Source organism: Chryseobacterium shigense (assembly GCF_900156575.1).
GTDB classification, from domain to species: Bacteria; Bacteroidota; Bacteroidia; order Flavobacteriales; family Weeksellaceae; genus Chryseobacterium; species Chryseobacterium shigense.
The window spans coordinates 1-41,581 of sequence record NZ_FTNY01000011.1 but is presented as its reverse complement, the minus strand read 5'-3'; the positions used below and the strand labels follow the sequence as shown (position 1 = coordinate 41,581).

At 37.9% G+C, this 41,581-nt stretch carries 35 protein-coding genes and 1 pseudogene; 20 read left to right on the top strand and 16 right to left on the bottom strand.

The features are described from left to right. Nucleotides 1-221: pseudogene (locus tag BW964_RS21990) on the bottom strand (T9SS type A sorting domain-containing protein); the annotation flags it as partial. A gap of 353 nt (nucleotides 222-574) precedes the next feature. Here BW964_RS21990 and BW964_RS21985 point away from each other — a divergent pair. The 4 genes from BW964_RS21985 to BW964_RS21970 all read left to right on the top strand — a co-directional run bounded on the left by BW964_RS21985 (nucleotide 575) and on the right by BW964_RS21970 (nucleotide 4,935). Continuing rightward, nucleotides 575-1,645, top strand: a complete 1,071-nt coding sequence (locus BW964_RS21985; protein ID WP_076510721.1) for a DUF4407 domain-containing protein — start codon at nucleotides 575-577, stop codon at nucleotides 1,643-1,645. 14 nt (nucleotides 1,646-1,659) lie between these two features. After that, nucleotides 1,660-3,540 (top strand): AAA family ATPase, encoded by a 1,881-nt coding sequence (locus BW964_RS21980; protein ID WP_076510719.1) that lies wholly within the window; start codon nucleotides 1,660-1,662, stop codon nucleotides 3,538-3,540. Between the two features lie 114 nt (nucleotides 3,541-3,654). Beyond that, entirely contained in the window at nucleotides 3,655-4,245 is a 591-nt protein-coding gene (locus BW964_RS21975) for a phage tail protein (protein WP_076510717.1), read from the top strand. A gap of 6 nt (nucleotides 4,246-4,251) precedes the next feature. Then, the gene (locus BW964_RS21970; RefSeq protein ID WP_076510715.1) at nucleotides 4,252-4,935 is read left to right on the top strand and encodes a T9SS type A sorting domain-containing protein; all 684 of its coding nucleotides are present in this window, start codon (nucleotides 4,252-4,254) and stop codon (nucleotides 4,933-4,935) included. A gap of 364 nt (nucleotides 4,936-5,299) precedes the next feature. Here the strand turns inward: BW964_RS21970 and BW964_RS21965 are convergent, their stop codons facing one another. The 8 genes from BW964_RS21965 to BW964_RS21930 form a co-directional block, all read right to left on the bottom strand. Next, a complete protein-coding gene (locus BW964_RS21965; RefSeq protein ID WP_076510713.1) occupies nucleotides 5,300-7,174 on the bottom strand; it encodes a zinc-dependent metalloprotease in 1,875 nt (624 codons plus the stop codon). 356 nt (nucleotides 7,175-7,530) lie between these two features. Beyond that, nucleotides 7,531-8,991, bottom strand: coding sequence for an IMP dehydrogenase (gene guaB, locus BW964_RS21960; protein WP_076510711.1), 1,461 nt, complete (start codon nucleotides 8,989-8,991; stop codon nucleotides 7,531-7,533). A 195-nt stretch (nucleotides 8,992-9,186) separates the two neighbouring features. Further along, nucleotides 9,187-9,687 carry a DUF4252 domain-containing protein gene (locus BW964_RS21955; RefSeq protein WP_076510709.1) on the bottom strand — a complete coding sequence of 167 codons (501 nt, stop codon included), beginning with the start codon at nucleotides 9,685-9,687 and terminating at the stop codon, nucleotides 9,187-9,189. Nucleotides 9,688-9,700: 13 nt separating this feature from the next. Further along, on the bottom strand, nucleotides 9,701-10,981 hold the full coding sequence (locus BW964_RS21950) for a DUF4252 domain-containing protein (protein ID WP_076510707.1): 1,281 nt from the start codon (nucleotides 10,979-10,981) through the stop codon (nucleotides 9,701-9,703). A gap of 67 nt (nucleotides 10,982-11,048) precedes the next feature. Continuing rightward, nucleotides 11,049-11,720: a hypothetical protein gene (locus BW964_RS21945; protein WP_185117130.1), complete on the bottom strand. Its 672-nt coding sequence runs from the start codon at nucleotides 11,718-11,720 to the stop codon at nucleotides 11,049-11,051. Next, nucleotides 11,695-12,204: an RNA polymerase sigma factor gene (locus tag BW964_RS21940; RefSeq protein ID WP_076510727.1), complete on the bottom strand. Its 510-nt coding sequence runs from the start codon at nucleotides 12,202-12,204 to the stop codon at nucleotides 11,695-11,697. Before BW964_RS21940 ends, BW964_RS21945 begins: the two co-directional genes overlap by 26 nt. A gap of 445 nt (nucleotides 12,205-12,649) precedes the next feature. Beyond that, nucleotides 12,650-13,810, bottom strand: coding sequence for a GlmU family protein (locus BW964_RS21935; RefSeq protein WP_076510705.1), 1,161 nt, complete (start codon nucleotides 13,808-13,810; stop codon nucleotides 12,650-12,652). 319 nt (nucleotides 13,811-14,129) lie between these two features. Beyond that, on the bottom strand, nucleotides 14,130-14,381 hold the full coding sequence (locus tag BW964_RS21930) for a type B 50S ribosomal protein L31 (protein ID WP_076510703.1): 252 nt from the start codon (nucleotides 14,379-14,381) through the stop codon (nucleotides 14,130-14,132). A 181-nt stretch (nucleotides 14,382-14,562) separates the two neighbouring features. On the opposite strand from BW964_RS21930, the gene BW964_RS21925 reads away from it, so the two are divergent. The 5 genes from BW964_RS21925 to BW964_RS21905 all read left to right on the top strand — a co-directional run bounded on the left by BW964_RS21925 (nucleotide 14,563) and on the right by BW964_RS21905 (nucleotide 18,845). Then, nucleotides 14,563-15,972 (top strand): hypothetical protein, encoded by a 1,410-nt coding sequence (locus BW964_RS21925; RefSeq protein WP_076510701.1) that lies wholly within the window; start codon nucleotides 14,563-14,565, stop codon nucleotides 15,970-15,972. Further along, entirely contained in the window at nucleotides 15,972-16,298 is a 327-nt protein-coding gene (locus tag BW964_RS21920; protein WP_076510699.1) for a nucleotide pyrophosphohydrolase, read from the top strand. The genes BW964_RS21925 and BW964_RS21920 overlap by 1 nt, the downstream gene beginning before the upstream one ends. 88 nt (nucleotides 16,299-16,386) lie before the next feature. Then, nucleotides 16,387-17,610, top strand: coding sequence for a 3-phosphoshikimate 1-carboxyvinyltransferase (locus BW964_RS21915; protein WP_076510697.1), 1,224 nt, complete (start codon nucleotides 16,387-16,389; stop codon nucleotides 17,608-17,610). A gap of 59 nt (nucleotides 17,611-17,669) precedes the next feature. Further along, nucleotides 17,670-18,155 carry a hypothetical protein gene (locus BW964_RS21910; RefSeq protein WP_076510695.1) on the top strand — a complete coding sequence of 162 codons (486 nt, stop codon included), beginning with the start codon at nucleotides 17,670-17,672 and terminating at the stop codon, nucleotides 18,153-18,155. 15 nt (nucleotides 18,156-18,170) lie between these two features. Continuing rightward, entirely contained in the window at nucleotides 18,171-18,845 is a 675-nt protein-coding gene (locus tag BW964_RS21905) for a hypothetical protein (protein ID WP_076510693.1), read from the top strand. A gap of 101 nt (nucleotides 18,846-18,946) precedes the next feature. On the opposite strand, the gene BW964_RS21900 is transcribed toward BW964_RS21905, so the two are convergent. From BW964_RS21900 to BW964_RS21875, 7 genes are all read right to left on the bottom strand, one after another. Continuing rightward, a complete protein-coding gene (locus BW964_RS21900) occupies nucleotides 18,947-20,779 on the bottom strand; it encodes an alkaline phosphatase (protein WP_076510691.1) in 1,833 nt (610 codons plus the stop codon). A gap of 173 nt (nucleotides 20,780-20,952) precedes the next feature. After that, a complete protein-coding gene (locus tag BW964_RS22785) occupies nucleotides 20,953-21,231 on the bottom strand; it encodes a RagB/SusD family nutrient uptake outer membrane protein (protein WP_228432152.1) in 279 nt (92 codons plus the stop codon). A 19-nt stretch (nucleotides 21,232-21,250) separates the two neighbouring features. After that, the gene (locus tag BW964_RS21895) at nucleotides 21,251-22,279 is read right to left on the bottom strand and encodes a RagB/SusD family nutrient uptake outer membrane protein (RefSeq protein WP_228432149.1); all 1,029 of its coding nucleotides are present in this window, start codon (nucleotides 22,277-22,279) and stop codon (nucleotides 21,251-21,253) included. A gap of 23 nt (nucleotides 22,280-22,302) precedes the next feature. Beyond that, nucleotides 22,303-22,770 carry a hypothetical protein gene (locus BW964_RS21890; protein ID WP_228432147.1) on the bottom strand — a complete coding sequence of 156 codons (468 nt, stop codon included), beginning with the start codon at nucleotides 22,768-22,770 and terminating at the stop codon, nucleotides 22,303-22,305. Nucleotides 22,771-23,013: 243 nt separating this feature from the next. Next, nucleotides 23,014-23,382, bottom strand: coding sequence for a hypothetical protein (locus BW964_RS21885; protein ID WP_076510689.1), 369 nt, complete (start codon nucleotides 23,380-23,382; stop codon nucleotides 23,014-23,016). Between the two features lie 2 nt (nucleotides 23,383-23,384). Then, the gene (locus tag BW964_RS21880) at nucleotides 23,385-23,951 is read right to left on the bottom strand and encodes a DUF6705 family protein (protein ID WP_076510687.1); all 567 of its coding nucleotides are present in this window, start codon (nucleotides 23,949-23,951) and stop codon (nucleotides 23,385-23,387) included. A gap of 15 nt (nucleotides 23,952-23,966) precedes the next feature. Beyond that, entirely contained in the window at nucleotides 23,967-25,277 is a 1,311-nt protein-coding gene (locus BW964_RS21875) for a hypothetical protein (RefSeq protein WP_104669485.1), read from the bottom strand. A gap of 187 nt (nucleotides 25,278-25,464) precedes the next feature. On the opposite strand from BW964_RS21875, the gene BW964_RS21870 reads away from it, so the two are divergent. The 11 genes from BW964_RS21870 (at nucleotide 25,465) to BW964_RS21820 (ending at nucleotide 41,218) form a co-directional block, all read left to right on the top strand. After that, complete coding sequence (locus BW964_RS21870) at nucleotides 25,465-25,848, top strand: helix-turn-helix domain-containing protein (RefSeq protein ID WP_076510683.1); 384 nt, start codon at nucleotides 25,465-25,467, stop codon at nucleotides 25,846-25,848. Further along, nucleotides 25,849-26,637: an SDR family oxidoreductase gene (locus tag BW964_RS21865; protein WP_076510681.1), complete on the top strand. Its 789-nt coding sequence runs from the start codon at nucleotides 25,849-25,851 to the stop codon at nucleotides 26,635-26,637. 134 nt (nucleotides 26,638-26,771) lie between these two features. Continuing rightward, nucleotides 26,772-28,376: a BamA/TamA family outer membrane protein gene (locus BW964_RS21860; protein WP_076510679.1), complete on the top strand. Its 1,605-nt coding sequence runs from the start codon at nucleotides 26,772-26,774 to the stop codon at nucleotides 28,374-28,376. Nucleotides 28,377-28,582: 206 nt separating this feature from the next. Continuing rightward, complete coding sequence (locus BW964_RS21855; RefSeq protein ID WP_076510677.1) at nucleotides 28,583-31,729, top strand: SusC/RagA family TonB-linked outer membrane protein; 3,147 nt, start codon at nucleotides 28,583-28,585, stop codon at nucleotides 31,727-31,729. Nucleotides 31,730-31,748: 19 nt separating this feature from the next. Further along, nucleotides 31,749-33,284: a SusD/RagB family nutrient-binding outer membrane lipoprotein gene (locus tag BW964_RS21850; RefSeq protein ID WP_084176132.1), complete on the top strand. Its 1,536-nt coding sequence runs from the start codon at nucleotides 31,749-31,751 to the stop codon at nucleotides 33,282-33,284. 82 nt (nucleotides 33,285-33,366) lie between these two features. Beyond that, nucleotides 33,367-35,709: a phosphocholine-specific phospholipase C gene (locus tag BW964_RS21845; RefSeq protein WP_076510675.1), complete on the top strand. Its 2,343-nt coding sequence runs from the start codon at nucleotides 33,367-33,369 to the stop codon at nucleotides 35,707-35,709. A gap of 223 nt (nucleotides 35,710-35,932) precedes the next feature. Next, nucleotides 35,933-36,511 (top strand): hypothetical protein, encoded by a 579-nt coding sequence (locus BW964_RS21840; RefSeq protein WP_076510673.1) that lies wholly within the window; start codon nucleotides 35,933-35,935, stop codon nucleotides 36,509-36,511. A 99-nt stretch (nucleotides 36,512-36,610) separates the two neighbouring features. Beyond that, complete coding sequence (locus BW964_RS21835) at nucleotides 36,611-37,411, top strand: WxL protein host-binding domain-containing protein (protein ID WP_076510723.1); 801 nt, start codon at nucleotides 36,611-36,613, stop codon at nucleotides 37,409-37,411. Further along, nucleotides 37,404-40,160: a COG1470 family protein gene (locus BW964_RS21830; protein WP_076510671.1), complete on the top strand. Its 2,757-nt coding sequence runs from the start codon at nucleotides 37,404-37,406 to the stop codon at nucleotides 40,158-40,160. The genes BW964_RS21835 and BW964_RS21830 overlap by 8 nt, the downstream gene beginning before the upstream one ends. Then, a complete protein-coding gene (locus BW964_RS21825; protein WP_076510669.1) occupies nucleotides 40,157-40,681 on the top strand; it encodes a hypothetical protein in 525 nt (174 codons plus the stop codon). Before BW964_RS21830 ends, BW964_RS21825 begins: the two co-directional genes overlap by 4 nt. Then, complete coding sequence (locus BW964_RS21820; protein WP_076510667.1) at nucleotides 40,682-41,218, top strand: hypothetical protein; 537 nt, start codon at nucleotides 40,682-40,684, stop codon at nucleotides 41,216-41,218. The last annotated feature ends 363 nt before the right edge of the window (nucleotides 41,219-41,581 follow it).

The following is a 41,581-nucleotide window of genomic DNA, read 5'->3' as shown; positions in this document are numbered from 1 at the left end:
AGGTGAAAATCATACCCACTATTCTTTTTACTGCTCCCAGCCTTCAGCTTATCGCTTTGAATACTGCTTCCAGAAATAAGATACTGCTGATCAATGGTTGTGGTAACCTGGCTTAAGAAATCCTGCGTGGAGGATGTGATATCTTTTTGCCACAATACTTCCTGAGCAGACAGTCCAAGAATAGTGCATAAGGCTAATGCACCAGAGTAGAATTTCTTCATCTATTTGTGTATTTGAGTTAATGTTAGTTTTTATAAAATTACAGCGCAAATTTAACAATTCTTAACACACTTGCAAGTCCCAGATAGAAGATTTAATCTTGACTTCATCAATTCACTGGGTTATATTCGTTCATGAAATATTTTTTCATTTATTTAAAACAAAACTAGCCCGTTGCAACGACAAAACTTGACGTATTTTAAACAAAATGTTCAAAAATCAATCTTCCATCACAATCAAAATAATACAATGTTAATCAATGAATTAAATCAAAACACTCAATTACTTGGCAAAACATAATACTATCTTTTACATTGGTATGATTTTTAGTATTACATTTGTATAAATTTTCAGTATGAAAACAAACCAACAAACTATAAATCAAGCGAATCATAATATAAACTGGTTCCAGAAGTTTCTGATGGTGTGCTCCGGAGGAAACATTCATATTTTAAGAAAGACTCCCAGTGAATGGAATAAATTTTCAGGAATTGGAGGTATTGTATTGTTTACGGCAGTTTTTGCTACTCTATCTGCAGGATATGCCATGTATACGGTATTTGATAATATATGGACTTCCATAGGATTTGGCATTCTATGGGGATTGATGATTTTTAATCTAGACCGCTATATAGTTTCATCGATCAAAAAAACAGGAACCTGGTGGAATCAGATTTTGATGGCAGTTCCCCGTCTTATTCTAGCTACGTTTTTAGGAATTATTATTTCAAAACCGCTAGAGCTTAAAATTTTTGAAAAAGAAGTCAATAAACAATTAAATACCATTATTCAACGAAATAAAAAACAGCTTGAGGGTGAAATGAGTGGCCGGATTCTGCAACAAAGCGGACCTTTTGAAACCGAAAAAAAACAAATCGCTGAAAAGACCATCCAGTACCAGAAAGCCTATGACTCAGCGGCTGTAGAACTTGAAAAAGAAATCCTTGGAAAACAATCCGGCCTGACCAGTGGAAAAGAAGGATATGGTCCTAATGCAAAACGCAAGCAGGAACTCAAGGAACAACGCCGTCTGGATCTGGAGAATTTTCAGAAACAGAATGCCTCGAGAGTGGAATATTTAGATAAAGAGATCTCTAAAGTTTATACGAATCTTGAAACGGAAAGAAAATCATCAGAAACGTTTGAGGATAAATTTAATGGTTTTGCAGCAAGACTTCAGGCACTGGACGAGCTTGGAAAGAATTCACCGATTATCGGATTGGCTGCGGCATTTATTATGGGACTTTTTATCTGCCTTGAGATCTCTCCGGTTTTGGTTAAATTGATTTCCCATGTAGGACCTTATGATCATCTGTTAGAAAAGACAGAAAACGACTTCAGACTTTACGCTAAAGAAAAAATTGAAAAAGGAAACGCCCTTACTGATTTCAGAATTGATGATTTTAAGGATAATTTAAAAAAATAGCGTATTTTTCACGCATGATTATTGATAAAGAAGAGATCCAGAAGAAAAAGAAAAAGCTGGACGACTGCAAGGCATTCCTGAAAAAAGAATTCATCGGAATTGATAAGATTATTGATGATTTAATGGAATACATTCAGATCTGGTACCTGATGCCTGAAATCCTGACACGTCCTGTAGTGATCAATCTATGGGGAATGACCGGTGTAGGCAAGACAGATCTTATCCGCAAAACCGTCCGGTTTTTGGAATTCCAAAACCGTTTTGCAGAGATTGAATTGAGCAATAGCGATGAAACGACATGGAGCAAAAGTGTTTCAGATATTCTTCAAAGCAACCGCCTCAATGATGAAAAACCCAGCATTGTACTCTTCGATGAGATCCAGCGATTTAATACAATTGATCCAGATGGCACTCCCGTACCCCAGACAAAGTTTACCGATTTCTGGGAGCTTTTAAGCGATGGCCGACTCAGCAGAAGGGAACGCGACGACCTGGAGCATTACCTGTTTTCGTATCTCCTTCGCAAAAAGGAAAATGACCGTCGTAAACTGAACGGTGAAGCAGAAATGGATGAAAATCCTTACCTGAATCTTTGGGATGCCAAGGAACTGAAGAAATACCTCAGCATGGAAGATGATGTGATGAGCATCATTGATATGAAAGAGGAAGATATGATCAAACTGATTCTCAAAAAACAAAAGGAAAAGAAGATCTATGAGCCGGTAGACTACAGCAAGATGCTGATCATCATCAGTGGAAATCTGGATGAGGCTTTTCAGATGTCCCGTGAAACCAGCGAAGCCGATATTGATGCCAATATTTACCATGCCTTCACGAAGAAAATCACAGTTGTGGATATCAAAAACGCATTGTCCAGAAAATTCAGACCGGAGCAGGTAGCCCGATTTGGCAATATCCATCTGATCTATTTTTCATTAAAGACAGAAGATTTTCAGCAGTTGGTTCAAAGAGAAATCAATAATCTTAAAACGAAAACAAAGTCAAAATTCGGGATCAGCTTAAAGATCACTAAAAACATTAATGAACTGATTTACAGAAACGGAGTTTTCCCGGTTCAAGGGGTACGTCCTGTTTTCAGCAGTGTTGTTGATATTTTGGACACGAACCTCAGTAAATTCCTCTTCGAAGCCATCATCAATGAAGACAAGACAATAGAAATCGACTATCTGGTAAAAGAAAAAACGATTTCCGGAAAAGTGGGAAAACGCATCATTAGCATTCCTTACACAGGAAGGATAGACAGCATACGCCAGTCTAATCAGCAGGATGCAGTGGCCAACATCAGCGTCCATGAATGTGGACATGCTATTTCCTATATGCTTTACACCGGTTTTGCCCCACTACAGCTGAAGAGCAAAGTTGCAAGCAGCTACGCAGCAGGATTTACCTTTCCTCATCAGATTCATGACACTAAGGAAAGCCTTCTGGACAGAATTAAAATTTATCTTGCAGGAGGTATTGCAGAAGAAATTGTATTTGGTGAAAATAATGCAAGCATAGGAAGAAGCCACGACAGAGAGCAGGCCACGGCACTCGCTGCAGATTATATCAGAAAATATGGATTTGATGAAGAGTATCAGGCAGCTTATAGCCTTGAGGATTATCCACACCGTATGCAGCATGACATTACCGATAAAAAGATTGAAAAGCTTATTCAGGATCTTGCCCAAAAAACAAGAGAAGATCTGGTCCTTCATTTACATCTTCTAAAAGACATGAGCATTGAACTCAGTAGAAAAGGAAGTATGCTGCCTAAAGAAATCTATGAAACAGCAAGAAAATATCAGCTTGATGTAAGTATAAAAGAAGAAGGTTATCTCCATATTGCAGATTACCATCAGATGCTCAACTCGCAGATGAAAAACCCAACATAACAACAATATATATTAATAAAATCTTACCTTTCGGTTAATTCTGAAAGGTTTTTTGTTTATATAATAATTTTATATAAAATATTTTATAATTTTACACCACTTAAACTAATCATCATGAAAAACTTGATTCTAGCATTCACGCTACTTGTAAGCGGTGCATTCACGTCCTCTTTAAAAGCACAAATGGACCCTTACCTAGGGCAAATTATTTTTGTCCCATATAACAGAACTCCCATTGGATGGGCAGACTGCAACGGTCAACTTATGTCTATCGCTCAAAACCAAGCTCTTTTCTCTTTACTAGGAACAACCTTCGGAGGAAACGGAACGACTAATTTTGCATTACCAGACATGAGAGGAAGAGTTCCTATTTCTTATGGAATGGGTGTCGGTAGCGCTAACAACTATGTCGTAGGACAGACGGGAGGCAGCGAATCTGTTACTTTAACTCAACAGGAAATGCCTTCCCACTCTCATACGGTAAACGCTGTAACGAGCGAAGGAAATCAGAACGTCCCTACCAACAGCCTTCCTGCTGACACCAAACTTTTAGATAAGGAATATTCTGATGCTGCTGCCAATACTACGATGAAGTCAACAATGATCAATCCGACGGGAGGAAATCAGCCTCACGAAAACAGATCTCCTTTCCTTACCATGAGATGCATCATTGCAACGCAGGGTGTTTATCCATCTTTTAATTAATAAGTTATGAAAACTCTATACTTATTAGCCTTAGCTCTTGGAAGTTCAATGGCCGCGCAGACCATTACTTTCAAAGGATGCTATAATTTGTTTGACAACCAGAACTTTGTTTTTACGAAAAGCGGAGTTGATGCGTACAATAAAAATATCTACATCACAACACCGGTTGATGGGCAGCCCTGTGGCGGATTAGGAAGCTGCGAGTTTAAAATTCAGTGGAATAATGCGCTTACCAGATGGGAATTTCTTGCAGATACAGGTAATGGAACTTTTGTCAATCCCAATCTGATTTATTACAACTCAACAGGAAACGGCGCCAGTTCAAAACCACCAAGCAATACATTTGGATTATGGGTAGAAAACACAACGGTAACAGGCGGACAGTGCGGAGGTAATCTTACCGGTACCAACTCTACCATGACAGGAGATGTAAGCAGCTCTTCACTTGCAACAGTGGATGTTACAAAATCTAAAATTCAAATTTTTCCTAATCCTGTTTCCGATATTATTCGTATTTCAGGAATCGATAACGGGCAGACTATCCAAATTTATAATGTAGATGGAAGATTGGTACAATCAGAAGCATTTGATCAAAAAATTGATGTTTCTCAGCTTTCTTCTGGTGTTTACATTTTAAGAGTTAGCACTAAAAATTTCGAATCTCATGAATTTAAGTTCGTGAAAAAATAAAAATACAATGCCAATATAGCATTAATTGATTATTGATATAGCCTTCAGAATTGCCTGAAGGCTATTTTTCTTATTAGGAATATTTCTTAACGGCTCTATACTATGCTATCAAGTGATGTCTATAATCAGATCTACTTTCCGGAGACCGATATCCTACGAATTTGTATGAGTCAGGAGCTTTTGATGACGATCTCAAAGTGTCGTTTGTTGTTTCTGAAAGAGTTCAGGCAGACCGGATGAAAAGGAAGGTTTCTTAATGCTGTGATTAAGCGGAGATATCGATTCATTAAAATTAACTGACAATAATGTAATGAAAAATGCCCCCAAAACAGGAGGCATTCAAGTTTTTACAAGATTAAAAAAATTATTTAATGATCAGTTTAGATGTTTTCACGTCTTTTCCATTGGAAATCTGAACCATATAAACTCCTTTTTCAAGCTGTTGGTTTATTTTGTAAAGCCCGTTTCCTTCATCAGATAACGATGGACTGGATACCACTCTTCCTGACATATCGGAAATGGAAACTTTTAAATCTTTTCCGTTTTTAGCTTTGATAAATACATTTTCCCCTGTCGCAACCGGATTAGGATAGATCACAAGATCATTATTATCTGCTTTTACTTCACTTGTTCCTAAAGCATTGACAAATTTAACTGTATAATCTTCTGCCTGTCCCCATTTAAGCTGTCCACAAGGGGTAATATTCGCATTTTCATAATCAACGATTACTCTCATTCTCAATGGAGTATCCATCACAGTGGATGATGGCGCTGTAAATGTCGCATTAAAAATACCTATAAGCGTCGTAGGGTCCATTGCCACATTATCACCTGTCCCAATTAATTCAGAAGTCTCAAAACTTCCATTATTGTTGAAATCAATCCAGGCACGAACAGAATTTCCTTCATCTGAAACATTTACCTGTAGGTTTTGAGCCTGGCTCACTAAAAGCTGAGTGGTAGTCGCCCTAAGACAGCTTGCTCCTGTATAATCTTCGTAATAGTTTGCCCCATTACCCCAAACTCCTGTAGAAGCATTATTAATATTTCCTAATTTCACCAAAGTAGGTCCCACGAAATAGTTGTTTGAAGCTGCATTTGCCAAACCACTTGGTGAGCATGATGAAATAGGAGTTCCAATATTGGAAGTTACTGCAGGAACTGTTCCTCCTAGTGAAGTACTCAGGGAGCCTCTCATTAAAAAGAAATATTTTGCTGCCCTGTCATGCTGTCCATCGGTAAATTTGAAGGCCTTAGGATTCGTATAGTTCATCATATTGTACTGAACTCCCTGGTAATTCACTCCAGTACAATAATTCATATCATTATTGGTAAGTGCAGGAAAGTCACTTAACATACTCCTTGATCTTTCTGTATCACATACTCCATCATCATCTCTGCTACAGTCATTATTAGGCTGTGAAGGACAATAAGTTGTTAAAGCAGTACCTGCAGGCGGTTCTGCATTAGCGGTACCAAAAGTATGAAGAAGCCCCATACTGTGTCCGAATTCATGTGCTAAAGTAATATCATTTGGCAGAGTCACTACGAAAGATTTCATAAATGACTCATACGCAGAATTTACATTTTGAGGAAGACCAGCCCACCCCATAATACCATAACCGCCACCGCCGTCTACCTTATTCATAATATAAATATTAAAATAGGAAGCTTCAGGCCAATGAGGCGCAATTGTTTTTACCTGGGCAGTTGTAACACCGTCATTTCCATTACGTTTTACTCCAAAGCTGTCATAACCAGTTAGACTTCCTCCGTTATATCTGACAATACCGGTAGTTGCATTACAATTTGGATCTCTTTTAGCCAATACTAATTTGATAGGCATGGTAGCAGCAGTTCCAAAATCTCCGGGAAGCCCCTGAGGCCACTGATACGTCCCTGCATACATTTGATTACAATGATCCAGCCATGCTTGAATCTGCTCATCACTTTTGTTGTATGCAGTTCCAATAGCTGACCCTGTAGGTACTATCACGTGAACGACTACGGGAATTTCATAAACTCCATTGACTGTTTTAAAGGGAGTCCCATTATTAGTAACACCACTTTTCTTATCTCTAATAATCTGATTACTGATCTTGTAAATAATGTCATCAATTTCCTGATTCTCTTTTTGGCGTCCTCGCTGTTCGGCATCAAAATCACACCAATCTTTTTTTTGTTGTGCTGACACTGAAAGAGAAAACAGTACAACTCCACAAAGGAAAATTTTCTTCATACTTTTACGATTTAAATTATAGATTTTATTAATGCTTTATTATTACTCTAAAAAAAGTAATCATAAATATATTACACATTAGTAGAAAAAAATAGATTTTGTTACAAATATTTAAAGGTTTTTTAATAAAAAGATAATATTTCGATTAAAAAACACAATACTTAAATAATAAAAAATTAATTAAAATTAAAACAAAACAGAATAAAATTCTACAACAAAATAGAAAGTGAGAATTACACGACTGCACATCAATTACAGATTAAAAATTTACAGTTAGTTTAAATATCTTATGGTCTTATCATAAAAATAGGCTGCACAAAATCTGCGCAGCCTATTTTTATATTTAGCTTAAAATTCTAAAAAGAATAATTCGGAGCTTCCTGAGTAATAATTACATCATGCGGATGAGATTCTTTCAAACCACTTCCGGTAATCATAACCATTTTGGTGTCTTTCTGTAACGCTTCAATATCTTTAGCGCCACAGTATCCCATCCCTGCTCTTAATCCTCCGGTAAGCTGGAAAATCACATCTTCCAGTTTTCCTTTGTGTGGTACTCTTCCTTCAATTCCTTCGGGAACGAATTTTTTAGCCTCACTTTGGAAATATCTTTCTTTTCCTCCTCTTTTCATGGCGGAAAGACTTCCCATTCCCTGATAAGACTTGAATTTTCTCCCCTGGAAAATAATTTCTTCTCCCGGAGCCTCATCTGTTCCGGCTAAAAGAGAGCCCAGCATTACTGCTCCTGCTCCACTTGCAATAGCTTTTACGATATCTCCGGAAAGTTTGATTCCTCCGTCAGCGATCACGGTTACGTTCTTGGATGCTGCATATTCATACACATTATAAATAGCAGATAACTGAGGAACACCTACTCCTGCAACAACTCTTGTTGTACAGATGGAACCTGGTCCAACCCCTACTTTAAGAACATTAGCACCCGCTTCAATAAGATCTTTTGCCGCTTCTGCCGTTACAATATTTCCTCCTACGATATCCAGATCGGGATACGTTCTTCTGATTTCTGAAATTTTATCTAGAACACCTTTAGAGTGACCGTGAGCAGAATCAATAGCTACAATATCAACACCAGCATTCACCAGCGCTGCGATTCTATCCATCGTGTCTTCTCCCACTCCTACTCCGGCTCCTACAATAAGACGCCCTTTGTGATCTTTATTCGAATTCGGATATTCCAGTTGATTGTCAATATCTTTAATCGTAATTAATCCTACCAGTTTGTTATCCTGATCTACGATCGGAAGTTTTTCAACTCTGCTTTTAAGAAGAATTTCCTTTGCTTTCTCAAGGTTTGTATTTTTATCAGAAGTGATCAGATTTTCTTTCGTCATGATCTCTTCAACCTTCATCTCAAGGTTTTCCTGATATTTTACATCTCTGTTGGTAATGATCCCGATCAGTACATTATCAGCATCTACTACAGGAAGACCGGAAATTTTATATTTGGCCATTGTTTCCTTAGCTTCAGCTAAAGTATGATCTTTTGAAAGGGTAACGGGATCAGAGATCATTCCGTTTTCGGAACGTTTTACACGGTTAACCTGTGCAGCTTGCTCAGCAATCGTCATGTTTTTGTGGATGAAACCTAGACCACCCACTCTTGCCAAAGCAATAGCCAGATCTCCTTCAGTAACTGTGTCCATCGCAGCAGAAACTATCGGAACATTCAGCGTGATTTTGTCGGTAAGTCTTGATTTTAATGATACCTGATTAGGTAAAACTTCTGAATAAGAAGGGACTAGAAGAACGTCATCGAAAGTGATGGCTGTCTCTACAATTTTGTTATGAATAGACATCTTTACTTTCTTTGCAAAATTAGGTTATTTCAGCGAGATATGAAAATCCTTTTCAATAGTTTAAATAAAAATTAATAATCAATAACTTAAATCGAAAAACCGCTCTTATAAAGAACGGTCTTTCTGTACAAAATAATTAGTGTAGTATGAAACTACTTGATATATCTTTCAGGCTACTTTGAATCGCAATGGAAATTACTTATCCGTAGCCGCGTTGATTACCTTTGAAATATCATCTGCTGTAAAATTTCCTCTCACATCAACGAAAACCAATTCTTTATCTGAATTTACGGTGATCATCATATTCTTGATGGTTTCTCCGTTCTGTTTTACTCTTACATTGACATTTTCTCCGTCATGTCTGATGGTTGCCCAGTCTTCAAAATCATTATTGTTTAAATATTTGGAATAATCATTCAGCATGGCTTTGCTCCCGTTATCTACCGTCATTACTTTGATCTTTGAGATTTTCTTGATCAGCGCAATGACTTCCTCACTTTCACCATCTTCTCTCAATGCCTTTTTAATAAAAGGTTTTGCCAGAAATACAGGGACATTGAAACTTGCAAATTTTGCTTCTTTATAATGGTGTCCGGACTGTTTAAAGAAATCGATATTCGGTCTTCCTGAAACAATGCACGACTGTAGCATAAGCACTGCTAAAATTCCTATAAAAAAATTTATTAAAGTTTTCATGGCTGTCAATTTTTTAATCTATAGGTTTCAGAGTTCCTCCTGATGTTTTGCTGATATTAGCTTCTATTTCTGGTCTTCCTTTATATTTTACCAATCCTCCTGAAGAAGCCCTTACCTTAAGTCTGCTGGAAACATTCACAGAAAGATTTCCTCCGGAGGTAGCCTCCGCTTCAAGATTATCCAGTTTTAGTTCGTCTGCTTTACACAAAGCGCCGCTGCTGATGTCTATTATTCCTGAATTAGCTTTTCCTTCAATGGCCGCATTGGATCCGCTGGAAGCCTTTACCATAACAGATGTCGCTGTAACTCCTACTCTGATATTTGAACCTGAAGAAGCCGCGATTTCCACTGCGTTGGTGATTTTAAAATCTCCCTTAACATTCGCTCCGGAAGAAGCATCAATATTCAAGCTGTTTTCTTTTATAGAATTTACCACACTGAAGTTAGCTCCTGACGAGGCTTTGATATTATCCATTCTTGGCGAAGAAATATTAACACTTAAGTTTTTAAATCTCAGATTTTTTTGCCCTTTATTATCTATATATACTTTCAAAACTCCGTTTTCCACCTTTGTAATCACGTACTGAAGTTTATCAGCATCTGCAATGACCTTCACATTGGTAGGACTTTCCTGTTTAAAAACTACATTCACGCCGGTGCTTACACTAATTCCTGAAAACTCGCCTACATTTCTGGCCTCTCCGTTCAGGTACGAAGAATTACTCTCGGAGGTAAAGCTAGTTCTTGTATGGGTTACAGAATTGGTTTTTGTTTCGCTGGAATTGATGATCTTGTTCACATCATCCATCGACAGTTTTCCATCCAGCATGACGAGAATATTCTCTCCTTTTCCTCCATCAATGCTTAACAGCAGGTCATCCAGGATCCCGTCTTTTGCTTCCGCGGAAAGAAATTTAATCTTTGCTCCGGAATTATTAACGGACATGATCTCACTATAATTCAGTGTTTTTAAATAGGATGCCACATCTTTGTTAAGCTGTGAAAGATGAGTCTGGACCTGAATTCCTTCTTTCGTATTCGCTTTCTCCGGATTTTCGGTGATCAGAATTTTTAATCCGTTTATTTTAGACAATAGCGGCTTGATCTGATCCAGCTGCGAATCGTCAATATTAAGACTGCTGAGCATGCTGAACATAGGTTTAGCAATTTTAATAGAGGTTACTCCCTCCACTTCCTGATATTTCTCAAAAAGTCTGTCGAACTTATCGCTTTGCCCGGACACCATAAAAAAATGGGAAAAAGCAAGTGCGAATATTATGAATATTTTTTTCATGAGTCAATTTTTATTTTTTTAGAGCTGATTACTTTTGCCTGATCAGGTGCATCATCTGTTTTTTTTATTAATAATCGTCATCTACCACTGTAGGCTGAGCTAATTTTTCACTTACGTTATTTGCAAATATCTGGAATGAATACTTAGTCACATTAATGGCTTCTTCTACATTATCGATCCTTTTGCCATTTACAATCACATATGAATTCTTATAGCCTGTAGAATCTTTTGCATCTTTGTTATTAAGAGAGGAATTATTGACGAATCTCGGCTTCATTTCTTTTTTCAGCCTCCCTCTTTTCGGTAGAATTTCATCCATGACGTCTTTTTCTGCCACTGAATTTTCCTGAAATACAGAATCCTTCTTGGCCCCGGAAATAGAATCAGTATGATTTAATGCAACCTGTTCCTGGTGGTCATTATTCTCTTCTATAAATTTGGATTTCTGTTTTAAAACCTCATTTTTCACGAATTGTTCTTTTTCAGTAACCCCTGTAGTGTAATCATTAAAGAAGAATCCAACACTGAAAAGCAGGACCAGACCCGCTGCCATCCAAAACCATTTCGGGAAAGAAGGTTTATTCTTCTGGATTGGGATAATGGGTGCTTCACTCGTTCCAGAGTCTGCAGTTTCCGCTTCTGCTTTCTGAAGAAAATCTTCAAAACTCCAGTCCATTTTTTCTTCCTTGATCTCCTGGAAGATTTCGTCGTATTTATTCTGAAATTGATCTTTGTTCATAGCTCATCAGTTGTGATATTTGTTCTTTTACTTTTTGTCTCGCCCGCATCAGATTTACTCTTACTGCGTTTTCTTCCATGTCCAGCATTTCGGAGATTTCGGAGACTTCATATTCTTCTACATCCTTCAGATGGATCACCATTTTCTGTTTTTCCGGGAGCTGGTTGATAAATCCTATAATATACTCCTTCAGATTATTGATATCCATGCTGTATAATTCTGAGCGGTGAAGCTGCAAATCTGCAAATCCCAACTTTACATCGTGGTGCTTGAGGCGGTTCAGGCATTCGTTCCGGACAGACTTCAAAGCATAGGATTTTAAATTTCCAAACTTCTCCAGCTCCTCCCTCTTCTGCCAGAATTTTATCATCAGGTCCTGCACCACATCCTCCGCTTCATCACTGCTCATCACAAATCTTTTCGCAAAACGATACATCTCGTCTTTGAGAATAAACACCGTATTCTTGAAAGTTTCTTGGGTCATGAGTTTTGTTTCTATTAGTAAGACAATTAAAATCTTAATTCTATTACATGATACTTTAAAAAAATTGATATTTCCTGCATTACCTATCTTCCGCATACTCATAAAACCCTTCTACAAAAGCGTTTCAATGATTTTTATAAAAATACCTATTTTTTTTCTTTTTAGAAAGATAATTTCAAAATCTTAATGTTTTCACCAATTTTCATTCAAATAAATTTGAGAATTCTCAAATAGATTAAACCTTTAAGATCAACTGAAAGGATATTCTTTGCCATCCCACGGATTTCACAGGTAGCACATTTTTTTTAGATTTAATGGAGCTAAACATGAATAGTAACCCATAATTGCCCGTGAAAATCTCTATTATCTATATGGAACAATAAATAAGTTTTCACATCATCTGTATCTGATAACATAAAAGCCTCCGAAATGGAGGCTTTTACTATTAATAAGTATCAAAAATATGTTTCATGATAGACTTGTCTTCATCGGTTAAAGGTATTTTTCTTCTCGCCATTGCCCTTTCGGCTACCTCGTAGGCTTTGTCCAATTTAAATCTTTCATCATCTTTACCTCCACCCCAAGAAAAGTTTTCTACGAGGTTGGGTGGAAAACCAGGTTTAAATATATTGGAAGCAACGCCAATTACAGTTCCGGTATTCAATTGGGTATTGATCGCTGTTTTGGAATGATCGCCCATGATCAGACCGGCAAACTGAAGCCCTGTATCTTCAAAAGCTTTCGTCCGGTAATTCCATAGTTTCACGTGGCTGTAGTTATTTTTAAGATTAGAAGAATTGGTATCTGCTCCGAAATTACACCATTCACCAATCACAGAGTTTCCGACAAACCCCTCATGGCCTTTGCTTGAATACCCAAATATGATAATGTTATTTACTTCACCCCCAACTTTACAGTGAGGTCCCACTGTAGTTGCTCCGTAAATTTTTGAGCCTAAATTAAATTTAGAATCATCTCCTAATGAAATCGGTCCGCGAAGATTGCAACCCTCCATCACCTCAGCATTTTTTCCGATATAAATCTTTCCCGTTTTTGTATTGATGGTAGAAAATTCGATGTGTGCTCCTTCTTCTATAAACAGATCTTTTTTATCTCCTAAAAATCCATTGGTAGAAGATAATTCCTGCGAAGTTCTGCCTTCTGTAAGTAAAGCAAAATCAAAATCGATGGCCAGGTGATTATACGTAAATAAATCTGTCGGCTTTTTAAAAAAGACCAGCTCTTCTTTAATATCCGTCATCTTTTCAATCTGATTCAGAGAAAAACCTTTCATATTGATTTTGGCAGCGACCAGTTCATCTTCATAAACGAGCGCCTCGCCTAGTTTAAGATCTTTGATCTGCTGAATTACGGTTTCTGTAGGAAGAAAATTAGTAACCAGAAAAAGACTTTCCTTGTCTTCAGGAGTTTTAAATTTATCCTGAAGATAGTGTTCGGTAAAATAAGAAACTTCGGTATTTCCCAGGATCTTTTGCCATCGCTCAGAAAAAGTCAGGATTCCGCATCGCAGGGCGGCTACAGGACGGGTAAAGGTAAGGGGAAGAAAATCTTCCCAATACTGGGCATCTGAAAATACTAATTGCATTGTATAGAAGTTAGAGATTAGACATTAGAGACTGAAACTTGGAAGTCTTATTGTTAACCACCAATTGACAGGATCATTTCTGTTCAGAACAAAAATACGAAAATAGCGGGAATGGAGAAATTAGATGTTAAAAGTCAGAAGTTAGTTTATCATGAAAGCACAAGTGAAAATATGTGTCTTTCTGTTTGAAAAGAATATAATTTCAATTGATAGAAATAAATACAAAACATACCCAACTAACTTCTAATCTCTAACATCTATCAACAAAAAAAAGTCTCCCAATTGATTGGGAGACTTCAGTATGTTGGGTAACAAAAAATTACTTAGTGAATTTTTTGTATTTGTTCATAAACTTATCAACTCTACCTGCTGTGTCAACTAGTTTCACTTTACCAGTGTAGAAAGGGTGAGAAGTTGAAGAGATTTCCATTTTGATCAATGGGTATTCTTGTCCTTCAAATTCAATACTGTCTTTTGTTTCTGCAGTAGACTTACAAAGAAACACGTCGTCGTTACTCATATCTTTGAAAACAACAAGTCTATAATTTTCTGGGTGGATTCCTTTTTTCATAATACAATTTTTAAAAAATTAAAGTTTGCTTTCGAAATAGTAATGGTATTTCTCTGCTAATTTTAGGCTGCAAAAATACAACATTTTTTTAAATATCCAAATACTGTATCCAATTTTTTTTATTGATAAGAAATTCAAAGTATTTTCGTTAAATTTGGAATCTATTTAAACTTTAATTTCGATGAAATTCAAACTATTACTGGCTTTTTCTTTCTGGATGCTTCTTGTAGCAGTATCATGTAATAAAGACGATATTACTTTTGACGCGCCTTCACAGCAGTTAAGTTTTTCGAGGGACACGGTATTCTGTGACACTGTTTATCATCAGGTACGTTCTGAAACGTATGTAGTAAAAGTATATAATAATGAAGACAAAGATGTTTTGATTCCCAGAATCAATCTTGAAAAGGGAAGCGCATCATTATATAGGATCAATGTAGACGGAAAACCAGGCTACGATTTCAAAGATGTGCCTTTAAGAAAGAAAGACAGCATGTATATTTTTGTTGAAATAGCCCCTGAAGCTACCGGTCCGCAGGCTATTGCCGAAGACAAAATTATGTTCAACAGCGGAGCAGGACAGCAGCATGTAACTTTATTTTCGGTTGTCCAGGATGCGGAATTCTTCATCCAGACTCCTACCAATCCGAATGTAATCACCTCTAATACTACATGGAACAAAAACAAAGCTAAGATCATTTACGGAGACCTTACGATCAATCCTAATATAATACTGGATATCCAACCGGGAACCAAAGTCTACTTCCATACCAACAGCGGTATGAAAGTATCAACAGGCGCTACATTAAATATCAATGGAGCGTTGAACGATGAAGTCATTCTTCGTGGAGACAGAAATGATCTGGACCATGATACTCTTCCTAAAAACTGGAACTCCATCCGTATGGAAGCGAATTCTAATCTAAATATGAATTTTGCCAGACTTTTCGGAGGAACCAGAGGACTAGACCTGAAACAGAATACAGCAAATATCAGCAATTCATTTATCCATACCTTCTTTGAATATGGTATTTATGCGGTAGGTTCTACCGTGACTGCTAAAAATTTGGTCATGAATAATTGCGGGGAATCGTGTATCGGAATCTTCAGAGGAGGAAACCACAGCTACACCCATGCTACTATTGCCAACTACTCCAGAACAATGGGATCATTGAACAGAAACGGAATTACAGCAGCCAATGAGTGGAAAAATGCTGCCGGAACTACAGAACAGGGAGCTCTTCAGCGTCTTGATATCAGGAATAGTATCGTTTATTCTGACCGGGACAATTCTGTTAATTTTGAGCAAACCCCGGGACAACAGTTTGAATTCCTGATCCAGAACTCAGTAATTAAATACTCAGGGGTACCTGAAGCAGGCTTCCCTTTTGATAATAATGTAAGGGTAATACAGAGCATCAAAAATGAAGACCCTCAATTTCTTAACTATTTTGCTGCTAAAATGAATTTGAGAGTAAAAACAGCATCTCCGGCCAGAGGAAAAGGAAATGTAACGGTAGCAGGAACCGTACCTCTTGATATTGTCAATGTATCCAGAACCACCAACCCTACTTTAGGAGCTTATCAATAATGGAAATCACACAACTGCAACAGCAGGTCGACGAATGGATCAAAACCATTGGTGTCCGCTATTTTAATGAACTGACCAATATGGCTATGCTGACCGAAGAGGTAGGCGAAGTAGCCAGAATCATAGCCAGACGATATGGCGAACAGAGTGAGAAAGAAAGTGATAAAAGCAAAGACCTTGGGGAAGAGCTGGCAGACGTATTGTTTGTAACGTTATGTCTGGCCAATCAAACCGGAGTCAATTTGCAGGATGCTTTCGACAAAAAAATGAAGATTAAAACTGACCGCGATAAAGAGCGGCACCAGAATAATGAGAAGTTAAAATAAGATGCTAGATAGTAGACACCAGATATCAGACTTATGACAGGTCTGTTGTCTGATGCCTGTCATCTGATGTCTTTAATCTGAAGAAACAATGAAGTTAGAAAAATCAAAATTATCAGCAGATAAAACAGTTCAGATCAGCGGTTCGAAAAGTATTTCGAATCGTTTGTTGATTTTGGAAAGTTTATTCAAAAACATACAGATCGGGAATCTATCCAATTCTCAGGATACGCAGTTGCTGAAAAAAGCCCTGTCTGAAAATACGGAAACCGTCGACATCCACCATGCAGGAACCGCTATGCGTTTCCTCGCCTCTTATTATTCTATTTTTGAAGGAAAAACTACCGTTCTTACAGGATCCAAAAGAATGAAGGAAAGGCCGATCAAAAATCTCGTAAGTGCCCTAAGAGATCTGGGGGTAGAAATTGAATATTTAGAAAACGAAGGTTTCCCACCTTTGAAGATTGCCGGAAAGAAGATTACCCAAAAGCAGGTGAATGTCCCGGCTACTATATCCAGCCAGTTTATCACCTCTCTCCTTCTGATTGCCGGGAAACTGGAAAACGGACTGGAAATTAATCTGGTGGGAAAAATCACTTCAAGATCCTATATCGAAATGACGCTGGATATTCTTACCAAATTCGGAATTAAAAACAGCTTTGAAGGAAATACCATTAAAGTGGAGCCATTTCAGGTGAACAGCGAGTCGGCTACCGTAAATTATGAAGTGGAAAGCGACTGGAGTTCTGCTTCTTACTTCTACTCTATCTGTGCACTGGGAAGAGAAACCATCCACCTGAAAAGTTTTTACAAAGCTTCTACTCAGGGGGATTCTGCAATTGCCAAGATCTATGAAGACTTTTTTGGCATCAAGACCAGCTTCACGGAAGACGAGCATCAACTTACCCTTGTACCCGAACCTGGCTTTTCTTTCCCGGAAAAAATTGTTCTGGATATGAACAACTGCCCGGATATCGCCCAAACCCTTTGCGTAACGGCCGCAGCATTAAAAATTCCTTTCGAAATTTCCGGACTGGGAACTTTAAGGGTAAAAGAAACGGACAGACTTCAGGCTTTATATAATGAGCTGAAAAAACTGGGTACCGAGACAGAGATCACAGACCTTACCATCAAATCAGTCAGTTTTGGAGAACCGGAAGAAAATATTTCCATCAGAACTTACCAGGATCACAGGATGGCTATGAGTTTTGCCCCGTTCTGCCTCATTAAAGAACTCAATATTGAAGAGGAAGACGTAGTGGAAAAATCCTATCCGATGTTCTGGAAAGATCTTGATGACGTCATGATCCGTTAATCAGGTAATGTATTGATGTGTTGATTTAATAATGTTGTAATTTGAAATATACCGGTCTTATGAGAAATTCTTTTCTGTTTTTTGCTTTAATGATCCCGCTGGCTTTTTCAGCGCAATATCTTTTACCTAATGAGGAAACTATTTTTTCGTTTGATACAAAAAACGGGAAGAAAATGTCTTTGGTGAAAGATAAAAAGAATGGTTATATTCAGTATCGATTTGGAAGCAAAGACCATGTAGAAATGGAGTTTCCCAATTCAAGGACGAAGGACAGCTGGAAACAGTTTACCTACAATTCTTACCACAGAGGAGGCGGAAAGCAGAATGCAGGTATGGACCTCAACTATTTGTCATTTTCAAAGAATAATTACAAGTATCAATTGTTCAGAACCTATGATGCAGAAAATGAATCGTTTTCTACAGGCATCACAGTCACTGACAGTAAAGGTAAAGAAACTGAAATCTCAGGCGTTTATAAAACGATTAAAGGCTGCATGTGCCATCTGGAAGACACAGAGGTCAAGAAAGAAGATTTTGGGTTATAGTTTTAATGCCGTTCAATGAAAAAGCTTCTCTGTCTTACCACTTCACTTTTCATCGCAGGTTGGCACGCTCAAAACCTGAAAGATTTCTCTGTTCCGAAAGGCTATCAAAAAATAGCTGAAGCTAAAGGCGATCTGGACAAAGACGGAAAAGATGAAACGATACTCATTTTCAATACAGATAAAAAAACAAATCTTGACGATCGTGATGATTTCCTGAGATCATTTTTTATCTTAAAAAATAGAGACGGAAAACTGAAGATATGGAAGGAAAACAATACGGTTCTTTTTTCCAGCGGAATGGGCTTTTATTCGGAGGATAATGCTCCTCCTGAAATATCCGTCAAAAATAACAGTCTTTCTATTACGCAAATATTCAATACAAATTCGAGGCATACACAGACTTACAAACATACTTTCAGATTTCAGAACGGTGATTTTTACCTCATCGGTTCCCATGACAGATTTGAAGATACCTGCGATTTCAATATTCTGAACGAGATCAACTTTTCAACAGGGAAAGTAATTGTAGATGAAGAATATTCGTCCTGTGATGAGGAGGAAAAAGTAATCCCAGAAGATATTCACAAGGAATTGCTACATCCGTTTAAGACTCTGATCAAAATGAACAATTTCAGGATTGGGGAAAACAAATTTAAAATCCCTGGTTTAAAAAAGGATATTTATTACTGATAATCAACAACATAATGGGCAGAATATTTTATTCTGTCCATTTCTATTTATTTTTACTCACCTACTTATCCACATAGTTATCCACAATTTATAAACGTCTTTTACCGGCGGATACCATAAGCTTCCAATATCTTATTAAAGATCTCCGTATTTTCAAACAGTCCGGTGAACTTCTGGGAATTGGGCCCGTAAGCAAATACACTGGATGGAATTGAGGTGTGATCATTCGTACTGAAATTTCCCAGAACCCAACCTTCTTTAAGGCTTCCATCCAAAAGCGTCAATCCTCCGGTTTCATGATCTCCGACAACGATGACCAAAGTTTCTTTATTTTCATCTGCAAACCTCATCGCTTTTCCTACCACATGATCAAAATCCAGCAATTCAGTGATCAGCTGCTCCAGATTATTATGATGTCCTCCTCCGTCGGTCTGAGAAGCTTCCACCATCATAAAGAATCCTTTCTTATTTTCTTTCAAATCATTTAAGGTAAGATCAAAAGCCTCAGCCAGCCAGTTTTCCCTTCCGTTACGGATTCCCTGTGAGGCCAGAGGATCGATCACCAACTTCCGGCCGCTTATTGTACTGGCTGATTTCAGATCCTGACAGAAACCGATCTTAGCATCTTTGATCATTTGTATATTTTTCCCGCTCAACCCGTTCGTAGGTCCTCCAATTAAAATTTTAGTTTTAGAATTGACGAAATCTTTGAGGATGGACTCCGAATTGTTTCTGTTGTCTGAATGAGCATAGAAATCCGCAGGTGTGGCATCCGTAACATCTCCCGTGGAAATTAATCCTGAAACCATCCCTTTCGCCGCAATGATATCAGGAATCTGAGCCAGAGCTTTTCCTGTATCATCTACCCCGACAAATGTATTTTTAGTTTTAACCCCTGCAGCAAATGCCGTAGATCCCGGCGCGGAATCTGTAATGTAGGCATTGGAAGAATTGGTTTTGGACATCCCCGTAGATTTCATATTAAAAACATTCAGATTGCCTTTGTTCGCTGTAAAAGCAGCATAATACTGAGGGAGTGAAGTTCCGTCAGGAATCAGGAGAATAATATTTTTAACCTTCTTACTGGCTTTATCTGTTTTATAGGTTGGTTTGTACACCTCATACGCCCTGGAATTCTTATAAAAATTCTTAGGAATGGCATTGATGAACTTTTTAAGATCAGAAATATGATCGGTATTGATATAATCCACATCAAGATCCATTAAATTCACCCAGGCATTGGTAAAATCCGGAGCTCCGTAAAAGCGGATCGGCCTCTTTTGAGCATGCACCTTTTCCACAACACTCCTGATCTTTTCCGTTTCTTCATCCCTTGGAATGCCTTTTCCGTTCCATTTGACCAGATCCTGAAAGTCTGCACTGAATAATCCTATTCTTTTCAGCTGATCGGTGGTATAATTCGTATCAGAGTCTCCATCAAAAAAGAGATAATTTGGATAATTCTTAAAATCACCCGGCTGAGGTCGCCCTCCGGTGATCACAATTTTAATGCCCGGGCAACCGGTAATTTCAGAATATTTCTTCAAAGTACTTACCAGTGCGCTGAGAGACGTTTTATAATCCTGTTTGATATCGATAAGCAGCTGTAGTTTTTTATTGGGATCGGAATATATATTTCCTTTATTGATTTTGATCTGTCTCGATATAGGATCAAGATAAAGGTTTTCAAGTGTTCGGTCTGGTAACAACTCCTTTTCTGTGTGGGCTACGCACAACTTTCCTTTTACTAAAAAAACATCCGCTTCAATGGAACCAAAGTTTTCATAATAGGCCTGCCAGAAAGGAATTCCCTGAAGATAATCATTATGGGAATGGGCATTTCCTACAGTGTACCTGAGATAATTTTGTGCCTGATTTTGAACAAACAGACCCAAAGCCAGTGCAACGGCTATTTTTTTTGATAATTTCATCATACTATTAAAAAACCGTATCACTGCACGGCTTACACGGTGATACAGCATGTATCTATATTACTATTTTACCACCCTTCATTTTGCTTAATCACGCCGTGACTGTTGACAATTTCAACCTGCGGAACTGCCCATACATTGTGTATTGCAGGGTTGAAGTTTCTCGGAGCCCAGACTTAGTTACCATTGATACCATGAAGTGCTTTTGCATAGGTACTTTTAGCATCTCCCCAACGGACAAGGTCTCGGTGTCGGTCTGCCCACTCGCCTGCCAGCTCACAACGTCTTTCATGCTTCAGGTCAGCCAGTGTACATCCGGTTTTTGGTATCAATCCTGCACGGACTCTGATCAGATTAATTTCCACATCAGCATTCTGACACTGCATGAGCAAAGCTTCTGCTTTAATCAGGATCACTTCTGAATACGCATAATCGGAACGGCCAGATCTGTACACGGATAATCGCCATTCGCACTTACATGGCCACTGTTGAGCGTATATTTGAAAGCATCCATGTATTTATTAAACTGATAAGGTAACCCGTAAGTGAATTCGTAGAAGCATACGTTCTTGTTTTTCCGTTAAAAGTGAACGAATCTCCCAGTTTCAAAATGGTTGCACTTCTTCTCTGGTCTCCTGCTTCATATTCGTCGTATAATTCTTTTGTCGGTTGGAAATATCCCCAGCCGTTATATTCTCCCCATCCTTTGTTTTCAAGCATCACGCCGGGAAGAATACTTCCCCAAGAGGTAAATTTAGGTGTACCCGGAATGGACCAGATGTATTCTGAGCTGTAATTATTCTCTGATTTAAAAACATCTGAAAAGTTCCCGAGCAGTTTTCTGTTTCCCTTGGTCATGACTTCATTAGCCCAGAATGCAGCGTTCTTCCAGTCTCCCATAAAAAGGTAGACCTTTGCCAGAAGCGCCCAAGCAGCAGCTTTATGGGGTCTACCATAATCTTTAGGAGAAAGTTCTTCCTGAGAAGGAAGTAATTCAGCAGCTTTCTTCAGATCGTTCACGATATAATTGTAATTTTCATTACCATAGTTATAAGCTAGCTCGAAATACATTCTGCTGCTCATAAACAAAGCTTCTCCAAGATATTTGTTTTTAACAGCTGCCGAAGCCTGAATATTATCCACATTACGGATCACACGGTTGGCAACACCAATCAGATTAAACCTTTTATTCCATTGGGTTTCGAGATCACCTGCCGCAATATAATTACTGCTGAAATTTTTAGCATTATCGGCTTCACTTTTCGCCCTTCCGGTTACCATATCATCACTGGCATTGATGAACCAGAAAAATCCTCTTCCGTAAAATTCTCCATCAAAAAGAGGTTTATACATCGCATTAGCACCGGTTACCAGATCATTTTCAGTTTTGCAGAAACTGGCTTCTGTCGGCGTTCCTTCGGGCTGAACATCCAGCTCATTGGTACAAGACCAAAGAAGGACGGATATTCCTGACACTAAAATTATTGTATTGAAAAATTTCATCTTATTCTTTTTTATGTTTAAAATTATAACCCCACTTCTATTCCGAAAATAAATGAGCGTGACTGTGGATATCTTCCGGTGTCCACTCCGTAGGTATCCATTCCAACTTCAGGATCAAAACCGGTATATTTTGTAATGGTAAACAGGTTGTTGGTGGTCACATAAATCCTCAGCCTGTTCACATTGATCCTGCTGTAAATGTCTTTCGGTAATGAATAGCCAATGGTCAGGTTTTTAAGTTTAAGGTAAGATCTGTCCTCAACGTAGAAATCTGATACTTTAGAATAATTCCCACTTGGATCACCATGGACAAGTCTTGGAATATTGATATTGGTATTTTGCGGAGTCCAGGCATTCAGGATATCCCGGTCCATATTATAATTCTGCCCGGTTCCACCAGGATTCAATGAAACAAACTTCATCCCGTTGAAACTCTTATTCCCGTAAACTCCCTGGAAGAATACATTCAGGTCGAAATTTTTCCAGGTCATATTATAGGAAAGTCCCTCCGAAAATTTCGGAGGGACTGCTTATTTTTTCTTAAAACATAGTATGCTAATTCCACTATCATAACAGTATGTCCCTTTTCTCAGCTTATTTTTAACTCTAAAAAGTTGTTCTTTCAAATTTATTTCATTATCTATAATTGTTAACCAACTTTGAACCTTACATCTTAAAGGTGTTTTCTCTATTTTTTTAGAACTTAATGGGTAAATTTCATCAAAAGAATATTCTTATATTTTATTGTATTTCAGCAATTTAACAGAAAGATAATCTCCATCCAAATAAACCAGGCTATAATCCTCATAATTTTCACTTATAAAGTCTATTTTAGCTTTTTCCAATTCAAGAATAATTTTTTCAGCCTGTTCAAAAGATATTTTTATTTTCTTTTTAATCTTTTTGTAGCTTCTTTTTTTCTTTTTTTCTAGATAAGCATAAATAATACCAGAATATTTATTCTTTTTCTTTTCCTGCAGAATTATTGTAAGTGGAGAATTACAAAGACTAAATTCATAATATTTAACAATATTTGAAGATAGATTTTGAGATAAAAGAAAATTACTTATTAAAATAAAAAGTGCGAAAATTATTTTTCTCATTTTTACTGCTTGGTCAATAATAATATTTTTGCATCAGGGATTACGGTTTTATATCCATCAGGACAGCTTGCAATAATATCCATATCCTGAATAAAAACTAACCTCATCTGGTTGAGATTATTTGGATCTGGAAAAGAGATATAAACATGTCCTTTGTCATTACATTCTGCATTGCCGGAATAGTACATTTGATATTTTATCAAATTTTTATCAAATTCAAAACCATTAAAGTGAGTTTGTCCGTTTGTTGAACTTATTGTATTTTCTAATTCGGTTCCGTTATTTGCTTTTATCAAAATCCGACCTATAATCATATCTCTAGGTTTCCCACCATATAAGATAAAATCATTTTTTTTTGCAAAATGGAATTCATAAGTTCTACCATCTAAATATGTACCTTTCCAAATTCCCACAAATTTATTTAATCGGTTATTTGTATCTTTTATGAATGTATAATTTGGACAATTTCCACTTTCACATTGTGATAATTGATCTAGAGAAATGAGTTGTGCTTTGCAGGAAACTATTGTTGTTAGAAACAATAGTATATAGATAATTGTATTTTTCATTTTATTATTTTTAAATTATTGTGGGCAGTCGGATTCTGCCAATCCGCTTTTATCACTATTTAATGTTTTGGTGGTAAATGTACCACTGTCATTCATTTTTACCAAACTTACTCCTTTTACATACATATGCTCATCCATGAATTTAAGAAAATTTAATTCATCGGAATTTTGCTTATTATCTGAGAAGTATGTTTTATACATTTCATTGTATTCAAACTTTGTATTGGTATATACCGTTTTTATCTGGTTTACATTTCCTGTAAAGCGTATCTGGTAAGTCCCTGTTCCTGAAACCATCACTGCATAGATATCACCTAAGGGTATGCCATTTTGGTTGGCAAGAGCCACCATCTGGTTAAAATAAATAACATCCGCCGGAGAAAATATTTTAAAGCCTTTTCTATATTCTATTGTTCCATCAGGATACTCTATTTCAAAATCATTGGGATGGGTATGCAGGTAGCCTTTCATATCCGCTGTAGGGGTTCCTAAGCTTAAAGAATTGGCAGTTTCTGTGGCAGTTGCATTATCTTTATAATCGAAACTGCCGTTGGTTTTTTCCACATAGCCCGTTTCTTTCTTTAAAGTTAATTTACTTTTCAGATCATCTATTTTGCCTGTAAACTGAGGATTGGCATTCTGGGTTTTCAGTTTCTCACAGGGATTTTGATTTTGCGGTTGAGTACCTCCACCTCCTCCGGGATACGGATACGTAGGTCCTTCAGGATTAGGATTTGAAGGTCCATCTCCGCCTTGCATTTCATCACATTTAGTAATATATCCCGTTACCTCCCAATGACCAGAACCATTGGGTTCATTTTCATTATCAGGATACCACATTTCTACCACAGTAACAGAACACAATTTTAATCTTCCCGCCATAGAGCTTTGTTCTCTGGTTTGTTGTACCTCTTTTCTTTTTGGGGCTGTGGTATATCCCTGGAAGAACTTGAGATGATCCATATTATTATCGTAGACAAATGTTATCTGATCACCATATCTAGGAACTTCTATGCACGCAACAATGTCTTTTCCGTTGGCAACAGGAACTACTAAAAAGCTTTCATCAGTATAGCCCATGGTCATAGCATAATCCCATAGAGGTATTCCATTTACTTTTTTGATTTGAGCTTCATTTTCATGATAGACCTTCATTACATTTTTTATGTAGGTTTCATCTTCTTTCCACAGACTTTTACTGGTGTATTCCTTAGAATAAATCAGAGGAGGATCAGAGGATGAAATCACATCATCATGGACGCAGGAATGAAGCAAAAAACCCAGAACTACCATCATCGATAGCCATAGCATAATTTTTTTTCTCATAATCATTTTTGTTTTTTAGTTGTTAAATATATAAAATAATTCTCACCTCATGGAGAATTATGACAAAACTAATAAATAATCATATATCCCATTGACCTGTTTTCGGGAATCCCTGTCCTATTTTCGGACATCAAAAAGCACAGAGTTCGTTTTTCTTTTTTTACATTTGCTGAAAATACCATTTACTATGAACACGCAGATAGGAAATAAAATACGAAGACTACGGGAAAACAAAGGCTTTTCGCAGGAAGAAATGGCAGAAAAACTCCAGATCTCCCGTTCTGCCTACAGCAGGATAGAAAGCGGCGAAACCAATTCTTGGATAAATCACATCAATAAATTATGCGAAAATTTAGATGTAAAACCTGAAGAATTACTTTTAAATTCAGATCAATTAATTCAAAATAATCAAGATAGTGATTCTGTAATTCAAAATAATACAAATAATGATACCAATATTACCATCAATCAACTTTCCGAAAAAGTAGTAGAACTCTATGAAGATCGCATTAGTGAACTGAAAGACAGGGTAAAGCAGCTGGAAGCCGAACTAAAGAAATACAGAGACTAAATGACGATTATCATCACTGGAACCTCATCAGGAATAGGTTTTGTACTGGCTGAATATTTTGGAAAGAACGGCCATAAAGTATATGGTTTAAGCCGAAAACATACGGAAAGCCAATATTTCAGGTCTATCCCGACGGATGTTACCGACAACGGTGCTGTTAAGAATGCCATCGCTGAAGTCTTAAAAACAGAATCAAGGATTGATGTTCTGATCAACAATGCCGGAATGGGAATGGTAGGTGCCGTGGAAGATTCCACAAAAGAAGATATTTTAAAACTGTTCAACCTGAATCTTGTAGGTTCTGTTCAGATGATGACCGCCGTTCTGCCGAAAATGCGGGAAAATAAATTCGGAAAGATCATCAATATTTCAAGTATCGGCAGCGAAATGGGACTTCCTTTCCGTGGTTTTTACTCTGCATCAAAATCTGCTCTGGACAAAGTAACGGAAGCGATGAGGTATGAAGTATATCCGTGGAATATTGAGGTCTGCTCGCTACACCTTGGTGATATTAAAACCAATATTGCAGAAAACCGGGTAAAGACACAGGTTTCCGCACCTTACAAAAAGGTATTCGACAAGGTTTATGCTTTGATGAATTCTCATGTCGGTGACGGAACAGAACCTCTTGAGGTCGCTACTTACGTTGAAAATCTTTTGAATAAGAAAAAATGGAAAGCCCATTATTATTTTGGTAAATTCGGGCAGAAGATCGGAGTTCCGTTGAAATGGATCCTCCCTCAGGGAACGTACGAGAATTTGATGAAGAAATATAATAAACTGGACTAAATTCAGTTATTTAAAAAAATTATTTAATCTAGGTTTAAACCATTAAAACTTAGTGAGGGGTTAAGGGAGCTTTTATTTCGTTTAAAATAGGAATGAACTTACAAGATCTGTTAGTGGTTTAAATAAATTAAGCATTGAAATTATTTCTAAAAATATTTTTTATCCTGTTCTGCGTTTTTGTACAAGCGCAGAAGAAACAGTATTGGCTCATCGATACCGAAACGAATGTCCGAAAAAAAGTAAAAGACTCTGTTTCAGCAGTAAAATTTTTAGACTCTCTGTCCCAAAGCAATTATTTCTTCACCAGACTCAAGGATGTCAAAATAAAAGGCGACAGTACGGAAATTTTCTACGATAAAGGAAAGAATTTTAATGAAACCTACGTAGAACTATCTGATTCTATCTCACAGAAACTAAAGATTCAGAAAGATTTTTATACTAAAAATCTGGATTCAACGAAGAAAAGTATCAACAAAAGGTATATTGATGACGGCTACTCGTTCAGTCGTCTTAAATCTAAATATAAAGGCCAGAAAAACGGTTATCCCGTGATAGAACTGGATATCAATAAAAATGACAAGCGGACGATTGACGGCTTTGTCGTCAAAGGTTACGAAAGGGTTCCGAAAAGGTTTATGAAAAATCTTGAAAAGGAGTTCAAAGGAAAAAACTATGATGATAAGAATCTTTTAGCCATCAGTAAAAATTTCCAGAGCCACGCTTTTGTCACTTTGGAAAGGCCTCCGCAAACCTTGTTCACCAAAGATTCCACAAGCATTTACCTGTTTATGGAAAAGAAAAAAACGAATACTTTTGATGGGGTGATTGGTTTCGGGAATGATAAAACGGAAAAATTCACCCTGAACGGAACTCTGAATGTGAATTTCAGAAATATGTTCAATGGTTTTGAGACCGTTAATTTGTACTGGCAGAGAAACCCGGACAAAGGGCAGACTTTTGATCTCCAGACTGATATTCCGTACCTGCTTAAATCCAACGTCGGCATGAACCTGAAGGTCAATATTTTCAGACAGGATTCCACTTTTGCCAATGTAAAATTCCTTCCGGCGTTCTACTATCATATTAATAACAGAAACAAGATCGGGCTCAGAGGAACCCTTGAGTCCTCCAGTATCATCGATACGCTTTATGTTCAGGGGAAAGATTATAATAAAAAAGGACTCGGGATCTGGTTTGAAATGACAGAGCCTACCGATATTGATCTTTTCCTGTACAAAACAAGAATCAACGCAGGGTACGATTACCTGACAACAACCTACACCAAAGACAATATTAAAGCAACCCAAAACCAGTTCTATTTCTTTGGGGAGCATAATTATCATATTTCCGGAAATCATTTCCTCAACATTAAAGGGGAAGGCGCGATGATGGATTCAAAAATTGAATTCTCGGCCAATGAATTGTACAGGTTCGGAGGCTGGAATTCCATGCGGGGTTTTAATGAGAAATCTCTTGCCGCTGATTTTTATTATTACGCAGGTTTAGAATACCGTTATCTCATTGGAAATCAAGCTTTCTTTGATTTCTTTGGTCAATACGGCCAGCTTAACAATAAGTCTTTAAATGTCAAGCCTAAGCTTTACAGTGTAGGGCTCGGTTTTAATTTCTTTATCCCGATTGGGTTGATGAGTTTCCAGCTTTCGAATGGTAATGAGTTTGGAAACCCGTTTAAATTTAATGACATCAAAATTCACTGGGGTATCCTGAGTAGATTCTAACGGACCCTATTATTCATTCCTTTTTTTCCACTTCTTCTTCGAAACAACAGATAGTATAATAAAAGGGAATATTAGAATGTCTCCTCGTTTTTAGCTTTATTATAATGTTAAATATTTCTGTTAAAAAATATTAAAATCGTATTTTTCTTTTAATACCACATTAAAATTCAGGTAACAGTACACCGCTAAATTTGTCCTCAAAAAAAATGAAGAAGACTTTAGCTACTTTTGCTGTTTTTTTACTCCCCCTTTATCTTACTGCCCAAGAAATGAACATTTCCGGAAATGTAAAATCCGAAAACGGCTCCAGCGTATCTGGAGTAAGCATTACCGACAAAAATACCGGAAAAACTACGGTGACTGATGACAGCGGTAATTTTACGATCTCAGCCAACCCTAAAGACATTCTTGAGTTTTATGCGCCTGATTTTTCCACATACACAGTGGAAGTTTCTTCCAAAAGGCAATATTCTGTTGTCTTAACAAAAGCCAGTGAGAAGCAGATCGAAGGTGTCGTGATTACAGCTTTGGGAATCGCGAAAAAGAAAGAGAAAATAGGGTATTCTACCCAGGAAGTGGGGACGAAGCAATTTGAAACCATCACGACTCCAAGCATCGGAAATTTATTTTCAGGGCAGGTGGCCGGACTGAATGTTTCCAATCCTACAGGAATGCAGCAGGCTCCGCAATTTACGCTGAGAGGAAATTCAAACCTCGTCTTCGTCATTGATGGCGTGATCGTAGAGAAAGAAGTTTTCCAGAATCTTGATCCTAACAATATTGCCAACATCAATGTTCTTAAAGGCGCTACGGCTTCCGCTCTTTATGGTTCCCTGGGAAGATACGGCGCTGTCCTGATCACCACAAAAAGTGCTAAAAAGAATGGATTCTCTGTAGAATTTTCACAAAATACTATGGTGACCACTGGATTTACCAACCTTCCCAAAACCCAGACGGAATACGGAAACGGATCACACGGAAAGTATGAATTCTGGGATGGAGCGGATGGCGGTGTGAACGATGGGGATATGATCTGGGGACCAAAATTTGTTCCCGGACTTAAAGTGGCTCAATGGAACAGCCCGATCAGGGATAAGATGACAGGACAGGTGATTCCGTGGTACGGTGCGGTATCAGGAACTCAGTATAATGATAAGTCAAGATATGAAAGGGTTCCGATCGACTGGAGGTATCATGATAATTTAGATACCTTTTTAAAGCCTGCGGTAATCAATAATAATAGTTTTGCCGTAAGCTATAAAAACAATAAAGATGTCTACAGACTTTCTGGAAATTTCATGAACTATGATGACAGAGTTCCCGGTTCTTACCTCCAGCGCTATGGTGTCAATTTCTCTTCTGAGAACCATTTGGGAGAAAAACTGACTTTCGATACCAAATTTAATTTCAATCAAACTTTTACTCCCAATATTCCTAACTACGACTACAACCCAAGCGGTCATATGTACACCATCCTGATCTGGATGGGAGCGGATGTAGACGGAAGGGATCTTAAGAATCATATGTGGGTTCCCGGTAAAGAAGGAGTTGCACAAGCGAACTGGAATTATGCATGGTACAACAATCCATGGTTCGGGTCTGAATATTATAAAAATAAGAACAGAACCAATGTGATCAATGCACAAACCGGTCTTGAATATAAAGCAACCGAAGATTTCTCTGTAAAAGGTAAAATCTCCATGGTTGAAAATCACAATAAGCAGGAAATATTAAGTCCCTATTCATACTTCAATTACAGTGCTCCAAGAAGCGGGGGCTACCTTCTGAATGATTCCAAAACCTGGAACCTGAACTCTGATGTGCTGGCTACCTACAAGAAAAAAATTTCTGACAATTTTGACTTTACCATCAATGCCGGAGGTTCGACATTTTATTATAAAAACAATATCGATAACGCATCAACGGATGGTTTGAAGATCCCTGAGCTGTATACATTAGAAAATTCTACAGGCGCTGTAAAATATTATGATTATCTAAAAGAAAAACTGATCTACAGTGCCTACTCCACGATTGATATCGGTTTGTATGATGCGTTCTTCATCAATGTATCCGGACGTAATGACTGGTCTTCCACACTTCCGAAAGCCAACAGGTCTTACTTCTACCCTTCTGCATCAGTAAGTGCTGTGATTTCAAATTTAGTAAAAATGCCGGAAGCGATCAACCTGTTAAAACTTTCCGCTTCCTGGGCTAAAGTAGCTTATGATTTCAAACCGTATTCAACCCGGAATTATTACATGAACAATAAGGGAGCTACTTTCAACGGAAACCCAATGTTCAATTATCCTACGATCCTTAATATTGAAAACTCCCTGAAACCGGAACAGACCAATTCTTATGAACTGGGACTAAGTGCGGGATTATTCAAGAACAGGCTAACACTGGATGTGACGTACTTCAGAACATTAGATTATAATAATATCCTGGAATTCCCCGCAGCACCATCATCAGGCTTTACTTCTCAATATGTGAACGGGAATGAATATACAACGAAAGGACTGGAAATCTCTTTAGGACTGGTTCCGGTAAAAACAGCTGATTTTACATGGAGATCTTTAATTAACTGGAGTACTTACGAACAGAAACTGACCTCAATCTATGATCATATGCCGAACTACAACAATATCAAGCTCGGTGAAAGAATGGACAGTTTCTACGATTATACCTGGAAAAAATCACCGGACGGAAAAGTAATTCTGGATGCCAAAACAGGAATGCCGACAAGAGCCGATGCTCCAAGTAATCTGGGCCATTTTAATCCGGACTGGACTTTCGGCTTCAACAACACGTTCAAATATAAAAAGTTTACCCTGAATATCGGAATTGACGGAAGTATCGGAGGCGTGATGAGGTCTCAGGTGGTAGAAAAAATGTGGTGGGGCGGAAAACATCCCAACTCAACAGCTTACAGAGATCTTGAATACGCAAATCCGGGAACCTATTATTTTGTGCCGGATGGTGTGAATTACAATGCGACTACAGGAATGTACACTCCGCACACAAAACCGATCAGCTTTCAGGACTGGGCACAAAATTATCCTTATCAGGCAAGAGTAACGGAAGATGAGAGTGAGGTATTTGCGAATGTTTTCGACAGAACTTTTATCAAACTGAGATCTGTAGTTCTGGAATACGACTTCTCTTATCTCCTGAATCCAAAAGGAATGATTAAAAATTTCACGGCCAATATTTCTGCTTATAATCTGGCCATGTGGAAAAAGTCGAAAAACCTGTATTCTGATCCTGATTACCAGATCGGCACAAAAGACGTGAATGACATCCAGGACCCTTCCAGCAGATGGATCGGAGTCGGATTTAATCTTAAATTTTAATTAATAAGTATCCTGAACAATGAAAAACAATATCAATTGCATAGCGAAATCGCAAAAAGGTAAAACGACCCAATGGCTCAGAGGATTCAGTATAAAATCAGCTGCTTTTGCAGGCCTGATGATGCTGGCTTCATGTGAATCCGATCTCGACAAGATCAACGAAAACCCCAATGATCAAGCAAGTGTAGATCCAAAAGTTCTTTTGACTTATGTTTCAAAAAATGCCTTTCAGGTCAATGGTGAAAACATGTATGCTTCCAGAATGATGATTGGAACAGACGGAGAAAATGTATATCAGTATATGAAATGGAATGATGCTTCTTTCGAGGTCTACACCACCGGGCTTCTGAATACGGGAAAAATGATGCAGGAAGCCGAGAAGATCAACAATAAAAATTATGCTGCCATAGGAAAATTTTACAGAGCCTATTATTTCTTTAATTTAAGTTTAAAATTTGGAAGCATTCCTTACACGGAAGCGGTAAAAGGCGAGTCTGGAATTACCCAGCCCAAATACGACAGTCAGGAGACCGTAATGGCCGGAATTTTATCAGAATTAAAAGAAGCCAATGACCTGATCAATACCAATGATAAGATTGAGGGCGACATTGTGTATAACGGTGATGCTTCAAAATGGAAAAAGCTGATCAATTCTTTCCGTCTGAAAATTCTAATCACCATGTCTAAAAAAGCAACATTGGGAAGCTATAATGTAGCCACTGAATTTGCTTCTATTGCAGGAAACCAGGCTTTAATGACTTCTATTTCCGATAATGGCGAACTTAAATTTGCCGATGCCGCAGACAGCAGGTACACCATGTTCAACAACAGTGGATACGGATCAAGTTTATACATGGCCGACTACTTTATCAATTTATTTAAAGCAAGACAAGATCCACGTCTTTTCACTTTTGCAGCCCAGACAACAGCCGCGAAAGAAGCAGGAAAACCGCTTACAGATTTTACAGGATACAACGGGGGGGATCCCAACTCGTCTTATTCTGACAACGCTGCTCTGATCACGGCAAAAAATATTTCCAAAGTAAATGATCGTTTCTATAAAGATGCAACCAATGAACCGTCTTCTGTCCTAAGCTATTCGGAACTTGAATTTATTTTAGCGGAAGCTGCCTCCAGAGGATGGATTTCAGGATCAGCAAAATCCCATTATGATAATGCAATTAAATCCAGTTTCAGTTTTTATCAGACGTATGTAAAAAATCCGGGACAATATTTTTCAGGATTTAATGTGAATCTGTATCTGGCCTCTCCATCGGTCATTTACAATGATTCCGATCTTCCTGAAACCCGCTTGGAAAAAATCATGACTCAAAAATACATGACCATGTTTCACCAGAGCCAATGGACCTCTTATTATGATTATCTGAGAACAGGATTCCCAAAATACCCACTTAAAGAGGGAGTTGCTGCGCCATTCAGGTTCAGATATCCACAGGCTGAATACAATTATAACAGCACGAATCTGAAAGCTGCACTGGCTACCCAGTACGGAGGAAACGATAATATCAATTCTAAACCGTGGTGGCTTCAGTAGGAATCTAAATATTTATATAAAAACAGATAAACCGCAGGAAAAATCCAATTAACTTGCGGTTTATTTCTTATTTTGATTGAACATGAACAGAAGAGAATTTTTAGAAAAATCAAGCCTTTTAATGGCGGGACTGGGAACTTCAAGCGTTCTTCATCCAGCTATTTTAAAAGCACTGGCTATAGAGCCTGCCGCTCTTTCTACCTTTTATGATGCAGAACATGTAGTGATCCTGATGCAGGAAAACCGTTCTTTTGATCATGCTTTCGGAGCTTTAAAAGGCGTAAGGGGATTTTTAGACAAAAGGGCTTTCGTGAAACAGGACGGGCATTCTGTTTTCTTTCAGAAAGATGATTCCGGAAAATATGCTTCCCCTGCCAGACTGGATCTCAGAAATACAAAATCTACGTGGATGAGCTCTCTGCCCCACTCATGGTCAGATCAGCAAAAAGCATTCAATAAAGGAAAATATGACCAGTGGCTTCAGTTTAAAGCTTCCGGAAATAAAGATTATAAAAATATTCCGCTTACCTTAGGCTATTACAACCGGGAAGACCTTCCTTTCTATTATCAGCTTGCGGATGCATTTACAATATTTGACCAGTATTTCTGCTCATCACTGACAGGAACAACTCCCAACAGACTTTTCCATTGGTCCGGAACCCTTAGAGAGCAGCAGAACGGTAAGGTAAAAGCGAATGTCTATAATGAAAATATTGATTATGACAAAGCCAGACAAGCTCACTGGAAAACTTTTCCTGAAATTTTAGAGGAACAGAATGTTTCCTGGAAGATCTATCAGAATGAAATCAGTCTTCCCAAGGGAATGTCCGGTGAACAGGAAGCATGGCTGAGTAATTTCACGGATAATCCTATTGAATGGTTCTCGAAATTCAATGTGAAATTTTCGAAGGGGTATCATGAAAATATTCCTAAAATCATTGCTTATCTAAAAGACGAGATCGGGAAAAAACCGGATCAGAAGAAAAGGTTTGAAGCATTGATCACCGAACTGGAAGAAGATCAGATCAGATACGCTCCGGAAAACTACGCATCCCTTTCACAGCTGGAGAAAAATCTCCATGAAAAAGCCTTTACCACCAATACCATTGATCCCAACTATTGGAATCTGGAAATCGGAAAAGATGAAAATGGAGAAAAACTGGTTGTCCCGAAAGGAGATGTCCTGTTTCAGTTCCGCAAAGATGTGGAAGAAAAAAAGCTTCCGCTGGTTTCCTGGCTCGTGGCCCCTGAACATTTTTCTGATCACCCGGGATCTCCATGGTATGGCGCCTGGTATATTTCTGAGGTTCTGAATATTCTGACCAAAGATCCTGAAACCTGGAAAAAAACTATTTTCATTATCAATTATGATGAGAATGACGGTTATTTTGACCATGTTCTTCCATTTGCACCGCCGGTTAACCCCAGCCAGCCGGTTGATCTGAACGGTAAAGAAGGGGTAGAATATGTGGATCGCTCCCAGGAATACATGTCTCTGCTTCCCTTAAAAGATCATGAAAGAATAGAAGGAACCGTAGGTTTGGGATACCGGGTTCCGATGATCATTGCATCACCATGGACTAAAGGAGGATTCGTCAATTCTGAAGTTTCGGATCATACCTCCGTCCTGCAGTTTTTAGAGAAATTTATTCAGAAAAAATATAAGAAAGACGTTACCGTTGACAATATCAGTGACTGGAGAAGAGCAATCTGTGGAGATCTGACTTCAGCTTTTAATGATTCCAACACAAAGGCTCCCCAAATGGATTACCTTGATCAGAAAGAGTATGCGAAAACTATTAACGCGGCCAAAAGTAAGCCTGTTCCCAATTTGAAATGGTATGCAGAAAATGAAATCAGCAACAGCCTCCTCGAAATTCAGGAAAGGGGAACCAAACCTTCCCATGCACTTCCCTATCATTTCCATGTCAATCTGGAAAATGGAAAGATTACAATGACGAATTTAAAGAAAAGAGCTGTTCCTCTCTTAATTTATGACAGAATGCAATTGAACAATAGTCATTATCATTTTTCATATGCGTTATATTCACAGCAGGAACTTTCACATGCCGTTAATCCCGGTAAATATGATCTTGAAGTTTTCGGACCCAATGGTTTCTTTAGAAAATTTTCAGGTCCCGAGACTTCCGGAATAGAGGTATTGCTATTTCACAATGCTTCAAAAAATGAAGCAGAACTGATTTTCAAAAACCCAAAAAAACCGACCTCCATCATTGTGGAAAATCTGTACGAAAAAAGTAAAAAGACCTTTTCGTTGCCTCAAAAGGGAGACAAAATAATAGTTGATCTAAGCAAAAATAAAGGCTGGTATGATTTAAAAATACAATTTGACAATCATATCCGGCACTTTGCAGGAAGGGTAGAAACCGGAAAAATCTCTATTTCAGATCCTCACTGGGCATAACCGGATAAACAACAGAAAAACAAAGCCTTACACGAAAAATGTAGGGCTTTTATTTTGAGCATAACTTTACGTCATTATTGTAATTTTACACAATTCACATATAAAAATTCACATAAATAATGGAATACTATAAAGAAATAAACAACAATAATTAAATTGTGTAATTTTATTTTCATGTTTTGCTATTTTTCATTAAATTCACTTAACTAATTAACAAAACATCATGAAAAAATTAAACCTTAGCCTAGCAGTATGCTTTATGGCTGCAGCATTTTCCGGTAGCTTACACGCACAAGACACAAATACTGATAATCACACAGTCACTATTTCTATTCCAGAAGTTGCATTGGTAGATATTGAACCTGCCGCAACAAAAAACATTACATTAGGATTTACTGCCCCTACGGAAGCTGGTAATCCGGTTACAGCAAGTACTTCCAACAATACATTATGGCTGAATTATTCTTCCATCAAATCTGTTGCGGATCCCACCCGTAATGTATCCGTTAAGGTCAATGCTCTTATTCCGGGAGTTGATATCCATGTAACAGCTGCTGCTGCAACTGGCAGTGGTGGTGGAACATTAGGAACGCCGGCTGCGCAGATCACTTTAAGCGCTGCGGACCAAACCATTATTTCAGGAATCGGAAGTGCTTATACCGGAAACGGTGCCAATAACGGACACAATCTTACCTATGCACTGGCAGCAGGAAGCGGACCTGGAGGAGTCGCGGTGTATGCAGATTTACAGGCAACGGCTACCACTGTCGCTACTGTTACGTACACCATTTCAGACAACTAGTCCAGATCTTGGTTTTTAAAATAAGACAAGAAGAAACCGCACGTCAGTTTCTTCCGGATTTCATATTGCTCATGATTTAATTCCAAACTTTACATGATTATGATAAAGCGCATTCTCCTTTTGATGTTTCTAATGCTGCAGTTTAGTTTTTTACAGGCTGGTATCGTCGTCCTCAACGGTCTTACGCATAACTATAAAGTAGAAAACGGAAAGGTGTATAAAGGAAAAATTGCGATTGAAAATACAGGTAGCAAGCCTCAGAGTGTAAAAATATTTTTACAGGATTTCGCCTATCAGGCAGATGGTTCTATAAGCTATACTTCAATTCGCACCAATAATAGAACAAATGGCGATTGGATCAAACTGAATACGAGCCTGATTACTTTGAAAGGAAAAGAAAAAACTGAGGTTTTCTATGAAATCAAAGTTCCTGATCAATCTATAAATCCAGGAAGTTATTGGAGTGTGATCATTGTTGAACCCGTTGAAGATATTAAACCTAGTGACGATAAAGCGGGTGTGAATATAACCTCGGTAGTTCGCTATGTCATACAGGTGATTACAGATTATGAAACGGACCAGGCAAAACCGGATCTTAAATTTGAAAGTGTAAAAATTGAAAAAGAAGAGGGAAAACAAATAGCAAAAATCGCCATTTCCAACAACGGTAATCTGTATTGTAAACCAACGGCATCCATTGAAATTTACAACAGAAAAACCGGAGAACGTCTCGGAAGTTATACGAGCATTGCCATGGGACTTCTGCCACAAACCTCCAAATCATTTCATATTGATATCAGCAAAGTACCACCGGCTCAATATAAGGCTGTCATTATAGCGACCGACGAAGACGAGAATGCTTTTGCGCTCAATGTGGAGTTAGAAGTAAAGAATGATTAAAACTTGGATTTTATATATCGTCCTATTATCACTATTCCCGGTACTTATTTTTTCACAACAGCAGTCAAGTCAATTGGCCAGTAAAAAAGATAGTCTGATGCCGGGAATGTCTACTTCTATTTCTTTTTCATTAGAAAATCCGTCAGCTGAAGATAAAATATATGATTGTACCGTTACGGCGTCAAGTCCATTTCTAAAACCTATTTTAGGAAAAGAAGAATTTAAGATCGCTGCAAACGAAAAAACAGTTTATATTGTCCCGATCCGGATTGCCACGGAAGCAGCCCAGGGTTTATATTCGGTCACCCTTTATGGAACAGACCGGCATGGAGGAGCTCATTTTATTAAAACTTTAAAAATTACGATCTCCGGAAACAGAAAGCTGAGTCTTACTTCATTAAATTCACCGGAATTTGTCAGAGCAGGTGAAACGATCCGAGCTTCCTTTCTATTAAAAAACGGCGGAAACATTACGGAAAAACTGATTTTAGAAAGTAAGAATGCAGTTGTAGATCATGATGCTTCTATCACATTAGGGCCTAACGAATCAAAGGTCGTAGATATCTATAAAGTTACGAATGCTGAACTGGGACAAAATGAATTTCAAAATCTTAATCTCTCTGTTTATTCACCCGATAATCCGAAAGAGAATCAGACCGCGTATATAAGTACAAAAGTTATATCGATAAAACCTGTGGAAGACGATATTTATCACAGGCTTCCGGTTTCAGCTTCAATATCCTTTATTGGAATGCAGAATATGGGAATCTATCAGGATGGATTTCAGGGAGAAGTATATGGGAAAGGAACTTTGGACAAGGAGAATAAAAACCAGATTGAGTTTCATGCGGTGTCTGCCAATCCCGTAGAATTCAATTCTTTTACTCAGTACGAAGAATATTTTATTAATTATAAAAGAGACCATTTTTTTGTCCATTTGGGAGATAAAACATATTCGGCCTCCTACTTAACGGAATTTGCAAGATACGGTCGTGGAGCGGAAGTTCGTTATGATTTCAAAAAAATAAGCATAGGCGGGTTTTACAACCATCCCCGTTTTTTCCGGGATATTAAAGATGAATGGAATGTCTATTCAACCTTTAGGATCCGTAAAGAATCTGAAATAACGGCAGGATATCTCTATAAAATTCCCAGAAAGGGAGAAATGAACTTTGGAAATATCAGATTAGATTCTGAAGCTCACCTTCCCTATACTGCGGGAAAATTCAAAATCTCAAAAAACATTGTTCTCTCGGGAGAGGCAGCCTACAGTAAAACGGTAAATACGGATGGAACTGCTTATCTGGCCCAGGCTCAGGCCAATTTTGAAAGATTGAGCGGAAATTTAATATATATGAGGGCTAGTCCAAAATTTGCGGGGTATTTTACCAATACCGGCACATTTAATGGAAGCATTCAATATAAGATATCCAGTAAACTGAATGTATTTGGGAATTACACTCAGGATGCAAAGAATTTCCAGCGGGATACTTTGTTCTATGCTGCTCCGTACAGAAGATTTCTACAGTATGGAATACAATATAAATATACTTCTAATGGCTTAATCACCGTATATAATGGCTTTCAAAAGTACCAGGACCGTCTGGAACCGAAACAATTTGATTATTATGAGCAGTACTTTAAAGTCAGTGTCGATCAGCAAATCGGAAAGTTTCAGGTGAACCTGCAGGGACAATTTGGAAAAACAAATAATTACCTGAGCGGATTCAATGGAAATTCCAGTTTCTATACGACCAATATATCTTTTGAAAAGTTCAAGACCTCTTTTAATATTTATGCAAGCTATGCTATTACTTCAAGATACCAAATGCAGAATGAGAAGCAGGTGTATTATGGAGCAAGAATTTTCAGCAGATTTTCAGACAAGACCAGCTTAAGTGTCTTTTATCAGAATAATTATATGCCTGAAGAATATTTCCGAGACCGGAATTTGTTCGAGGTTCTCTTTCATCAGCAGTTATTTCCAGGGAGTGAACTGGATCTGTCTGGTAGATACTCGTTGCAGCGGGGTGAGCTTGGGAATAAAGATTTTATATTTTCTCTGCGCTATACACTTCGACTTAATATGCCCGTACAAAAAACGGCAGAGTATACTTCCTTATCCGGAAACATCAGTAATCTCGGTGTAAAAAAGACAGAAGGAATCAAGTTGATGCTGGGTAATCATTTATCTATTACAGATAAAGAAGGGAATTATCAGTTCAGAAATATTGTTCCCGGAGAATATTTTCTTGAGATAGACCGGTCAACAGCTGATATTAATGATATTACAAATATTTCCTTTCCGGCGTCTTTACACCTAGCCAATAAAGAGAATATCTTCAATTTCGGATTAACGACAGCAGCTACGATCAAAGGAAATATCCAGCTTTCTGACAAAGAAGATAAAGACCGATATCATTTTGTTCAGTATCAACCTAAGAATGAAAAAAATAAAAGACAAAGTATCATCATAGAAGCTTCAAATGGAGAACAGACCTATCGTAAAATAGTCTTCATAGGTGAAAATTTTGATTTCACCTATCTACGTCCGGGAGAATGGAAGGTTAAGCTTTATAGAAATGGCCTTGACAAACGGTACAAGATAGCAGTGGATTCTTTTCAATGCAATCTTAAAACATCAGAAATTCAGACTATAGCCATTCACATTGTAAAGCAACAAAGTGAAATCAAATATCAGGAGGAAATGATAAAAGTTGGATACAACGAAGCAAAAAAGAAAAAATGAAACTGAAAGAATATATACTATGGATCATCTTTTGTCTGATACCCTGTGCGGCATCATCACAGAGCACTATCGCCGTGACACTCCCTATTGTGACATTAATGGATATAGAACCTGCAGGCACTTTTACATTAAATTTCACAGCTCCTACTGAAGCGGGACAGGCTTTAACTGCTCCTGCGGCCAACACTTCAAAATGGATCAACTATACTTCAGCCATTGCCTCGGGAGGTCTTACAAGAAGAATTACAGCTTCTATCAATCAGTCTATTCCCGGTGTCAGCATAAGAGTACAAGCTGCTGCCGCTTCAGGAGCTGGTGGTGGAACATTAGGGACATCATCCGGACAAGTTACGCTGTCTACAACAGCTACAAATATCATCACAGGTATTGGTGGGGCATTTACCGGAAACGGAGCTAATAATGGTCACAGACTGACAATCAGTATTGTTGTGAACACTTATGCAAATCTTTCAGCACGAACGAACTCACCTGTCGTTATCACCTACACTATTACCGAATAAATGAAAAAAGAAACCCAACCTACTGACTTTATTATTCAATATAAAAGATATTCTTTACAGTATATCTGTCTTATTATTTTGTTGATCTTCAGCTTTCAGAGTAAAGCCCAAACTGTAACTGTCCCGGTTACCAACTGGAATGCCAGTATCCCGGCTATTACAGAAGCAGGAAATAATTATGACGGGATTTATGCAAGCCCCACTAACCAGGCTAGTATTAATGTGGGTCTACCGGCACTACTTGGAAGTGTAAAAGTATATGTACACTATGAGGCAAATCCGACGTGGAACAGTGCTCTGGTTTTATCAGCCAAACGAACCAGCAACGGCTCTACCTTATGTGTAGGATGTAGTATATCCGGAGGAACCGCCTATATTACGGTCCCGCTAACGGCTGTTGAACTTTTCAGAATATCAACGATATTATCGGTTACATCATACACTGGAATTAATATACAATATCAGGTAAGCGGAGTTTCTGTTACAATTCCAGCTGCAACGTATAACAGCAGAATAGTATTTACAGTAAGTAATTAATAGTAATTGAGTCATCAACCGGGACTGCCTTTTTTACTCGTATCATCATGACCATGAAACAAAAAATTCCCACACATGTCTGTATGAGATCGTAGATAGATAGATGATGGACAGGTAACTAATGCTTATTGCTTATTGCTTATTGCTTATCAAAGATAAAAGATAAATGATAAATGAAGAATGATTTGTGGCTGTGTGTACGTCACTCTTGTCTCCTTGCCTCTTATCTCTTATCTCTTAATCTTTCATCTCCTTTAAAGTATATCACAAAAAAAAGTCTCATACAAAACTGTATGAGACTTTTAAATAAAAACTGGCGGCGGCCTACTCTCCCGCTTTCGCAGTACCATCGGCGCTGGTGGG

Bases quoted from the DNA above. Each gene is read 5' to 3' on its own strand.
- BW964_RS21985 (WP_076510721.1), top strand. From the start codon at position 575: ATGAAAACAAACCAACAAACTATAAATCAAGCGAATCATAATATAAAC.
- BW964_RS21980 (WP_076510719.1), top strand. From the start codon at position 1,660: ATGATTATTGATAAAGAAGAGATCCAGAAGAAAAAGAAAAAGCTGGAC.
- BW964_RS21975 (WP_076510717.1), top strand. From the start codon at position 3,655: ATGAAAAACTTGATTCTAGCATTCACGCTACTTGTAAGCGGTGCATTC.
- BW964_RS21970 (WP_076510715.1), top strand. From the start codon at position 4,252: ATGAAAACTCTATACTTATTAGCCTTAGCTCTTGGAAGTTCAATGGCC.
- BW964_RS21965 (WP_076510713.1), bottom strand. From the start codon at position 7,174: ATGAAGAAAATTTTCCTTTGTGGAGTTGTACTGTTTTCTCTTTCAGTG.
- guaB (WP_076510711.1), bottom strand. From the start codon at position 8,991: ATGTCTATTCATAACAAAATTGTAGAGACAGCCATCACTTTCGATGAC.
- BW964_RS21955 (WP_076510709.1), bottom strand. From the start codon at position 9,687: ATGAAAACTTTAATAAATTTTTTTATAGGAATTTTAGCAGTGCTTATG.
- BW964_RS21950 (WP_076510707.1), bottom strand. From the start codon at position 10,981: ATGAAAAAAATATTCATAATATTCGCACTTGCTTTTTCCCATTTTTTT.
- BW964_RS21945 (WP_185117130.1), bottom strand. From the start codon at position 11,720: ATGAACAAAGATCAATTTCAGAATAAATACGACGAAATCTTCCAGGAG.
- BW964_RS21940 (WP_076510727.1), bottom strand. From the start codon at position 12,204: ATGACCCAAGAAACTTTCAAGAATACGGTGTTTATTCTCAAAGACGAG.
- BW964_RS21935 (WP_076510705.1), bottom strand. From the start codon at position 13,810: ATGCAATTAGTATTTTCAGATGCCCAGTATTGGGAAGATTTTCTTCCC.
- BW964_RS21930 (WP_076510703.1), bottom strand. From the start codon at position 14,381: ATGAAAAAAGGAATCCACCCAGAAAATTATAGACTTGTTGTTTTCAAA.
- BW964_RS21925 (WP_076510701.1), top strand. From the start codon at position 14,563: ATGAAATTCAAACTATTACTGGCTTTTTCTTTCTGGATGCTTCTTGTA.
- BW964_RS21920 (WP_076510699.1), top strand. From the start codon at position 15,972: ATGGAAATCACACAACTGCAACAGCAGGTCGACGAATGGATCAAAACC.
- BW964_RS21915 (WP_076510697.1), top strand. From the start codon at position 16,387: ATGAAGTTAGAAAAATCAAAATTATCAGCAGATAAAACAGTTCAGATC.
- BW964_RS21910 (WP_076510695.1), top strand. From the start codon at position 17,670: ATGAGAAATTCTTTTCTGTTTTTTGCTTTAATGATCCCGCTGGCTTTT.
- BW964_RS21905 (WP_076510693.1), top strand. From the start codon at position 18,171: ATGAAAAAGCTTCTCTGTCTTACCACTTCACTTTTCATCGCAGGTTGG.
- BW964_RS21900 (WP_076510691.1), bottom strand. From the start codon at position 20,779: ATGATGAAATTATCAAAAAAAATAGCCGTTGCACTGGCTTTGGGTCTG.
- BW964_RS21895 (WP_228432149.1), bottom strand. From the start codon at position 22,279: ATGAAATTTTTCAATACAATAATTTTAGTGTCAGGAATATCCGTCCTT.
- BW964_RS21890 (WP_228432147.1), bottom strand. From the start codon at position 22,770: ATGACCTGGAAAAATTTCGACCTGAATGTATTCTTCCAGGGAGTTTAC.
- BW964_RS21885 (WP_076510689.1), bottom strand. From the start codon at position 23,382: ATGAGAAAAATAATTTTCGCACTTTTTATTTTAATAAGTAATTTTCTT.
- BW964_RS21880 (WP_076510687.1), bottom strand. From the start codon at position 23,951: ATGAAAAATACAATTATCTATATACTATTGTTTCTAACAACAATAGTT.
- BW964_RS21875 (WP_104669485.1), bottom strand. From the start codon at position 25,277: ATGAGAAAAAAAATTATGCTATGGCTATCGATGATGGTAGTTCTGGGT.
- BW964_RS21870 (WP_076510683.1), top strand. From the start codon at position 25,465: ATGAACACGCAGATAGGAAATAAAATACGAAGACTACGGGAAAACAAA.
- BW964_RS21865 (WP_076510681.1), top strand. From the start codon at position 25,849: ATGACGATTATCATCACTGGAACCTCATCAGGAATAGGTTTTGTACTG.
- BW964_RS21855 (WP_076510677.1), top strand. From the start codon at position 28,583: ATGAAGAAGACTTTAGCTACTTTTGCTGTTTTTTTACTCCCCCTTTAT.
- BW964_RS21850 (WP_084176132.1), top strand. From the start codon at position 31,749: ATGAAAAACAATATCAATTGCATAGCGAAATCGCAAAAAGGTAAAACG.
- BW964_RS21845 (WP_076510675.1), top strand. From the start codon at position 33,367: ATGAACAGAAGAGAATTTTTAGAAAAATCAAGCCTTTTAATGGCGGGA.
- BW964_RS21840 (WP_076510673.1), top strand. From the start codon at position 35,933: ATGAAAAAATTAAACCTTAGCCTAGCAGTATGCTTTATGGCTGCAGCA.
- BW964_RS21835 (WP_076510723.1), top strand. From the start codon at position 36,611: ATGATAAAGCGCATTCTCCTTTTGATGTTTCTAATGCTGCAGTTTAGT.
- BW964_RS21830 (WP_076510671.1), top strand. From the start codon at position 37,404: ATGATTAAAACTTGGATTTTATATATCGTCCTATTATCACTATTCCCG.
- BW964_RS21825 (WP_076510669.1), top strand. From the start codon at position 40,157: ATGAAACTGAAAGAATATATACTATGGATCATCTTTTGTCTGATACCC.
- BW964_RS21820 (WP_076510667.1), top strand. From the start codon at position 40,682: ATGAAAAAAGAAACCCAACCTACTGACTTTATTATTCAATATAAAAGA.